Origin of the sequence: Vibrio salinus, from assembly GCF_021272385.1 — a bacterium.
Taxonomy (GTDB): Bacteria; Pseudomonadota; Gammaproteobacteria; order Enterobacterales; family Vibrionaceae; genus Vibrio; species Vibrio salinus.
In genome coordinates, this window is the sequence record NZ_JAJSDZ010000009.1 from 228,274 (window position 1) to 285,944 (window position 57,671).

General features: G+C 43.5%; 47 protein-coding genes, 4 tRNA genes and 3 rRNA genes (2 of these 54 only partly in view). 30 read left to right on the plus strand and 24 right to left on the minus strand.

Annotated elements, in window-relative coordinates; all coding sequences use genetic code 11:
- The 7 genes in view from LRQ06_RS09165 to LRQ06_RS09195 are tightly spaced (at most 49 nt apart) and all read right to left on the minus strand, a layout consistent with a single transcriptional unit that may run on beyond the window.
- Positions 1-732 carry the beginning of an RNA polymerase factor sigma-54 gene (locus LRQ06_RS09165; protein ID WP_232766056.1) on the minus strand. The gene continues 750 nt to the left of window position 1, outside the view, so 732 of the gene's 1,482 nt are visible here — the first part of the coding sequence; the start codon lies at positions 730-732; its stop codon lies off the left edge, out of view.
- Between the two features lie 49 nt (positions 733-781).
- Positions 782-1,507: an LPS export ABC transporter ATP-binding protein gene (gene lptB / locus LRQ06_RS09170; RefSeq protein ID WP_232766057.1), complete on the minus strand. Its 726-nt coding sequence runs from the start codon at positions 1,505-1,507 to the stop codon at positions 782-784.
- A gap of 8 nt (positions 1,508-1,515) precedes the next feature.
- Complete coding sequence (gene lptA / locus LRQ06_RS09175) at positions 1,516-2,013, minus strand: lipopolysaccharide transport periplasmic protein LptA (protein ID WP_232766058.1); 498 nt, start codon at positions 2,011-2,013, stop codon at positions 1,516-1,518.
- A complete protein-coding gene (lptC, locus tag LRQ06_RS09180) occupies positions 1,994-2,557 on the minus strand; it encodes an LPS export ABC transporter periplasmic protein LptC (RefSeq protein ID WP_232766059.1) in 564 nt (187 codons plus the stop codon). The genes lptA and lptC overlap by 20 nt, the downstream gene beginning before the upstream one ends.
- Positions 2,554-3,111, minus strand: a complete 558-nt coding sequence (gene kdsC / locus LRQ06_RS09185; protein WP_232766060.1) for a 3-deoxy-manno-octulosonate-8-phosphatase KdsC — start codon at positions 3,109-3,111, stop codon at positions 2,554-2,556. The genes lptC and kdsC overlap by 4 nt, the downstream gene beginning before the upstream one ends.
- Before the next feature lie 3 nt (positions 3,112-3,114).
- Positions 3,115-4,092: a KpsF/GutQ family sugar-phosphate isomerase gene (locus LRQ06_RS09190; RefSeq protein WP_232766061.1), complete on the minus strand. Its 978-nt coding sequence runs from the start codon at positions 4,090-4,092 to the stop codon at positions 3,115-3,117.
- A 17-nt stretch (positions 4,093-4,109) separates the two neighbouring features.
- Positions 4,110-5,075, minus strand: a complete 966-nt coding sequence (locus LRQ06_RS09195; RefSeq protein ID WP_232766062.1) for a calcium/sodium antiporter — start codon at positions 5,073-5,075, stop codon at positions 4,110-4,112.
- Between the two features lie 338 nt (positions 5,076-5,413).
- Between LRQ06_RS09195 and mlaF the strand changes: the two genes are divergently transcribed.
- From mlaF to LRQ06_RS09235, 8 genes are all read left to right on the plus strand, one after another.
- Positions 5,414-6,217, plus strand: coding sequence for a phospholipid ABC transporter ATP-binding protein MlaF (gene mlaF, locus LRQ06_RS09200; protein ID WP_232766063.1), 804 nt, complete (start codon positions 5,414-5,416; stop codon positions 6,215-6,217).
- Complete coding sequence (mlaE, locus tag LRQ06_RS09205; RefSeq protein WP_232766064.1) at positions 6,207-6,998, plus strand: lipid asymmetry maintenance ABC transporter permease subunit MlaE; 792 nt, start codon at positions 6,207-6,209, stop codon at positions 6,996-6,998. The genes mlaF and mlaE overlap by 11 nt, the downstream gene beginning before the upstream one ends.
- Before the next feature lie 2 nt (positions 6,999-7,000).
- Positions 7,001-7,507: an outer membrane lipid asymmetry maintenance protein MlaD gene (gene mlaD / locus LRQ06_RS09210; RefSeq protein WP_232766065.1), complete on the plus strand. Its 507-nt coding sequence runs from the start codon at positions 7,001-7,003 to the stop codon at positions 7,505-7,507.
- 2 nt (positions 7,508-7,509) lie between these two features.
- The gene (locus LRQ06_RS09215; protein WP_232766066.1) at positions 7,510-8,151 is read left to right on the plus strand and encodes an MlaC/ttg2D family ABC transporter substrate-binding protein; all 642 of its coding nucleotides are present in this window, start codon (positions 7,510-7,512) and stop codon (positions 8,149-8,151) included.
- Positions 8,144-8,452 carry an STAS domain-containing protein gene (locus tag LRQ06_RS09220; RefSeq protein WP_373054820.1) on the plus strand — a complete coding sequence of 103 codons (309 nt, stop codon included), beginning with the start codon at positions 8,144-8,146 and terminating at the stop codon, positions 8,450-8,452. The genes LRQ06_RS09215 and LRQ06_RS09220 overlap by 8 nt, the downstream gene beginning before the upstream one ends.
- A 9-nt stretch (positions 8,453-8,461) precedes the next feature.
- Complete coding sequence (gene ibaG / locus LRQ06_RS09225; RefSeq protein WP_232766068.1) at positions 8,462-8,716, plus strand: BolA family iron metabolism protein IbaG; 255 nt, start codon at positions 8,462-8,464, stop codon at positions 8,714-8,716.
- 9 nt (positions 8,717-8,725) lie between these two features.
- Positions 8,726-9,991: a UDP-N-acetylglucosamine 1-carboxyvinyltransferase gene (murA, locus tag LRQ06_RS09230; RefSeq protein ID WP_232766069.1), complete on the plus strand. Its 1,266-nt coding sequence runs from the start codon at positions 8,726-8,728 to the stop codon at positions 9,989-9,991.
- A 96-nt stretch (positions 9,992-10,087) separates the two neighbouring features.
- Positions 10,088-10,816: a 1-acylglycerol-3-phosphate O-acyltransferase gene (locus tag LRQ06_RS09235; protein WP_232766070.1), complete on the plus strand. Its 729-nt coding sequence runs from the start codon at positions 10,088-10,090 to the stop codon at positions 10,814-10,816.
- 56 nt (positions 10,817-10,872) lie between these two features.
- Here the strand turns inward: LRQ06_RS09235 and LRQ06_RS09240 are convergent, their stop codons facing one another.
- The 5 genes from LRQ06_RS09240 to LRQ06_RS09260 all read right to left on the minus strand — a co-directional run bounded on the left by LRQ06_RS09240 (position 10,873) and on the right by LRQ06_RS09260 (position 15,519).
- Positions 10,873-11,262, minus strand: coding sequence for a RidA family protein (locus LRQ06_RS09240; RefSeq protein ID WP_232766071.1), 390 nt, complete (start codon positions 11,260-11,262; stop codon positions 10,873-10,875).
- Positions 11,263-11,382: 120 nt separating this feature from the next.
- Positions 11,383-11,844, minus strand: a complete 462-nt coding sequence (gene pyrI, locus LRQ06_RS09245) for an aspartate carbamoyltransferase regulatory subunit (protein WP_232766072.1) — start codon at positions 11,842-11,844, stop codon at positions 11,383-11,385.
- Between the two features lie 13 nt (positions 11,845-11,857).
- The gene (gene pyrB / locus LRQ06_RS09250) at positions 11,858-12,787 is read right to left on the minus strand and encodes an aspartate carbamoyltransferase (RefSeq protein WP_232766073.1); all 930 of its coding nucleotides are present in this window, start codon (positions 12,785-12,787) and stop codon (positions 11,858-11,860) included.
- 241 nt (positions 12,788-13,028) lie between these two features.
- Positions 13,029-14,033, minus strand: coding sequence for an ornithine carbamoyltransferase (locus LRQ06_RS09255; protein ID WP_232766074.1), 1,005 nt, complete (start codon positions 14,031-14,033; stop codon positions 13,029-13,031).
- A 109-nt stretch (positions 14,034-14,142) separates the two neighbouring features.
- The gene (locus LRQ06_RS09260) at positions 14,143-15,519 is read right to left on the minus strand and encodes a PhoH family protein (RefSeq protein WP_232766075.1); all 1,377 of its coding nucleotides are present in this window, start codon (positions 15,517-15,519) and stop codon (positions 14,143-14,145) included.
- Between the two features lie 413 nt (positions 15,520-15,932).
- Here LRQ06_RS09260 and rapA point away from each other — a divergent pair, with 413 nt between their 5' ends.
- Positions 15,933-18,842 (plus strand): RNA polymerase-associated protein RapA, encoded by a 2,910-nt coding sequence (gene rapA / locus LRQ06_RS09265; protein ID WP_232766076.1) that lies wholly within the window; start codon positions 15,933-15,935, stop codon positions 18,840-18,842.
- Positions 18,843-18,933: 91 nt separating this feature from the next.
- Here the strand turns inward: rapA and LRQ06_RS09270 are convergent, their stop codons facing one another.
- Entirely contained in the window at positions 18,934-20,205 is a 1,272-nt protein-coding gene (locus tag LRQ06_RS09270; protein ID WP_232766077.1) for an NRAMP family divalent metal transporter, read from the minus strand.
- A gap of 270 nt (positions 20,206-20,475) precedes the next feature.
- On the opposite strand from LRQ06_RS09270, the gene LRQ06_RS09275 reads away from it, so the two are divergent.
- Complete coding sequence (locus LRQ06_RS09275) at positions 20,476-21,213, plus strand: RluA family pseudouridine synthase (protein WP_232766078.1); 738 nt, start codon at positions 20,476-20,478, stop codon at positions 21,211-21,213.
- Positions 21,214-21,255: 42 nt separating this feature from the next.
- Positions 21,256-22,218, plus strand: coding sequence for a D-2-hydroxyacid dehydrogenase (locus LRQ06_RS09280; protein WP_232766079.1), 963 nt, complete (start codon positions 21,256-21,258; stop codon positions 22,216-22,218).
- Positions 22,219-22,286: 68 nt separating this feature from the next.
- Here LRQ06_RS09280 and LRQ06_RS09285 read toward each other — a convergent pair whose 3' ends face one another.
- From LRQ06_RS09285 to pepA, 3 genes are all read right to left on the minus strand, one after another.
- Positions 22,287-25,148 carry a valine--tRNA ligase gene (locus LRQ06_RS09285; protein WP_232766080.1) on the minus strand — a complete coding sequence of 954 codons (2,862 nt, stop codon included), beginning with the start codon at positions 25,146-25,148 and terminating at the stop codon, positions 22,287-22,289.
- An 87-nt stretch (positions 25,149-25,235) separates the two neighbouring features.
- The gene (locus LRQ06_RS09290; RefSeq protein WP_232767128.1) at positions 25,236-25,688 is read right to left on the minus strand and encodes a DNA polymerase III subunit chi; all 453 of its coding nucleotides are present in this window, start codon (positions 25,686-25,688) and stop codon (positions 25,236-25,238) included.
- 58 nt (positions 25,689-25,746) lie between these two features.
- A complete protein-coding gene (gene pepA, locus LRQ06_RS09295; RefSeq protein ID WP_232766081.1) occupies positions 25,747-27,255 on the minus strand; it encodes a leucyl aminopeptidase in 1,509 nt (502 codons plus the stop codon).
- 191 nt (positions 27,256-27,446) lie between these two features.
- On the opposite strand from pepA, the gene lptF reads away from it, so the two are divergent.
- From lptF to LRQ06_RS09345, 11 genes are all read left to right on the plus strand, one after another.
- Entirely contained in the window at positions 27,447-28,547 is a 1,101-nt protein-coding gene (lptF, locus tag LRQ06_RS09300) for an LPS export ABC transporter permease LptF (RefSeq protein ID WP_232766082.1), read from the plus strand.
- A 3-nt stretch (positions 28,548-28,550) separates the two neighbouring features.
- Positions 28,551-29,621 carry an LPS export ABC transporter permease LptG gene (gene lptG / locus LRQ06_RS09305; protein WP_232766083.1) on the plus strand — a complete coding sequence of 357 codons (1,071 nt, stop codon included), beginning with the start codon at positions 28,551-28,553 and terminating at the stop codon, positions 29,619-29,621.
- 138 nt (positions 29,622-29,759) lie between these two features.
- Positions 29,760-29,844 (plus strand) — tRNA-Leu (locus LRQ06_RS09310).
- 163 nt (positions 29,845-30,007) lie between these two features.
- Positions 30,008-30,133, plus strand: coding sequence for a hypothetical protein (locus LRQ06_RS21035; RefSeq protein ID WP_257794108.1), 126 nt, complete (start codon positions 30,008-30,010; stop codon positions 30,131-30,133).
- Between the two features lie 160 nt (positions 30,134-30,293).
- Positions 30,294-31,568 carry a cyclic di-GMP phosphodiesterase gene (locus tag LRQ06_RS09315; protein WP_373054821.1) on the plus strand — a complete coding sequence of 425 codons (1,275 nt, stop codon included), beginning with the start codon at positions 30,294-30,296 and terminating at the stop codon, positions 31,566-31,568.
- A 509-nt stretch (positions 31,569-32,077) separates the two neighbouring features.
- Positions 32,078-33,619: ribosomal RNA gene (locus LRQ06_RS09320) — 16S ribosomal RNA — on the plus strand.
- Positions 33,620-33,684: 65 nt separating this feature from the next.
- A tRNA-Ile gene (locus tag LRQ06_RS09325) sits at positions 33,685-33,761 on the plus strand.
- 35 nt (positions 33,762-33,796) lie between these two features.
- Positions 33,797-33,872 (plus strand) — tRNA-Ala (locus LRQ06_RS09330).
- A 277-nt stretch (positions 33,873-34,149) separates the two neighbouring features.
- Positions 34,150-37,039: ribosomal RNA gene (locus tag LRQ06_RS09335) — 23S ribosomal RNA — on the plus strand.
- Positions 37,040-37,125: 86 nt separating this feature from the next.
- Positions 37,126-37,241: ribosomal RNA gene (rrf, locus tag LRQ06_RS09340) — 5S ribosomal RNA — on the plus strand.
- The 16S, 23S and 5S rRNA genes sit together here with 3 tRNA genes alongside, the layout of an rRNA operon.
- A 60-nt stretch (positions 37,242-37,301) precedes the next feature.
- Positions 37,302-37,378, plus strand: a tRNA-Asp gene (locus tag LRQ06_RS09345).
- 185 nt (positions 37,379-37,563) lie between these two features.
- On the opposite strand, the gene leuD is transcribed toward LRQ06_RS09345, so the two are convergent.
- From leuD to leuA, 4 genes are all read right to left on the minus strand, one after another.
- Entirely contained in the window at positions 37,564-38,166 is a 603-nt protein-coding gene (leuD, locus tag LRQ06_RS09350; RefSeq protein WP_232766084.1) for a 3-isopropylmalate dehydratase small subunit, read from the minus strand.
- 16 nt (positions 38,167-38,182) lie between these two features.
- Positions 38,183-39,589, minus strand: a complete 1,407-nt coding sequence (leuC, locus tag LRQ06_RS09355) for a 3-isopropylmalate dehydratase large subunit (RefSeq protein ID WP_232766085.1) — start codon at positions 39,587-39,589, stop codon at positions 38,183-38,185.
- 63 nt (positions 39,590-39,652) lie between these two features.
- Positions 39,653-40,741, minus strand: a complete 1,089-nt coding sequence (leuB, locus tag LRQ06_RS09360; protein ID WP_232766086.1) for a 3-isopropylmalate dehydrogenase — start codon at positions 40,739-40,741, stop codon at positions 39,653-39,655.
- 77 nt (positions 40,742-40,818) lie between these two features.
- Positions 40,819-42,372 carry a 2-isopropylmalate synthase gene (gene leuA, locus LRQ06_RS09365; RefSeq protein WP_232766087.1) on the minus strand — a complete coding sequence of 518 codons (1,554 nt, stop codon included), beginning with the start codon at positions 42,370-42,372 and terminating at the stop codon, positions 40,819-40,821.
- Between the two features lie 416 nt (positions 42,373-42,788).
- On the opposite strand from leuA, the gene LRQ06_RS09370 reads away from it, so the two are divergent.
- The 5 genes from LRQ06_RS09370 (at position 42,789) to ilvN (ending at position 48,330) form a co-directional block, all read left to right on the plus strand.
- The gene (locus tag LRQ06_RS09370; RefSeq protein ID WP_232766088.1) at positions 42,789-43,325 is read left to right on the plus strand and encodes a phosphatase PAP2 family protein; all 537 of its coding nucleotides are present in this window, start codon (positions 42,789-42,791) and stop codon (positions 43,323-43,325) included.
- Complete coding sequence (locus LRQ06_RS09375; RefSeq protein WP_232766089.1) at positions 43,322-44,368, plus strand: MJ1255/VC2487 family glycosyltransferase; 1,047 nt, start codon at positions 43,322-43,324, stop codon at positions 44,366-44,368. The genes LRQ06_RS09370 and LRQ06_RS09375 overlap by 4 nt, the downstream gene beginning before the upstream one ends.
- A gap of 366 nt (positions 44,369-44,734) precedes the next feature.
- Positions 44,735-45,688, plus strand: a complete 954-nt coding sequence (gene leuO / locus LRQ06_RS09380) for a transcriptional regulator LeuO (RefSeq protein ID WP_232766090.1) — start codon at positions 44,735-44,737, stop codon at positions 45,686-45,688.
- Positions 45,689-46,114: 426 nt separating this feature from the next.
- Entirely contained in the window at positions 46,115-47,836 is a 1,722-nt protein-coding gene (locus tag LRQ06_RS09385) for an acetolactate synthase 3 large subunit (protein ID WP_232766091.1), read from the plus strand.
- Positions 47,836-48,330, plus strand: coding sequence for an acetolactate synthase small subunit (gene ilvN / locus LRQ06_RS09390; protein WP_232766092.1), 495 nt, complete (start codon positions 47,836-47,838; stop codon positions 48,328-48,330). The genes LRQ06_RS09385 and ilvN overlap by 1 nt, the downstream gene beginning before the upstream one ends.
- Before the next feature lie 65 nt (positions 48,331-48,395).
- Here ilvN and pdxR read toward each other — a convergent pair whose 3' ends face one another.
- The 3 genes from pdxR to LRQ06_RS09405 all read right to left on the minus strand — a co-directional run bounded on the left by pdxR (position 48,396) and on the right by LRQ06_RS09405 (position 53,462).
- Positions 48,396-50,174: a MocR-like pyridoxine biosynthesis transcription factor PdxR gene (pdxR, locus tag LRQ06_RS09395; RefSeq protein WP_232766093.1), complete on the minus strand. Its 1,779-nt coding sequence runs from the start codon at positions 50,172-50,174 to the stop codon at positions 48,396-48,398.
- Between the two features lie 429 nt (positions 50,175-50,603).
- On the minus strand, positions 50,604-51,959 hold the full coding sequence (locus tag LRQ06_RS09400) for an aspartate aminotransferase family protein (protein WP_232766094.1): 1,356 nt from the start codon (positions 51,957-51,959) through the stop codon (positions 50,604-50,606).
- A gap of 75 nt (positions 51,960-52,034) precedes the next feature.
- The gene (locus tag LRQ06_RS09405; RefSeq protein ID WP_232766095.1) at positions 52,035-53,462 is read right to left on the minus strand and encodes an NAD-dependent succinate-semialdehyde dehydrogenase; all 1,428 of its coding nucleotides are present in this window, start codon (positions 53,460-53,462) and stop codon (positions 52,035-52,037) included.
- 221 nt (positions 53,463-53,683) lie between these two features.
- Between LRQ06_RS09405 and LRQ06_RS09410 the strand changes: the two genes are divergently transcribed.
- The 3 genes from LRQ06_RS09410 to LRQ06_RS09420 are packed head-to-tail and all read left to right on the plus strand — an operon-like array spanning position 53,684 to position 56,697.
- A complete protein-coding gene (locus LRQ06_RS09410) occupies positions 53,684-54,706 on the plus strand; it encodes a TRAP transporter substrate-binding protein (protein WP_232766096.1) in 1,023 nt (340 codons plus the stop codon).
- A 55-nt stretch (positions 54,707-54,761) separates the two neighbouring features.
- Positions 54,762-55,382: a TRAP transporter small permease subunit gene (locus LRQ06_RS09415; RefSeq protein ID WP_232766097.1), complete on the plus strand. Its 621-nt coding sequence runs from the start codon at positions 54,762-54,764 to the stop codon at positions 55,380-55,382.
- Entirely contained in the window at positions 55,372-56,697 is a 1,326-nt protein-coding gene (locus tag LRQ06_RS09420) for a TRAP transporter large permease (protein ID WP_232766098.1), read from the plus strand. The genes LRQ06_RS09415 and LRQ06_RS09420 overlap by 11 nt, the downstream gene beginning before the upstream one ends.
- A gap of 144 nt (positions 56,698-56,841) precedes the next feature.
- Here the strand turns inward: LRQ06_RS09420 and serA are convergent, their stop codons facing one another.
- Positions 56,842-57,671, minus strand: partial view of a phosphoglycerate dehydrogenase gene (gene serA / locus LRQ06_RS09425; protein WP_232766099.1) — the 3' portion only. The gene runs 400 nt beyond the window's last position; only the last 830 of its 1,230 coding nucleotides appear in the window; its start codon lies beyond the right edge, outside the window; it ends in the stop codon at positions 56,842-56,844.

Genomic DNA, 57,671 nt, shown 5'->3' on the forward strand with positions numbered 1-57,671 from the left:
TTGATCGATATGATCGCTTAATAAGAGTTTTGCCTCTGCAAGATGAGGTGTGTCTTCCGGATATTTTGTTAGTTGCAGTAGTAAACAATCTTGAAGATTTAGAGAAGCAACACCCAAAGGATCAAACTGTTGTATGCGTTTTCTGACGGCCTCAACTTCTTCGATTTCAAGGGGCTCATCGTCATTGCTTTGACTGAGGCTTTCAACAAGATCCTGAGGGGAAATGGTAAGATAACCATACTCATCAATGGCATCGATGATGGCAATGGCAATCAGACGGTCATTATCTGAAAAAGGGGTTAAGTCTAACTGCCACATCAAATAATCTGGCAGGGATTGGGTTGTTTCTCCCTGATACACAGGAGTGTCATCGTCAATCGCAATACCAGTACTGCCAGTATTGGCACTGTATACGTCTTCCCATGTAGTATCAATTTCCAGTTCAGAACTGATTTCCGATTTTTCAATCATATCAGAGCTGTCCGGTGCTTCCGGTTCAGCACTATCACCGGCATCGGCAGTGGGTTCTTTTTCTTCGGTTTTGGTGCTATTGCCTTCGGCATTTACATCTTCATATCCTTCATCAACATCAAGAAGCGGATTGGAATCCAGAGCTTCCTGAATCTCTTGTTGGAGGTCGAGCGTAGACAACTGCAACAAGCGTATTGCCTGCTGCAACTGAGGTGTCATTGCTAATTGTTGGCCTAACTTGAGTTGTAATGAAGGTTTCATTCAGTATGGGTTACCTTATTGTTCTTAATTTTTCTTACTGGTTACTTAATCATAGTCGGAATTGTTCGCCGAGATAAACCTGTTTTACCTGCTCGTTATTGAGTACATCATCGGGCGAGCCTTCAGCAATTAACGACCCTTGACTAACAATATAGGCTTTTTCACAAACATCCAAGGTTTCACGAACGTTATGATCCGTAATCAGTACGCCGAGTCCTCGGTCTCTCAAATGTTCTATTATTTTCTTTATATCAATAACAGAAATGGGATCCACGCCCGCAAAAGGCTCATCCAGTAAAATAAACTTTGGATTGGCAGCCAGTGCACGTGCAATTTCTACACGGCGTCTCTCTCCTCCAGACAGTGACATCCCGGTGTTTTGCCTTATATGATCTATATGGAACTCATCAAGGAGATCTTCAAGTTTATCCTGTCGTTCTTCACGGGAAAGTTCTTCCCGGGTTTGCAGAACTGCCATGATATTGTCTTCCACGGATAATTTGCGAAATATCGATGCTTCCTGAGGCAGGTATCCGATCCCCATCTTTGAGCGGCTGTGCATCGGTAAAATGCTGATATCCTGTCCATCAATGCTGATATTGCCTTCATCCCTGGCCACGAGGCCAACGATCATATAAAAAGAGGTGGTTTTTCCTGCGCCATTCGGACCCAGAAGTCCGACGATCTGACCGGAATTCACCGATAGGCTGACGTCTGAAACCACCTTTCTTTTCTTGTAGCTCTTCGCTAAATGTTGTGCTTTAAGTATTGCCATATTTTGACTTATTTATTCGTTGCCTGAGGCTGAAGTATCGTGGATACCCGGCCACTCGAATTTTTACTGTCAGCGATTAGCTTTTGCTCTGATATTTTATAGCGGATTTGTTTACTTTTTATCACGCTATCATCCTGAGATAACATCGCCTGATCCGTCATTGTAAGCTGATCTTTTGCCATTTGATAATTTAATTTTTTTGCTTCGCCATAAAGTGTCTTGCCTTCATCAGTCAGCTGAGAAAATGTTGCGAGATTTCCAAATCCCTGTATTTCCTGTATTTTCCCATCTTTAGCATCACGAATGACGACCAGTTTTTCGGCATTCATATTAATACTGCCCTGCTTCAGGGTGACGTTTCCAACAAAAGTCACTTTATTACTTTTTAAGTCTAGTTGTTGACTGTCTGAATCGATATAAACAGGCTGTTGGCTGTCTGTCGATAGAGCCCACGCGCATGGAGCAGCAAGCAAGCAAGTTAATAAACTAAGGTGTGAGATTTTCATATCTACCCTGTACGTGGTTGTAAAGTAACGCATTTTGGTCGGCAAAGTTGCCTTTCATTGATTGACCAACCGTCTTAAATTGTTGGCCTTGTAATTTCACTTTTGTTTCTGTCCAAAAGTCTCTGCTAACAAGGTCAATGCTTAACTTTGCGGTACTCATTGAATCAAACGATGAGTCCGTAAGCAAATTATTGGCGATAACATTGTCATAAAGCGTCAGTATTTTATTATCGGTTAATATGCCTCTTTGTGCCGTGATCTTCCATTCAACGACAGTGCCATTTTTATAAATTCTCAAAATGGGTTTTTCGAAAATGGTATTACCACTTTTGGCATAGTAATCAAGATGAGTTGACGTGATGACATAATTACGAATTCCTTTTGTGCTATAGGAAGTGTTTGTTAATGTTTCACCGCTAAATGTTGGCAGTTCTAAATTAGGCGCAACCTGAATATCGGCCTGACGCTGACTTTCCAACAGGTAGTAGCCACTCCATGTGGCTACAAAGAAGAGTAATACATAAATAATACGAGATAAACTCATATACTAAGACCCTTGTGGACCTCGAGTTCACCACGAGCTTCCAGTATAAGATCGCATACTTCTCTGACCGCCCCATATCCCCCCTTGATATGCGTAATATAGTTGGCTTTCTTTTTCAGCAGGGGGTGCCCGTTAGCAACACAAACTTTTAATCCCACTTTTTCCATTACCGGCCAGTCAAACAAATCGTCACCAATGTATGCCATTTCCTCCGGCCGGATGGCTAATTTGCTGCAAATGTCACTAAAAGCGAGCAGTTTATCACTTTGTCCCTGATAAACGAGGGATACTCCCAAGGTGGACATCCGATTCTCGACAATCTTAGACGTTTTCCCGGTAATAATGGCAACTTCAATCCCGGCATTCAAAATAGATTTTATGCCGTATCCATCCAGAGTGTGAAAGGTTTTTAGTTCTTCTCCCTGATTACCCATGTAAATTAACCCATCAGAAAGAACGCCATCGACATCACAAATGAGCAGTTTGACATTTTTAGCAATATCCCAAACTTTTTGTGTTGTCTGTCCATAAATTGTCGTAACTAAATCTGACATGAATTACATTACTCCAGCTTTCAATAAATCGTGCATATTTAATGCGCCGACGACTTTTCTGTTTGAATCAACAAGGATTAATCCATTTATGCGTTTATCCTGCATTAGATTTAAACCTTCAACAGCCAAAGTTTTAGGGGAGGCTGTTGTTGGGCTGTGAGTCATGACTTCATATATTTTAGCATTATGGATATCAATTTTTTTATCCAGAATTCGTCTGAGATCGCCATCCGTGAAAAGACCTAAAAGTGTATCGTCATGATCGACGATGGTTGTCATTCCTAATCCTTTCTGACTGATTTCCAGTAATGCTTCTTTTACCAGAGCCTGAGGAAAGACTTTAGGCAGTTCTTCTCCTGAATGCATAATGTCTTCCAGTAACAGTAACAGTTTACGTCCCAGAGCACCGCCCGGATGAGATAACGCAAAATCTTCTTTGGTAAACCCTCTGGCCTGTAATAAAGCGATAGCCATAGCATCACCTAAAACCAATGTGGCGGTTGTACTGGTTGTTGGAGCCAAGCCTAAAGGACAGGCTTCTTCCGGGATTGTAACCTGCAGATGAATATCTGACAGTTGAGCCATTGAAGATTCAGGGTTACCCGTCATACTGATGACCCGGATTGAACGGCGTTTTAGTATCGGGAATAAAGATAAAATTTCGTTAGATTCACCAGAATAGGAAATGGCAATAACAACATCATTTTCTTCAACCATCCCAAGATCACCATGGGATGCTTCTCCCGGGTGAACAAAAAAGGCGGAACTGCCTGTACTGGCAAAGGTGGCAGCCATTTTTCGTCCAATATGTCCGGATTTACCCATCCCCATAACGATTATTTTCCCTGTGACGCTATTCAGCATCAGCTCACAGGCATGGACGAAATCATCATTAATGTATTTTTCTAATTCTACTAAACCAGCTATTTCAGTTTTTAGTACCTGTTTGGCTGCTGATTGATAATCAAATTTTTCTGACATGACTTACTCCAAATACGTTACGCAGCCATATTCATAAACAAGTAAGTCTGATAGGCGATAAAACATAAAAACAGAATTGCACCTTCAACACGGCTAATACTTCGGGATTTGCCCAATGCCATTACAACGAGCAATAACGACAGCGCCAGCATTACCCAATAATCACGGCTCATAGCGTATGGGCTTAAAACAGAAGGATGTAATATACCGGGAATCCCCATTACTGCCAAAATATTAAATACATTTGAGCCAATAATATTGCCGACAGCCATGTCATCTTCGCCTTTTAATACACCAGCAAGAGAGGCGGCCAGTTCAGGTAAACTGGTCCCTATTGCGATAATGGTCAGGCCGATGACAAGGTCACTCATTCCAAAATATTTTGCGATAACAACGGCATTATCGACAAGTAAATTCGCTGATAGTGGCAATAAAACCAAGCCGACAATGAGCCATAAGACGGCGGACTTATTACTGACGCCCTCTGGAATTTCTGATTCCTGTTCTTCTATAAGTGCGTCATTTCTGTTTTTTTCTGAACGGCTGATTTTTATCATTGCCAGTATGAATACGGCAAACAAAACAAATAATAATACACCTTCGTAAAATCCGAGATTACTGTCCCAGAGTAATACACCGGTTAATAGTGTGACACCAATCATCAGCGGTAGTTCGCGGCGTAATATTCCCGAGCTGATAGACAGCGGTTTTACCATGGCTGAAATGCCAAGGATTAAAGCGATATTGGCAATATTTGATCCCAGAACATTACCAACGGCTGTATCTGTTTTCCCATTCAGTGCCGCGGCAGCAGAAACCATCATCTCAGGAGCTGATGAACCCATTGCTAAAATTGTCATACCGATGATTAGGGGGGAGACCCCAATATTCTTAGCTACGGCTGCAGCACCATAGACTAATTTATCTGCACTCCAAACGAGTAGAATGAGTCCGGCAATAAGCAAGGTTACAGCAATAAGCATGACAATTCCTGATGGCAAAGTAAATTTTTAACAGTTAATTTTGACGTTTCAGCAGAAAAAAGGGAAGACGAACTTCTTAATTTCTCGCAGTAATCTTACGATATAGACCTGTTTTTGAGTTTATATTCGACATTCGGGTGAATCCATTTTACTTTTTATGACAAAATTTCGCTTTTTGTCTGACTAAAAACAGAATGAGTATATTATCATTAGCTATAAGAAAAAATGCAGATTTTCATAACTATTGTAAAATTGTTAATTGAACAGTGCTTTTAATTTTTTTCTGTAGTGCTTAAGATTGCACATTCATTTTCATTATCACAAATGGATAATTTAACATGTCCGATACCAATTTGGTTTCTATGAATCATCTGACGTTTACGCGGGGTGAGCGTAAGATTTTTGATGATGTGTCTTTACACGTACCCAGAGGTAAAATTACTGCCATTATGGGACCATCGGGTATTGGGAAAACGACTCTGTTACGTCTTATTGGTGGGCAGTTGCTGCCGGAGCAGGGTGAAATCTGGTTTGATGGGGTTAATATTCCGGCATTGTCCCGGACTAACCTGTATCAGGCCAGAAAAAAAATGAGTATGCTTTTTCAGTCGGGGGCCTTATTTACTGACCTGAATGTTTTCGATAATGTGGCTTTCCCTATTCGGGAGCATACCGGGTTAAGTGACGATATCATTCGTACTATTGTACTGTTAAAGCTGGAGTCTGTTGGTTTGAGAGGCGCAGCAGGGTTAATGCCTAGCGAGTTGTCCGGTGGGATGGCTCGTAGGGCAGCGCTGGCAAGAGCTATCGCGCTGGATCCGGATTTGATCATGTATGATGAACCTTTCGTCGGCCAGGACCCAATGACGATGGGAGTGTTGGTTGAACTTATATCGAAATTGAATCAGGCGCTTAATCTGACTTCTGTGATTGTCTCTCATGACGTTCCTGAGGTGATGAGTATTGCCGACTGGGCTTATATTCTGGCTGATGGTAAGGTGATTGCCAGCGGGACTCCAGATGAGTTGAAAAACAATCAGGATGCCAGAGTTCAGCAGTTTTTATTAGGTCAGGCCGACGGTCCGGTCCCATTTCGACATCCTGCGCAGTCGTTAGAAAAGGATTTGTTTAATGTTGTCTAATATAATTCAGTTTATAACGTCTACCGGGCATAAAACGATTGCTTTATGTGAGTCGTTCGGAAGAGCGACATTTTTATTATTAGGTGCGATTGTCAGCCGTCCTCAGCCTGCTAAGAATTTTCCTTTACTGATTAGCCAGCTCTATAGTGTCGGTGTTCTGTCTCTTGCGATTATCGTTGTTTCGGGATTATTCATTGGTATGGTTCTCAGCCTGCAGGGGTATGTCATTCTTGTTGACTATGGCGCTGAAGGCAGTTTGGGACAAATGGTCGCGCTTTCTTTACTGAGAGAGCTGGGACCGGTTGTTACTGCTTTATTATTTGCTGGTCGGGCAGGATCAGCGTTGACGGCTGAAATTGGTTTGATGAAGGCAACTGAACAACTTTCAAGCTTAGAAATGATGGCTGTTGATCCTCTGAAACGTGTGATTGCTCCCCGTTTCTGGGCCGGTGTTATTTCGATGCCGCTATTGGCTATGATTTTTATGGCGGTGGGTATCTGGGGTGGTCAACTGGTTGGTGTTGACTGGAAAGGTATCGATCATGGCAGTTTCTGGTCTGCTATGCAATCTTCGGTCGAGCTCGGTTACGATATTGGTAACAGCGCGATTAAGTGTATTGTATTTGCTATCACTGTGACATGGATAGCATTATTTAATGGCTATGATGCGATTCCGACGTCAGAAGGAATCAGTCGAGCAACAACAAAAACCGTAGTTCATTCTTCTCTAGCAGTTTTAGGGTTAGATTTTGTTCTTACAGCATTGATGTTTGGGAATTAATCATGCGACAAACACGTACAGTTGAATTTTGGGTCGGTGGCTTTGTTCTTGCCGGAATTTGCGCAATTCTGGTGATTATTTTTCAGGTTGCTGATGTTAAGAGTATGGGTTCCGGCGATACTTATAAACTCACTGCTGAGTTTGATAATATTGGCAGTTTAAAAGTTCGTTCTCCTGTTAAAGTCGGAGGGGTCGTCATTGGCCGGGTTGAATCCATTGATTTAGATAAAAAAACGCTCAGACCGATAGTGACTCTGCAAATTGATGAACGTTATAACCAGTTCCCGGATACTTCCAGTCTGGAAATTCTGACATCTGGTTTGATTGGAGAGCAATATATCGGTTTGACCCCCGGTTTTATTTGGGGAGGAGAAGGCGAAATGCTGAAGAATGGTGACCGGATTGAAGATACTAAGTCAGCACTTGTACTGGAAAATCTGATAGGACAGTTCTTGTATCGTGTCGGGGACGATGGTAATAAAGCAGATAAAAATACTCAGGAGAAATAACTATGTTTAAACGCTATGCTGTTGCGTTATTTGTTTTGATGTTTTCTTTTGTTGCTGGGGCAAAGACAATCGATATGTCTGATCCTTACACAATGATTCATCAGGTTTCCAGCCACACTTTCGCCCGTTTAAAAGCAGAACAGAAAGAAATTCGTAAAAATCCTGATTACTTAAAGACTATTGTGGCAGAAGAGCTGATGCCTTATGTGAATGATAAGTATGCGGCATTAAAACTCTTGGGTACGAATTTGAGAGGAGCCAAAAGATCGGATGTCGAGACGTTTATCAAAGCATTCAGGGAATACCTTATTACCAGCTATGCTCAGGTGTTAACTCAGTACTCAGACCAGAAAATTGTCTTTGGTCCTGAGCCTGAACTGGGGCCAAAAGATCGCATTACTACCATAACGGTTGAAATTGTTGATGAGCCTAATCCGAATATTCGCCTGGACTTTAAATTACGTCGTTCACGTTCAGGTGAATGGAAGGCTTACGATATGATTGCCGAAGGGGTGAGTTTATTGTCCAGTAAGCAATCAGAATGGAGTGGCAAAATACGTCAGGAAGGTATCTTAGCCGTAGCTAAAGAGCTGAAGTCTCTGTCTGACGTTTCGATTAAGCTTGAGAATGAAAGTAATGCATAGTCAATGGATTAAAAAATCAACCAGAGACTACGCATTGTCGGGGGCTTTAGACCGGGATGAAGTGCCGGCGCTTTGGGCCGTCTTGGAACAATGGCAGCCAGAAGAAAAAGAAGTTGTTATCTCTCTTGCCGATGTAAAACGGGTGGATTCAGCCGGAATGGCGATGCTGATTCACTTAATAGAGAATGCAAAAATAAAAAACTGCCATATAATGATGAGTTTTGTGCCAGAACAGTTACTGACACTTTTTGAATTGAGCAACGTAGTTTCACTCGTCTCAAAACATATATTACAAGAATAGGGGTAGATTTTGGATAGTGCACAGGTTGAACAGATTTTAAATGAAGCACTGAACCTTGAGGAGATTCACGTAAAAGGTGAAGGTAGCCAATTTGAGGTGATCGCTGTGGATGCCCTTTTTGATGGTATGAGCCGAGTTAAAAAGCAGCAGACCATTTATGCGCCGCTGATGGAGTATATAAAGCGTAATGACATTCACGCATTATCGATAAAAACGTACACACCTGGTGATTGGGCACGTGATAAAAAACTGATGTCATTTTAAGGTTGAGTCATGGAAAAGTTTAAACTGATTGGCTCAGATAAGCCTTTAAGTGGTGAAGTCCGTATTTCCGGGGCAAAAAATGCGGCTCTGCCGATTTTGTTCGCCTCTATTCTTGCTGAAGAACCCGTCGAAGTGTCAAATGTTCCTCATCTTCGGGATATTGACACGACAATGCAGCTGTTGAAACGCCTGGGAGCAAAAGTGCACCGTAATGGTTCTGTTTTTGTTGATGCCAGCGGTCTTAATGAATTTTGTGCACCTTATGACTTAGTGAAGACAATGAGGGCGTCCATTTGGGCGTTAGGCCCTCTGGTTGCCCGTTTCGGAAAAGGTCAGGTTTCTTTACCCGGGGGGTGTGCTATTGGGGCGCGTCCTGTTGATCTTCATATCCATGGGTTAGAGCAGCTCGGCGCCAAAATTACATTAGAAGATGGTTATGTAAAAGCTGAAGTTCAGGATCGTTTGCAGGGTGCTCATATCGTTATGGATAAAGTGAGCGTGGGGGCAACGATAACGGTGATGTGCGCAGCTACTTTAGCTGACGGCGAAACAGTTTTAGATAATGCTGCCCGGGAACCTGAAATTGTGGATACGGCTGATTTTCTTAATGCCATTGGTGCGAAAATTACCGGTGCAGGTACAGATACGATCCGTATTGAAGGTGTGAAAAAACTCGGTGGCGGTCAGCATAGTGTTGTTCCGGATCGTATTGAAACGGGAACGTTTCTGGTGGCTGCAGCTGTCTCTAAAGGTAAAATTACATGTTATGACACACGTCCCGGTTTACTGGAAGCCGTACTGTCAAAACTGGAGGAAGCCGGTGCGCTTATTGAAACCGGTAATGACTGGATATCTCTGGATATGACTGGCCGGAAATTAAAGGCAGTGACGGTGCGTACCGCTCCCCATCCGGGATTTCCAACCGATATGCAGGCACAGTTTACTTTGCTTAATATGATTGCTAAAGGTAATGGTATTATTACCGAGACGATTTTTGAAAATCGCTTTATGCATGTGCCTGAGTTAATGCGTATGGGGGCGAAGGCTGAAATCGAAGGGAATACCGTCATTTGCCATAATACGCCCTATTTAAGCGGTGCTCAGGTGATGGCGACGGATTTAAGGGCATCTGCAAGCTTAGTGATTGCCGGGTGCATTGCCCGGGGAGTGACCGTTGTTGATCGCATTTATCATATTGACCGTGGCTATGAACGGATTGAGGATAAATTGCGGGGACTTGGCGTTAATATTGAGAGAATTCACGAACCAAGTTAGTATTGTGACGACGCTTTGTTTTGAGCCGAAACCCGAGTTTCGGCTTTTTTATCAGTGAATGCCTTTATCTGAGTTTTTATTCCTTTGGAGAATAGAATGATCGCACTGTTACGTGTATTAGCTGTTTCTATCATGGCTGTTTTTTTATTTGTTTTTGGATGTGGCTATTGTCTGCTTAGTCCTCGTAATCCAAAGCATGTGTATACGTTTGGCCGTCTTTTTGCGTCAACATCAAAATTGTTTGGTATTAAACTTGAGTTGAGACTTCCGGAAAATGTGTCCCATCAGGGACAGAATATTTATATAGCTAACCACCAAAGTAACTGGGATATGTTTACTCTGGCCGGAGCAGTGACACCGAAAGTAGTAACGGTTGGTAAGAAAAGTTTGGTTTGGTTACCCTTGTTCGGACAAATCTACTGGCTGACAGGAAATATCCTGATTGACCGGGCAAATAAGACAAAGGCAAAAGGGACGATTGATCAGGTTGTAAATAGCATTAAAGAATCTGATGTTTCAATATGGATGTTCCCGGAAGGTACTCGTTCGAGAGGCCGGGGGCTTTTACCATTTAAAACGGGTGCTTTTCATGCTGCTATTGGTGCTGGTGTACCGGTTGTTCCTATTGTTTGCAGTTCAACGGATCATTTAAAGCTGAATCGCTGGAATAATGGAACCATTATTGTTGAGATGCTTTCCCCTGTCAGTACTGAGGGCTATACAAAGGAGAATGTCAGAGAACTTTCTAACCATTGTCGTGAAATGATGAAAGAAAAACTGGCAGAACTGGATGCTGAAGTCGAGCAAAGAAACGCCGCCGGTTAGAATTGATATCATCGAAAATAAAAGCCGCAAATGCGGCTTTTATTTTCTACTACCTATTATTTGCGGACAGCAATTGCTTCGATTTCGATACCGACATCTTTAGGCAAGCGAGCGATTTCGACACATGAACGTGCTGGGTAATGTTCTACGTTGTGCTCGTCAAAAAACTTACCATAGACTTCATTTACCGTACCGAAGTCATTCAAATCTTTTACGAATACGGTCATTTTGACGATGTCAGAAACAGTAAGACCGGATGATTCAACGATGGCTTTAATGTTTTCCAGAGACTGACGTGCTTGAGAGGCAATATCGGACGGAATTTCACCCGTTGCCGGGTTAATAGGGATCTGACCAGAAGTCATTACCATGCTACCAAGATCAACACCTTGTACATAAGGACCAATTGCTGCCGGAGCAGATTCCGTGTGAAGTACTTTTGTCATTATTGTTTGTCCATTTTGTTTTTGACAGTAAGAAGAACCAGTGTGCCCTGATTCTTCTTAGGGGTAAAGAGCTAAAGGCACTGTTTATGCTCTTGTTTTACGATATCACCGATATTGTACTTAGCGTTCTGTCACAACGTCTCTTGAGAATACTTTTTCACAGTATTTACATTTTAAACGGATTTCGCCATTTTTTTGAGAGACGGCAAAACTGGTTTCGACTGGTTCTTTGTGTGTTATGCAGTTGCTATTAGGGCAGGCAAAGACATTATTGATGCGTTTTGGTAGTTCTAAGGCCAGTTTTTTTACTACTTCGTAATTTTCAATCTGGTTAACCGTTGCATTTGGTGCGTAGAGTGCTAGCTTACTTGCCTGATCTTCGTTAATAAATACATTTTCAATTTTAAGAAGGTCTTTAGAACCCAAAGCGGAAGAAGGTAAATTTAAACCAATAGTCACTTTTTGTGATGAATTGTGCATATCAAAAAGACGTAATACTTTGATGCCTATCTGTGAGGGAATATGGTCAATAACTGTTCCGTTTTTAATTGCTTCAACCTGCATTTTCGTTTCTTTAGCCACTGTGATATCTCCCTTAAAGTGTTTCGTTGAGAACTAATGCCAATAGTGCTTCACGTGCGTAAACACCATTACCTGCCTGTTGGAAAAAGTACGCATGTGGGGTGTTATCAACATCGGTTGTTATTTCATCAATACGTGGCAGAGGATGAAGGATTTTCATATTCGGTCTCGCGTTATGCAATTGTGCTGCACTTAGGATGAAAGCAGACTTGATATGGGCGTATTCCGATTCATCGAACCGTTCCCGTTGCACACGGGTCATATATAAAATATCGATTTCCGGCATGACGCTTTCAATATCGGTGTGAAGGCTGTATTCAATGCCAGCTTCATCAAGTTCTTCAAGAATGTATTCGGGCATCGCCAGTGCTTCTGGGGCAATAAAAAAGAAGCGGTTGTTATTGAATTTTGCCAAAGCCTGAGTGAGTGAGTGAACGGTTCGTCCATACTTCAGATCCCCTACAAAGGCGATATTAACCCCATCCAGTTTTTCTTGTGTTTCTGATATTGTAAACAGATCGAGCAGAGTTTGGCTTGGGTGCTGGTTTGACCCGTCTCCAGCATTGATGATTGGAACCCCATTCGAATACTCGGAAGCTAAGCGGGCCGCACCTTCCTGAGGATGGCGCATGACAAACGCATCGACATAATTGGAGATGACCTGAACGGAGTCGGACAAGGTTTCCCCTTTTTTGGCCAAAGACGTATTTCCGTCATTATCAAAGCCGATAACACTCCCACCGATGCGTTGTATTGCGGTTTCGAAAGATAAACGAGTACGGGTTGAAGGTTCGAAAAAACAACTGGCAACCACTTTATTTTTGATTAAATCTGGTTTTTGCTCTTTTTTTAGCTCACCGGCTGTTTTTACGATAAGTTCCAGTTCTTCACGGGTGAGTTCCGGAATAGAAATAATATGCTTATTGTAAAGCGTATTAGCCATGATCATCTTCCCTACTATATGACAGACATAAAAAAACCCCCCGAAATGGGAGGTTTTGAATTCAAATGAAAAAGGAAATGAAAAGACCAGATAAGCAGAACCACTTACCATCAGACCATTGCATTGTTGCGACAATTGGGTCAGTCATTTCATCCCCCTAGATAAATCGCCCCAGATTATACGCTTAAGAAGTGTGAGTGCAAGCGATTACATCCGGAAAATAATTGGCAATTTTGTTTTATTATGAGCCTAAGGTGGCAACCATGATAGCTTTGATGGTATGCATACGGTTCTCTGCTTCATCAAAGACAATGGAATGCTCTGACTCAAACACATCTTCGGTTACTTCCAGACCGTTCATTCCGTATTTTTCGGCAACTTCCTTCCCAACCGTTGTTTCATCATTATGAAAGGCTGGCAGACAGTGCATAAACTTAACATGCGGATTTCCGGTCTTTTTGATAACATCCATATTTACCTGATAAGGGGTCATTAATGCGACCCGTTCATCCCAGGCCTTTTCTGGTTCACCCATTGAAACCCAGACATCCGTGTATAGAAAATCGCAACCTTTTACACCTTCATCAACGCTTTCCGTTAAGGTAATTTTTGCGCCTGTTTTTTCAGCAACCGCCTGACAATCTTTGACCAGAGAGGCTTCAGGCCAGAAAGCTTTGGGGGCGATTAAGCGGATATCCATGCCCATTTTAGCTGCCCCAACCATGAGTGAGTTCCCCATGTTATTCTGGGCATCACCAAGGTAGGCGAACTTTATCTGGTGCAGGTGCTTGCCCCGGCTGTGTTCCTGCATGGTCATGAAATCTGCGAGGATTTGAGTTGGATGGAACTCGTCCGTCAGGCCATTCCATACGGGAACGCCGGCATAAGCGCCCAGTTCTTCCACAATATCCTGACCATAGCCACGATACTGAATACCATCATACATACGGCCTAATACCCGTGCGGTATCTTTCATGGATTCTTTGTGGCCGATCTGAGAACCGGAAGGGCCAAGATAGGTAACCTGGGCACCTTGATCATAGGCTGCGACTTCAAATGAACAACGGGTTCGGGTTGAAGACTTTTCGAAAATAAGCGCGATATTTTTACCGGCAAGACGCTTTTGTTCTGTTCCGGTATATTTTGCTTTTTTTAAATCAGCAGCGAGATCAAGTAAAAACTGGATTTCCGTTGTCGTGAAATCCAGTAGTTTGAGAAAATTACGGTTACGTAGATTGAAAGCCATATCTCAGTCCTAAAAAGTCTTCAATATGGCTAGTTAAACATATTATGAGGGCTTTTGTGAATAATTATTTTATATAAATGATAATATATTCACGCAACACCGATGAATTTTACAGATTTTCTTCTGCAAATTCTGCCAGCCGGCTACGAACGACACCATTGAGGTGGATATTTGCACTTCCTTCAAAGTTTTTAAACCGTTCGACCATATACGTTAATCCAGAGGTGACTGGAGTCAAATAGTGAGAATCTATCTGGGCTAGGTTACCGGAACAGACAATTTTCGTTCCTTCCCCACAGCGGGTAATAATGGTTTTTATCTGAGATGCAGTCAGGTTCTGGCATTCATCGAGCAGAACGAACGCATCCTGTATGGAGCGTCCCCGCATAAAGTTAATGGACTTAAACTGAATATTGGCCTTATCACAGATATAATTTAGAGAGCCTTCTGTACAGTGGTCATTTTTATGCAATGCTTCCAGAGTATCCGTGACGGCCGCCAGCCAGGGCATCATTTTTTCTTCTTCCGTACCCGGTAAAAAGCCAATAGACTCACCGATATCCGGCGTGTTACGGGTGACAATAATTTTATCGAACATTTTCCTTTCGACTGTTTGCTCAAGGGCAGAAGCCATTGCCAGAAGGGTTTTACCACTACCGGCTGCTCCGGTCAGAATGACCAGATCAATATCCGGGTCGAGCAAGGCATCAAGGGCCATGGCCTGATAGACATTTTTAGGCGTTATATCCCAGGCTTTGCGGTGCATCATCCGCTCTTTACTCATGTCTTTCAGCGTGATGGTTTCTTCCGTTATGTCAGCAACCCGGGCCGCGAAATCGCTGTCTTCATCGATGACATACTGGTTGATATAAGTTGGTTCGAAAGGCGCCCTGTTAAGAGTATGATATGTCTTTCCATTCAGAGTGCGGCTTTCAACTTCAGCAACACTATCCCAAAAATCCCCCGGACGTTGTTGAAAACCTTTGGTTAGGTACTGGATGTCATCAATGAGTTGATCGGTTCGGTAATCTTCAACATAAAGCACTCCGGCGCCTTTGGCCCGCAATCTCATGTTGATGTCTTTTGTGACCAGAACAACGGGTCTTGGGGCCTTTTTGTTTTGTAAAAAGATCACCGCATTCAGAATTCGGTTATCACCGGCCTTATCCGCAAATGCTTTGACGGTTTCCTGCAATTCGAAGTCGGCCAGAATAGAAATGGTGCCTTTTGCCTCTTTTTCTTTGGAGAAAGGAATTCCTTCAGAGATTTGTTCCGGGGTGGCGTCATGGAACAGATCTTCCAGCGCCCTTATTGCAACGCGGGCATCCCTGGCGACATCTCGTTTACTGTCTTTGATTCGGTCAAGTTCTTCGAGGACTGTCATGGGTATGACGACGTCATGTTCTTGAAAGGAGTAGATGGCAAGTGGCTCATGCAAGAGGATGTTGGTATCCAGTACAAACAGTTTCCGTTCGGTTTCGCCCATAAGCGTCTCCTTTGCCTTCAATGGCTTAGTAGGAATCATCTATTTGCAATAGAGGTCAGCCAGAGTCTCAGCGAACTCAGTGTGCCGTGAGTGTCCTTCCGACGTACTGCAAACCCGTTGATACTTTCTAAAACATAGCATTCTTTGTATCAATTGACAAAAAATACGATATTTCACGACAAGTAAAGCTATTTACTTTTAATAGCAATGACACGTTTTTTTTACGTTTTTATTTCCGTCGTAAAAATCCGGAATATTGTTTTATTTGAGCGTGACCTCTGTCACGCCATCGAGTAATATTAGCGACCTTTTCCGATAACAGAATAAAATCTAACTGGATTTAATTCGGTTTCAATCGTAGTACTCTATTCAGAGATGGTTATACACAACGAAAATAATGAGGTGATCAATTCATGACATTTGCAGTGGGGCAGCGCTGGATTAGCGACACAGAAAATGATCTTGGCTTAGGAACAGTGGTGCAGACAGAGTCCCGAACGGTCACAATTATGTTTGCAGCATCTGAAGAAAATCGAGTTTATTCACGTAATGATGCCCCTGTTACCCGAGTTATTTTCAATGAGGGTGATGAAGTTGACTGTCAGGAAGGCTGGTCGCTGAAAGTCGAGAAAGTCATGGAAGAGAACGGAGTTATTACGTATATCGGTACCCGTTCAGATACGAATGAAGAGCACGTAGAATTACGTGAAATTTTCTTAAGTCATCAAATTCGTTTTAACAAGCCACAGGATAAATTGTTTGCAGGACAAATAGACCGCATGGACCATTTTGTTTTGCGTTACCGGGCGTTGCTAAACCAACATGAGCAAAATAAAAGTCCGTTTCGTGGTTTGTGTGGGATGCGTGCCGGACTGATCCCTCATCAATTATATATTGCTCATGAGGTGGGGCGTAGGAATGCACCAAGAGTGTTGCTGGCTGATGAAGTTGGACTGGGTAAAACGATTGAAGCCGGGATGATCATCCATCAGCAGATTCTTTTAGGCCGGGCGGAACGGGTTCTGATCCTTGTACCGGAAACGTTGCAGCACCAATGGCTGGTGGAAATGATGCGTCGGTTCAATCTTCATTTTTCAATCTTTGATGAAGAGCGCTGCATTGAAGCTTACGCGGAAGCGGAGAATCCTTTCGAGACCCAACAGTTGGTGCTCTGTTCTCTGGATTTCTTGCGTAAGAGCCGTCGGCGTTTTGAGCAGGCATTGGATGCTGACTGGGATTTATTGGTCGTTGATGAGGCTCATCATCTGGAGTGGAGCGAAGACAAGCCCAGCCGTGGATACCAAATCGTTGAAGCGCTGTCTGAGCAGATTTCGGGAGTACTATTACTGACCGCAACCCCTGAGCAGTTAGGACGTGAGAGTCACTTTGCCCGTTTACGTTTGTTGGATTCCGATCGTTTCTATGATTATGACGCTTTTGTTAAGGAAGAAGAACAATATGAACCGGTAGCGAATGCCGTGTCACTGCTGTTGGAAGGCGAGTCTTTAACCGACGAAGCTAAAAACAGCATCAGTGAATTATTGTCAGAGCAGGATAGTGAGCCGGCATTTAAAGTATTGGACAGTCATGCTGCCGATGAAGAAAAAGCGATGGCAAGGCAGGAATTGATTGAACACTTGATGGACCGGCATGGTACCGGCCGGGTATTGTTCCGGAATACCCGTTCTGCAATCAAAGGTTTCCCTGACCGGATGGTTCATCTTTTGCCGATGGCATTGCCCGGTCAGTATGCTACGTCGATGAAGGTCGCCGGAATTCTGGGTGGAAAAATGTCACTGGAAGCCCGGGCGTTTAAAATGCTGTATCCGGAAGAAATCTTTCAGGAGTTTGAAGGCGATGAAACGTCCTGGTGGCAGTTTGATCCCCGAGTTAACTGGCTGATTGAAAAGACGAAAGAAAAGCGCAGTGAAAAAATTCTGGTTATTGCCTCCCGTGCCAGTACGGCATTACAACTGGAACAGGCGTTACGGGAAAGAGAAGGTATCCGGGCAACCGTCTTCCATGAAAATATGTCCATCATTGAACGGGATAAAGCGGCTGCTTACTTTGCTCAGGAAGAGGGGGGCGCTCAGGTTCTGATTTGTAGTGAAATTGGTTCGGAAGGGCGTAACTTTCAGTTTGCCAACCAATTGGTGATGTTTGATCTGCCATTGAACCCGGACCTTCTGGAGCAGCGTATTGGCCGGCTTGATCGTATCGGACAACTGCGTGATATCGATATTCATATACCGTACCTGATGGGCACTTCTCAGGAGATTCTGGCTCGCTGGTACCATGAAGGGTTAAATGCGTTTGGGGAAACCTGTCCGACCGGAAGAACGGTCTTTGACCGTTACGCGGATGAGTTGATTGATCTTCTGGCGAAAGTCAGCTCAGAAGGTTTGGAAGAGGTCATCGAGTCATCGGCAAAATTCAATGATTCCTTAAAAGTTGAGTTAGAAAAAGGCCGGGATCGCCTGTTGGAAATTCATTCGAACGGTGGTGAAAAGGCCAGAAGTATCGTTAAGCAGATAGCGGAAACCGATGGGGATACCAATCTGGTTTCTTTCGCATTAAGCTTGTTTGATACGATTGGGCTGCATCAGGAAGACAAGGGTGAAAATGCCCTCGTGGTGACACCATCAGAGCATATGATGGTTCCGAGTTATCCTGGGCTGCCTTATGAGGGGGCGACCGTGACGTTTTCCAGAGAAACGGCATTGTCACGGGAAGACATTCACTTTATCAGTTGGGAACACCCTATGATTCAGGGCGGTATGGATCTTCTGATGAGTGAAGGCGTGGGTACCAATGCCGTCTCTATTCTGAAAAACCGGGCATTACCACCCGGTACGTTGTTACTTGAGTTAGTTTATCTGGTGGATGCTCAGGCACCGAAGCGTAGTGGTATCAGCCGTTTTCTGCCGAAAACCCCCATTCGCGTCATGCTGGATGCCCGTGGCAATGATCTTTCCTCTCAGGTTGATTTCGAGGCTTTTAACCGTCAGTTAAGTCCAATTAACCGTCATATGGCGAGTAAGCTGATTACTTCTGTTCAGAAGGAGGTTCATCTTCTCATCGAAAAAAGCGAACAGTATGCCGTTGAGCAGGTGAAAAAGATCAGAGAACAGGCCAAAGAGGAAATGTTCCGGGTACTGAATGGTGAACTAGAGCGTTTACAAGCCCTGAAAGCGGTAAACCCAAATATTCGCGAAGATGAATTATCGGTTCTGGAGCAGCAGATCCAATCATTAGATGTGTATATTGACCAAGCTCAGTATCAGCTTGATTCTCTGCGGTTAATTGTCGTTTCACATAATTAACTTCCTTAGGTAATTATCTCGGGATAACGCCTCTTTTGTATACAAAAAAGCCTCGCGATATGATGTCAGCGAGGCTTTTGTTGTCATTGAATTACAGAAACCATTTCCACCAGATAAACAGGACCAGGAAGCCAAATAAGTAGACCAGTCCAATCACGGATAATGCTTTTAGTTTTGGGCCGACTGACAGTTCTTTAGGTAGCGATGTCCGGGTTACCAGAATGTAATTCAGCAGAGCAAATACCGGCGTCGTCATGAAAGCCATAATCATGGCAAAGTTAAGCATTGGCATCAAAGCCGATTTAAAGAAGACCAATATTGCCAGAGCACATCCTGATGTGATGATCATCCACATATTTAGTGTGGATTTTTTCTCTTCTTTTTCTTCTTTCAATAGGCGCTGCGCTTCAGCAATCACCCTTGAATAACCATCAATGACCGTAATCGTGCTGCCAAAAATACAGAAAAATGCAATAACGGCGATCAGATAACGGGACCATTCTCCAATGGTTGTGGCATACAGGCTGACCAACTGATGGGAGAAACCGACCCCGGATTGCGACAATTTCACCCCGGTTCCATGCAGAACCAGTGCGCCAAGAGATAAAAACACCACGGCCAGAACTGCGGTACCTATGTAACCGACATTAAAATCAAATAATGCGGACTTGGGCGTAACACGTTGTTGTTTACATTGGCTCTTGAGCCAGACGGACGTCAGGCTGGATATTTCAATCGGAGCCGGCATCCACCCCATTGTCACAACAAGGAAGCCTATTGCGGCTAGAGTCCATGGTGATGGGTTAGGCGCATCCGGAATGGTTTCCGCCGGGTGAGCGAAAGCGAATATGACCGCCATGACCGTCGCTATGGTCAGTACCGCCATGATGATTTTGGATAAAGAGTCCAGAGCTTTGTATTGACCGGCAAAAAGAATCAAAAGACACACGCCAAGGATAATGGCGGATAAACTGGTACCGGAAAGCTCAAAAGGACAAAAATAGCTTAGCAGGCTGGCACTGAACAACGTCAGAGCGGCCGTATTAATCACACTGGATATTGTCGTTAAAATAGTGAATACCCACAGGTACCCCCGGCCCAGTTTTCGGTAACCTTCGACCAGAGAATCTCCCGTTCCCATTGTGTATTGGATACCTGCCCGGAAAAAAGGGTATTTAAAAAAGTTTACCAGCAGGATCAGAATAGCAAGTTGCCAACCGTAAATGGCACCGGCTTTGGTTGAGGCGACCAGATGTGATCCCCCAACAGCGGCGGCGGCCATCATGATTCCTGGACCTAATGATTTGATTAAATTGGATATGGCTGACCCTTTCTCGGAAGGATAGGAAGCTGCTTTTTCCATGGTGATTCCTTACAACGTGCACTTGTGTTGCGTTATTATGTTTGTGTTTATATGTTTTTTATTTTGTCAAGAATATGTATGAATATCATATTTAACCTTTCTGTCAAATGATATTTACAGTCATAAGAACGATTGTTGGGCACAGAATCTGGTAGGCGATTGAAAAGACAGCAATATGGATAAATCATTTAATAGCGGACAAGTTGTCAGAGTCTTTATTTTTGGCGCTTTTGTGTATAATTGCCCGGAATTTTTTGTGAGACAGCAATTATGGCAATGACGGTTTACAATCCTCCCGTTGATCCCTGGGTGGATAGTGTTTTTGAAGATGACCATATCCTCGTGGTGAATAAGCCTTCCGGACTGTTATCGGTTCCCGGTAAAGCACCACAACACTATGACAGTATGTGGAGCCGGTTACTTGAGCATTATCCGGATATACAGGTTGTTCATCGTCTGGATATGTCGACCTCCGGATTAATGTTGTTTGCCAAAAATAAGCATGTCGAGAGTGCGTTAAAGAAACAATTTCAGTATCGTTTAACCCATAAAGTTTACTATGCCCGTGTTTGGGGACATCTTGAGCAAGACAAAGGGGAAGTCGACTTACCGCTTATTTGTGACTGGCCCAATCGACCAAGGCAGAAAGTGTGTCATGAAACGGGGAAACCGTCTAAAACGCTTTATGAAGTGGTAGTGCGGGAAGAAAAGACAACCCTGGTACGGTTATTCCCGATTACCGGCCGTTCTCACCAGCTCAGGGTGCATATGTTATCGTTAGGTCATCCTATTGTCGGCGATGATTTTTACTCTGACGGGGAGGCCCGGGTTTTTTCTGAACGGCTGGAATTGCATGCCGCTGAATTAAGTTTTTATCATCCCAGAACTGACTGGCTGAAACGCATATTTGTCCCTTGTGACTTTTATACCGGTTTAGAGCCTGTTATCTTTGAATACTTTGATCCAGAAAGAAAGCTTCCTGATTATAAGCAACTGCCCCGCCCATAATGATTCTGTGAGGTAGTGCATCAGGAAAAGGAGACCTCTTCTATGTCACTACCTCAAGTTGTTTTTGTCGATCGTGCGACCATTCCATCCTACATTCCATTACCACAGCTCAATTTCCAGCACAGCTGGGTGGAGTACGACTTCACCCAACCAGAGCAAACCTATGACCGGGTGAAAGATGCCGAGATTATTATTACCAATAAGGTGGTTTTTGATGCACCTCTTTTACAGAAACTGCCTAATTTAAAATTAATTGCCGTCTCTGCTACCGGTGTCAATAATGTTGATATCGACTTCTGTAAGCAGCAGGGTATTGCGGTTGCAAACGTGCAGGGGTATTCAAACCGCTCCGTACCTGAGCATGTTTTGGGAATGATTTTCGTTCTGAAAAGAAACCTGTTTGGTTACCATCGGGATATTGAGAATGGCGTGTGGCAGATTGATAATCAGTTTTGTTTCTTTACTCACCCGATTGGTGATGTAGCGGGTAGTACGCTGGGTATTGTTGGTGGCGGTTCGTTAGGAAAGGCGATGGCAACATTAGCAGAAGCCATCGGAATGAACGTGCTTTTTGCTGAACGAAAAGGGGCCAAAGACTGCCGGGATGGGTATACCCCCTTTAACGATGTATTAGCTCAGGTGGACATTGTTTCTTTGCATTGTCCATTGAATGAGGAAACCCGGAATTTGATTGCCAGTGATGAGCTGAAGCGTATGAAACCGGAAGCTATACTGATTAATGCCGGACGGGGTGGGCTGGTGGATGAGGCCGATTTGGTCCATGCCCTGAAAGAAGGCATTATTGCGGGCGCCGGGGTCGATGTATTTACGCAGGAGCCGGCAGATGCATCGAATCCGCTTATCGCCAATGCGGATTTACCTAACTTATTATTAACGCCTCATGTTGCCTGGGGAAGCGATTCGGCGATCTCAAAGCTGGTATCAATTTTGTTTAGTAACATTGACCGGTTTCAGGCCGGAGAAAAGCAGAACCGGGTGGTATAACGTTCACTGAAGAATGAAAAGGGCCGCATAAACGTGCGGCCCTTTTATTACTTCTGTTGCTGAGTGGCTTACAGATTCGAAATGGTGACTTTCTGATCTTCCAGTTTAATCAGGGTTTCTTTATAACCGTCCAGTTTGTCGCGTTCTTTGGCTACAACGGCTTCCGGCGCTTTTGCAACGAACCCCACGTTATTTAATTTGCCTTCAATACGTTTGATTTCACCCTGAGTTTTGGTGATTTCTTTCGCCAGTCGTTCCAGTTCAGCATCTTTATCAATCAGCCCTGCCATTGGTATCATTAATTCTGATTTACCAACGAGAGCGGTCGCACAGGCAGGTGTTTCTTCATTCGAACTCAGAACACGAACCTGTTCCAGTTTCGCCAGAGAAGTGAGCACCTGTTCGTTATTGATAAGACGTTGTGCATCTTTGTCCGACGCTGCTTTTAACATCACGTCAAGAGGTTTACCCGGGTTAATATCGTATTCAGCGCGTAAATTCCGGATGCTGGTGATAAAGGCCTTAACCCATTCGATATCATTCAATGCTTCCTGATGGAAGTTCGCCTCATTATATTGTGGAAGGGCCTGAAGCATGATGGTTTCACCTTCGACGCCATCCACCAGTGGCTTAACGCTCTTCCAAATCGTTTCAGTGATATAAGGAATAACCGGATGAGCGAGACGTAGCGTTTTCTCCAGAACGGTGATCAAAGTCCGTCGGGTTGCCCGTTGCTGCGCTTCACTTCCTTTCCAGAGGACGGGCTTCGTCAACTCCAGATACCAGTCACAGAACTGATTCCAGATAAATTCGTACAAAGTGTTGGCGGCCATGTCCAAACGGAAATTATCGATGTGGCTATTGAATGCCTTGGCCGCTAATTCAAACTGCGATTCAATCCATTTGTCAGCCAGCGAGTATTCCAGTTCAGCACCAGCGGCAAATCCACAATCCTGATCTTCTGTGTTCATCAGAACGTAGCGACTGGCATTCCAGAGTTTGTTACAGAAATTACGATATCCCTCGAGGCGTTTCATATCCCAGTTGATATCGCGGCCGGTTGATGCCATCGCGGCAAGCGTGAAACGTAGCGCATCGGTACCGTAAGGTTCGATACCATTTTCGAACGTTTTACGCGTGTTTTTCTCTATTTTGGCCGCCAGTTTTGGTTGCATCATGTTACCGGTACGCTTAGTCACCAGCGACTCTAGATCAATACCATCGATCATATCGATAGGATCCAGGACGTTACCTTTCGATTTTGACATTTTATCGCCATTTTCATCGCGAATAAGGCCGGTAACATACACGGTTTTAAACGGAACCTGCGGTTTGCCATTTTCATCTTTGATGAAATGCATCGTCATCATGATCATGCGGGCAACCCAGAAGAAGATGATATCGAAGCCGGTAACCAGAACGTCCGATGGATGATACATATCCAGCTCAGGTGTTTTTTCCGGCCAGCCTAATGTTCCGAAGGTCCAGAGGCCGGAAGAGAACCAGGTGTCCAGAACATCTTCATCCTGAGTTAATGTGATGTCGTCACCTAAACCATTTTTTTCACGAACTTCTTCTTCGTTATGACCGACATAAACTTTGCCTTCCGCATCATACCAGGCCGGAATGCGGTGTCCCCACCAAAGCTGACGGGAAATACACCAGTCCTGAATGTCACGCATCCAGGAGAAATACATATTTTCGTACTGTTTAGGAACAAACTGAATCTCACCATCTTCTACCGCTTTTGTTGCAACTTCAGCTAACGGTGCTGTGCGAACATACCATTGGTCGGTCAGCATTGGTTCGATAACCACACCACCCCGATCGCCATAAGGAATCGTCAGATCGTGATCTTTGATTTCCTCTAACAGGCCCAGTTCATCAAATTCTGCAACAATGGCTTTACGTGCCGTAAAGCGTTCCATTCCCCGGTATTTTTCCGGGATATCTGACGTGTAAGCCTCGCTTGGTTCGCCTTTTGTTGTAAATACTTCGGCTTCGTCGCGGATATTGGCATCAAAAGTGAAGATGTTGATCATTGGCAGATCATGGCGCTTGCCGACTTCATAGTCATTAAAGTCGTGAGCTGGTGTGATTTTCACACAACCGGTTCCTTTTTCCATATCGGCATGCTCGTCGCCCAGAATAGGGATCCGGCGATTGGCGATCGGAAGCAGTACTTCTTTTCCTATAAGATCTTTATAACGGGGATCTTCAGGGTTAACGGCAACACCGGTATCACCAAGCATGGTTTCAGGCCGGGTGGTTGCGACAATGATGTAATCGTTGCCTTGCGCTGTTTTCGCTCCGTCAGCGAGTGGATAGCGGAAGTGCCACATGTGGCCTTTTTTATCTTTATTTTCAACTTCAAGATCGGAGATCGCGGTGTGAAGCTTTGGATCCCAGTTAACCAAGCGTTTGCCTCGATAGATCAGATCTTCGTTGTACAGACTGATAAAGACTTCCTGAACCGCTTTGTAGAAGCCATCATCCATGGTGAAACGTTCCCGATCCCAATCAACAGAGGCACCTAAACGACGTAGCTGTTGAGTAATATTACCGCCGGATTCTGCTTTCCACTCCCAGACTTTATCAATAAACGCATCACGTCCGTAATCGTGTTTTGTTTTGTCTTCTTCTGCTGCGATCTTGCGTTCAACAACCATTTGCGTCGCAATACCAGCGTGATCGGTTCCGACCTGCCATAAGGTGTTTTTCCCTTTCATTCTCTGGCAGCGAATCAGCGTATCCATAATGGTATCCTGGAATGCATGACCCATATGAAGACTACCTGTGACGTTCGGTGGTGGGATCATGATGCTGTATGATTCTTTTGAGGTGTCACCGTTTGGCTTAAAGTAGCCTTTTTCTTCCCAGGCCTGATATAAAGCCTGTTCGATTGATGTTGGGTTGTATGTCTTTTCCATAGTGCTCTTATTACGGATACTGTTTACTAATGAATTTTTCAAACGTTATAAGTGAGGTCTCTGAAAGAGAAGCCTTAACTATAGCGTTTAATCGGAGTCGTTTACTTTTAATGTCTGTAGCTGGAATCCAGCCTGACGATAAAGTTTATAGCGTTCCCTTGCCAGCTGTTTTGTTTGTTCTTCGCAAGGAACGAAGTCTACCACCTCACTGAAGCGATGCGCAAAGGTTGTATTACAATCCGATAAATTAATGACAATTTGTCGGTTGATGTTCGGTCTGACCTCAGGATAACCAATTTCGATCGGTGTCGAATATCTAGGCCCTTCGCCAACGAGATTATGAGCAATAAATAAGTTTGTCGGAACCTGCCAGAACAGTTCTGCTAATGTTTCTGCTTCTTGTTTATTCTGACTGTTGATGAAAATTTTTGCTCCCTGTTTAGAAAAATGCTGACTTAAAAAAACAACATACTGAAGCAAGCCTTGCCGCTCAGCCTTTGTGCTGCCTTCTGCAATGATATAAAACGTGGCATTTCTCATATAATTAATAATAAGCAAGAGGGCTTGTGCCCTCTTATCTATTAACTTCTTACTTATGTTACTCTTCGCTGGTTAGTCCGCTTTTATTTAATAGAAACTGAACCAATAGTGGGACTGGACGGCCTGTTGAACCTTTGCTGGTTCCTGAACGCCATGCTGTTCCGGCGATATCGAGGTGAGCCCAGTTGTAACGTTTGGTAAACCGGGATAAGAAGCAAGCTGCGGTGATGGTTCCTGCCGGTCTTCCTCCGATATTGGCCATGTCTGCAAACGGACTTTTCAGTTGTTCCTGATATTCGTCGGTAATCGGCAGTCGCCATGCTCGGTCACTCGCTTGTTCTGACGCACCAACCAGCTCATGCGCTAAAGGGTTGTGGTTTGACAGTACGCCACTTGTATGGTGGCCAAGGGCAATAATACAAGCGCCTGTTAGTGTTGCTACATCGATAACATATTCAGGATCAAACCTTTCAACATAAGTTAGGGCATCACATAAAACCAGCCGTCCTTCAGCATCAGTATTCAGAACTTCAACGGTTTGCCCTGACATTGTCGTTAGGATGTCACCAGGGCGGTATGCCTGGCCTCCGGGCATGTTTTCACAACCAGCTAATACACCAATAACATTTAGTGGAACATTGAGTTTCGCAATTGCAGTCATGGTGCCAAATACCGAAGCGGCACCACACATATCGTATTTCATTTCATCCATATTAGCGCCGGGTTTTAATGAAATACCACCGGAATCAAATGTGAGGCCTTTTCCAACCAGTACTATTGGTTTTGCGTTCGGATCCGGATGACCTTTATATTCGATCACAGACATCATTGACTCATTTTTTGAGCCACGGCCAACTGCAAGGTAAGCGGTCATGCCGAGTTTTTCCATTTCTTCTTCGCCGATGACCTTAGATGTTATGGTCTCATAATCGTCGGCAAGACGTCTGGCCTGTGATGCAAGATAGGCCGGATTCGCTATATTGGGGGGCATATTGCCTAAATCTTTACATGATTTAACTCCTGAGGAAACGGCCAGGCCATGAGAAATGGCTTTTTCACCGAGGCTAAGTTCTCTACGGGTAGGAACATTAAAGACCAGTTTTCGTAAAGGCCGACGTGTTTCTGGCTTTACACTTTTGAACTGATCGAATGTGTAAAGGCCATCCTCAGTGGCTTCAACGGCCTGACGAACTTTCCAGTAGGTATCTCTACCTTTCACATGCAACTCAGTTAAAAAGCATACAGCTTCCATTGAGCCTGTTTCATTTAATGTGCTGATCGTTTTCTGAATAATTTCTTTATATTGTCTTTCTCCAAGCTCTCGCTCTTTACCGCAGCCGACCAAAAGAACCCGTTCAGACAACACGCCCGGAACCTGATGCAGAAGCAGCATTTGCCCCGGCTTCCCTTCCAGATCACCGCGTCTCAGCAATGAGCTGATATAACCATCACTGATTTTATCCAGTTGCTCTGCTACCGGAGAAAGTCGACGTGGTTCAAAGACTCCGACAACGATACAAGCGCTTCGTTGCTTTTCTGGACTCCCACTTTTTACACTGAACTCCATGCGTACTCCTACATCGTGAAGACAAATAGAACTAAATCGTAGATAATGCACTCTTAAAGAGTTGAACCTTAGTATATAGATTAGAATTGATAGCGCCTATAATTACTATCAAAATTTCCTAAAATAAACGGTTCAACGAGAAATTATAGCGATTCAACTAAAAATACAAGTTTTGCATAGGTAAATTAAGAGTGATTATCGTAAGATATCTGATCCGTGAAACGTTAAAAAGCCAATTGGCTATTTTCTTCATTTTATTTCTGGTTTTTTTGAGTCAGAGATTTATCCGGGTGTTAGCGGATGCAACGGATGGGGACATCCCTGCAAGAATGATTTTATCGATTGTTGGTCTGAATATGCCGGCAATGGGATTGTTAATGCTTCCACTAAGTTTGTACATAGGGATATTAATTACCTTTGGACGGCTCTATGCGGAAAGTGAAATTACAGTCATGAATGCGACAGGGATTGGGAATAAGTTTCTGATCAGAGCAGCATTATACCTGGCTATCATTACATCTGGGGTTGCTGCTTTCAATGCGTTTTGGTTATCGCCATGGAGTCAGGATAAAGAAGCGCAGTTAATGGAGCAGCTTGCTGCTGAAAATAGTGTCGATTTATTACAGAAAGGACATTTCCAAAGTACTCCTGATGGTTCTTCGGTTGTCTTTATCGATGATATTCAGGGAAAAACGTTAAAAAATGTGTTCATTGCACAAATGACACCAAGGGATTCTGTTTTGCCCAGCGTTATGTTTTCTGATAACGGTGATGTGAAAGAATTAAGTGATGGCCGCCAGATCATTACGTTACATGATGGAACACGATATGAAGGTGTGCCAACTCAGGTTAACTACATGGTGACGAGATTCAGGCAATACGAAGGATTGATAGGTCAGAGAAAAGTTGAGAACCGGGGGAGAGGCTGGGATGCCAGATCGACTTTAGACTTATTACATCAGAGTAATCGGAGTGCTCAGGCTGAATTGCAATGGCGGATTTCTTTAGTGGTTTGTATTCCTCTGTTAACCATGCTTGTGGTTCCGTTGTCTGCGGTGAATCCAAGACAGGGGCGTTTTGCCAAAATGGGTCCGGCGATCCTTATCTATTTAACGTATTTTATGGCCATTAGTGCAACAAAATCAGCGATTGAAGACGGCTCTATCCCCGGTTATATCGGACTATGGCCAATTAATGCCACTTTGCTTATCGGTGCATTCATTATTAATAGTCTTGATAGTATTGCTGTTCGCCGTTTGAAAGATAAGATCAGAAAAAGAAAGGTGGCTTAAGTCGTGTTTAAAATTTTCGATTTATATATTGGCAGAACAATCATCGCCACAAGTTCTATTGTACTTATAACTTTTGTCGGCCTGTCTGGTATCATTAAATATGTTGATCAGTTACGTAAGGTTGGGCAGGGAAGTTACGATTTACTTAAAGCTCTCTTTTTTGTGTTACTAAGTATTCCTCGGGACATTGAAATGTTCTTCCCTATGGCCGCTTTACTGGGGGCTTTGATAGGCTTGGGCGCTTTAGCTGCAAGCTCTGAGCTGGTGGTTATGCAGGCTGCTGGTTTCTCTAAATTGAAAATCGGTGGTTCAGTTCTGAAAACTGCGGTTCCTCTGATGATTCTGGTGACGTTATTAGGGGAGTGGGGAGCTCCTCAGGCTCAGAAAATGGCACGGGATTTACGCGCATTTTCGATGTCCGGTGGTAATTTATTGTCTGTCCGTACCGGAGTATGGGCTCGCGATGCTAATGATTTTATCTTTATAGGCAAAGTTCGTGGTGACCACATTTATGCTCTGAATATGTGGCGCTTTGATACGGATAAAAAATTAAATAAAGTCATTTTTGCAAAAGAAGCCGATTATCAGGGCAATAACATATGGCTTCTTCATAATGTTCATATGACATATATGGATGGTGAGGTTGAGATCAGGAAAGATCAGCTACCCGATTATCGTTGGAAAACGACTTTGGCGCCAGACAAACTTGCTGTTGTAACGGTAAAACCGGAAGAGCAGTCTCTCACAGGGTTATATAATTATGTTCATTATCTGAAAGAATCAGAGCAGGATGCATCAAGATATGAGTTGGCTTTCTGGAGAAAAGTGACACAGCCTTTTTCCATCGCAGTTATGATGTTGATGGCGTTGTCATTCATTTTTGGACCTTTACGTAGTGTAACCATGGGGGCCAGAATTCTGACTGGGGTTGTTGCTGGTTTTACCTTTTATATCTCGAGTGAGTTTTTCGGACCAATGAGCCTAGTTTATGGGTTTCCCCCTGTTATCGGAGCGCTTGCCCCAAGTATTGTATTTTTGACGATCGCCATTCTTCTTCTGAGAAGAAAATTGTAGATATTATCTGATGAAGCGATTTTGTTGCTATCGTTTTATGGCGAAATTATCAGCAAACAGTTGAAAAGTGTCTTTTTGTTATTGCGAAGCGTATTTTCTTCCGTATAATGCAGAGCATCTAAAGCATGCTAGCTTTATGCCGATGTGGTGAAATTGGTAGACACGACGGATTCAAAATCCGTTGCCTCACGGCGTGGCGGTTCAAGTCCGCCCATCGGTACCATTCTTAAGATGAAGACGTCCTTGGGCGTCTTTTTTCGTTTTTTATCCTCTGTGAATTCAATATCTTACGTCCGAGTGTGTCGAGAGCGTATTGTAGCAGCCAGCATTTTATGTAACCCTGTTGGTAACCCCAGCGGTATATTTCCCAAACACGGTACTGAATTATGGTGCGACTAACCACCAACTTAACTGCAACCCAAATCAAACAAGCAAAGCCAAAAGAAAAAGAATATACTCTTGCAGATGGTAACGGATTACTTTTGCGTATTCTTTACGAGCAAAAATTCTGATGTTTTAGGGCTTTTGTTTTTTAGCTCAAAAAAACACTGCTTTTTCTGCTGTAAGTATTCTTATATATTTCTATCATTAACTTATACTGGACTTTTAAATTTTAACTTGCCAGATTTATTATAATGTTCAAATGATTATCATTAATGAGTTTGCATAAAAGTGTCTAATGTCAATATAAAAATTACTGTGGATAGACTTCAGCCAGGACTGCATATCCGGCTGCCAGTTAAGTGGAATGATCATCCTTTTCTGTTTAATAGCTTTAAAATAAAAAGTCAGGAGCAGATTGATGTGATCAAGCACTTAGGAATTCAACATGTTTATTTGAATCCTAATCAGAGTGACACGAAACCGCTACCGGCTAAAAAAGATGTTCCTGAAAAAGGGAAGGAAGAGGTGAGCGATGAAAGTGCAAAATTAGATGCAGAAGCCAAAAAGTTATGGGATGAAAAGCAACAACGCATTGAGAAACTAAGTGCGTATCGTCGCCGTGTTATCAAATGTGAAAAAGAGTTTGAACGTTCTTTAGCTCGCATGAGAGCTGTGATGAATAAAATTCGTAGCCGACCGCAAGATGCAGTTGAAGAAGCAGAACAACTGATATCAGATGTTGTTGATACATTGCTGAGTGAGAACAGTGTTACATTGCATTTAATGAATAACAAGAGTGAATTTGAAGATATTTATTTTCACTCTTTAAATGTTGCTATCATTGCCATGATGATTGCCAAAGCGAAGCAATATGATGCCGAAAGAATTAAAGAGTTGTCTTTTGCTGCATTGTTTCATGATATGGGGAAAATCAAAGTTCCCAAAGCGATACTAAGAAAGCAGATACCGTTAACCACTCCTGAAAGTAATTACCTAAAGCAACATACTAAATACGGGCTTGATTTAGCAAACAATATCGAAGATTTTCCAGAGAGTGCGAAAACGGTGATCAGTCAGCATCATGAATTATTAGATGGATCTGGTTATCCGGAAGGTTTGAAAGGGGATAATATTGATGATTTGGCTAAAATTATCGCCGTGGCTAATGCGTTCGATAATCTTTGCCATCCAGCGATTCCAAGTGAGCAGAAAATACCATATGTTGCGTTATCCTTTCTCTTTAAAAATTGCAAACATCTATATGATGAAGAAAGTCTGGGAATTTTAGTTAAATTCATGGGAGTTTTCCCTCCTGGCACTGTCGTGCAACTGTCTAATGATATGGTTGGACTTGTTATCTCCGTTAATAATGCCAGTTTGCTGTATCCTAATGTGCTGATTTATGATCCTTCTGTTCCCAGAACACAGGCACCGATTATTGACTTGGCTGATAGGGATCTGTCTATCGTCAGTGCCATCTTGCCAAATAAACTTCCGGATAAAATAAGAGACTACTTAAATCCTCGCTCAAGAATTTCCTATTTCATTGATAGTGATGACTAGTTATCCACAGTGTTTTGTGTGTAAGTTGTTAGAAAGTTGGTGAAAATAATTTGATAAGATTTGAGCTGGTTAAACTCTATTCAAACAGACGCTAATTGGTGAAAAAAATGCAGTTTTTACTTGTCAGCTTTGTTCGAGTCTATATAATGCCGCCTCACTGACACGGCAACGGTTCAAAAAGAACAGAAAGCTAGTGACAGCAAGGTCTGACGGTAAGACGAAATAATAAAAAAGTGTTTGACACTTAAGATTATCTCGCTAGAATGACCGCCTCTTCAGTAAGTAATTACGAAGAGAAAGCTCTTTAACAATATAAACCTATCAATCTGTGTGGGCACTCGTCGGATAAACATCCAAAAGATTTTATCAATGATACGAGTGACCAAAACGAACAGGAATTCTTTTTAGAATGAATGTTTGGCACAGTCAATTCAACATGACATTACTTTTAATAAAGTAGTGCATGTTATCAGTATTCATTGAGCCGATGCTAAGGCATCAAAAAACTTTAATTGAAGAGTTTGATCATGGCTCAGATTGAACGCTGGCGGCAGGCCTAACACATGCAAGTCGGGCGGTAACAGGAGAAAGCTTGCTTTCTTGCTGACGAGCGGCGGACGGGTGAGTAATGCTTAGGAAGTTGCCCGGTAGAGGGGGATAACCATTGGAAACGATGGCTAATACCGCATAATACCTATGGGTCAAAGCGGGGGCTCTTCGGACCTTGCGCTACCGGATACGCCTAAGTGAGATTAGCTGGTTGGTGAGGTAAGAGCTCACCAAGGCGACGATCTCTAGCTGGTCTGAGAGGATGATCAGCCACACTGGAACTGAGACACGGTCCAGACTCCTACGGGAGGCAGCAGTGGGGAATATTGCACAATGGGGGAAACCCTGATGCAGCCATGCCGCGTGTATGAAGAAGGCCTTCGGGTTGTAAAGTACTTTCAGCAGTGAGGAAGGGTGACAGATTAATACTCTGTTATTTTGACGTTAGCTGCAGAAGAAGCACCGGCTAACTCCGTGCCAGCAGCCGCGGTAATACGGAGGGTGCGAGCGTTAATCGGAATTACTGGGCGTAAAGCGCATGTAGGTGGTTGATTAAGTCAGATGTGAAAGCCCGGGGCTTAACCTCGGAATCGCATTTGAAACTGGTTGGCTAGAGTACTGTAGAGGGGGGTAGAATTTCAGGTGTAGCGGTGAAATGCGTAGAGATCTGAAGGAATACCGGTGGCGAAGGCGGCCCCCTGGACAGATACTGACACTGAGATGCGAAAGCGTGGGGAGCAAACAGGATTAGATACCCTGGTAGTCCACGCCGTAAACGATGTCTACTTGGAGGTTGCGGCCTTGAGCTGTGGCTTTCGGAGCTAACGCGTTAAGTAGACCGCCTGGGGAGTACGGTCGCAAGATTAAAACTCAAATGAATTGACGGGGGCCCGCACAAGCGGTGGAGCATGTGGTTTAATTCGATGCAACGCGAAGAACCTTACCTACTCTTGACATCCAGAAAATCCTTTAGAGATAGAGGAGTGCCTTCGGGAATTCTGAGACAGGTGCTGCATGGCTGTCGTCAGCTCGTGTTGTGAAATGTTGGGTTAAGTCCCGCAACGAGCGCAACCCTTATCCTTGTTTGCCAGCACTTCAGGTGGGAACTCCAGGGAGACTGCCGGTGATAAACCGGAGGAAGGTGGGGACGACGTCAAGTCATCATGGCCCTTACGAGTAGGGCTACACACGTGCTACAATGGCGTATACAGAGGGCGGCCAACTTGCGAAAGTGAGCGAATCCCAAAAAGTACGTCGTAGTCCGGATTGGAGTCTGCAACTCGACTCCATGAAGTCGGAATCGCTAGTAATCGTGGATCAGAATGCCACGGTGAATACGTTCCCGGGCCTTGTACACACCGCCCGTCACACCATGGGAGTGGGCTGCAAAAGAAGCAGGTAGTTTAACCTTCGGGAGGACGCTTGCCACTTTGTGGTTCATGACTGGGGTGAAGTCGTAACAAGGTAGCGCTAGGGGAACCTGGCGCTGGATCACCTCCTTACACGATGATGATTATTGTCGAGTGTTCACACAGATTGAAGGTTTATGTTATTAAGAGACGATACTGGGTCTGTAGCTCAGGTGGTTAGAGCGTTCGCCTGATAAGCGAGAGGTCGGTGGTTCAAGTCCACTCAGACCCACCAATTCACATTGAATTGAAGCGGTATCGACACCTGATGGGGCTATAGCTCAGCTGGGAGAGCGCCTGCCTTGCACGCAGGAGGTCTGCGGTTCGATCCCGCATAGCTCCACCATCTTTAAGTGTTCTTTTCTTTGTGAATGGGAAGAGAATGGTTAAACATGGTTCTTTATGAATCACGCTCTTTAACAATTTGGAAAGCTGACAAAGCAGTTTTGTTTTTAAACAAAACTGTTTGTAAAAGTTCTCAATACTTTCTTGTATAAGAAAGACCAACACAATCAAGTGTTCTTGGAAATTGAGTCCGGCAATATCATAGTCTGCCGCATGTATAAAAATGGCAGACAAATCTTGGTGACAAGACCACATTCCGAAACTTTTTCGGGTTGTATGGTTAAGTGACTAAGCGTACATGGTGGATGCCTTGGCAGTCAGAGGCGATGAAGGACGTACTAACTTGCGATAAGCTCAGATGAGGCAGTAAGAGCCACCTGAATCTGAGATTTCCGAATGGGGAAACCCACTTACAGCAGTAAGTATCATTAAGTGAATACATAGCTTAATGAGGCGAACCGGGAGAACTGAAACATCTAAGTACCCCGAGGAAAAGAAATCAACCGAGATTCCGAAAGTAGCGGCGAGCGAAATCGGAGTAGCCCTTAAGCTGATACAGTGTCAGGTGAAGTGTCTGGAAAGGCACGCGATACAGGGTGACAGCCCCGTAACTGACGGCATTGTATGAGTGAAATCGAGTAAGGCGGGACACGTGATATCCTGTTTGAAAATGGGGGGACCATCCTCCAAGGCTAAATACTCCTGACTGACCGATAGTGAACCAGTACCGTGAGGGAAAGGCGAAAAGAACCCCTGTGAGGGGAGTGAAACAGAACCTGAAACCGTGTACGTACAAGCAGTAGGAGCCTACTAGTTAGGTGACTGCGTACCTTTTGTATAATGGGTCAGCGACTTATATTCAGTGGCAAGGTTAACCGATTAGGGGAGCCGTAGCGAAAGCGAGTGTTAACTGCGCGTTTAGTCTCTGGATATAGACCCGAAACCGAGTGATCTAGCCATGGGCAGGTTGAAGGTTGAGTAACATCAACTGGAGGACCGAACCGACTAATGTTGAAAAATTAGCGGATGACCTGTGGCTAGGGGTGAAAGGCCAATCAAACTCGGAGATAGCTGGTTCTCCCCGAAAGCTATTTAGGTAGCGCCTCGGACGAATACTACTGGGGGTAGAGCACTGTTAAGGCTAGGGGGTCATCCCGACTTACCAACCCTTTGCAAACTCCGAATACCAGTAAGTACTATCCGGGAGACACACGGCGGGTGCTAACGTCCGTCGTGGAGAGGGAAACAACCCAGACCGCCAGCTAAGGTCCCAAATTACAGCTAAGTGGGAAACGATGTGGGAAGGCTCAGACAGCTAGGATGTTGGCTTAGAAGCAGCCATCATTTAAAGAAAGCGTAATAGCTCACTAGTCGAGTCGGCCTGCGCGGAAGATGTAACGGGGCTAAGTTGTAAACCGAAGCTGCGGCAATGCGATTTATCGTATTGGGTAGGGGAGCGTTCTGTAAGCCGCTGAAGGTGTGTGGTAACGCACGCTGGAGGTATCAGAAGTGCGAATGCTGACATGAGTAACGATAATGGGGGTGAAAAACCTCCACGCCGGAAGACCAAGGGTTCCTGTCCAACGTTAATCGGGGCAGGGTAAGTCGACCCCTAAGGCGAGGCTGAAAAGCGTAGTCGATGGGAAACGGGTTAATATTCCCGTACTTCTTACTGTTGCGATGGGGGGACGGAGAAGGCTAGATGAGCCTGGCGATGGTTGTCCAGGTTCAAGTGCGTAGGCTTAAGAGTCAGGTAAATCCGGCTCTTTTTAAGGCTGAGACACGATGTCGAGCCACTAAGGTGGTGAAGTCATTGATGCCATGCTTCCAGGAAAAGCCTCTAAGCTTCAGACAGTAAGGAATCGTACCCCAAACCGACACAGGTGGTCGGGTAGAGAATACCAAGGCGCTTGAGAGAACTCGGGTGAAGGAACTAGGCAAAATGGTACCGTAACTTCGGGAGAAGGTACGCTCCTGATGGTGAAGTCCCTTGCGGATGGAGCTGACGGGAGTCGCAGATACCAGGTGGCTGCAACTGTTTATTAAAAACACAGCACTGTGCAAAATCGTAAGATGACGTATACGGTGTGACGCCTGCCCGGTGCCGGAAGGTTAATTGATGCTGTTAGACTTTGGTCGAAGCGGTTGATCGAAGCCCCGGTAAACGGCGGCCGTAACTATAACGGTCCTAAGGTAGCGAAATTCCTTGTCGGGTAAGTTCCGACCTGCACGAATGGCGTAATGATGGCCACGCTGTCTCCACCCGAGACTCAGTGAAATTGAAATCGCTGTGAAGATGCAGTGTACCCGCGGCTAGACGGAAAGACCCCGTGAACCTTTACTACAGCTTGGCACTGAACATTGAGCCTACATGTGTAGGATAGGTGGGAGGCTATGAAACACAGTCGCCAGATTGTGTGGAGCCATCCTTGAAATACCACCCTTGTATGTTTGATGTTCTAACTTGGTCCCCTAATCGGGGATGAGGACAGTGCCTGGTGGGTAGTTTGACTGGGGCGGTCTCCTCCCAAAGAGTAACGGAGGAGCACGAAGGTGGGCTAATCACGGTTGGACATCGTGAGGTTAGTGTAATGGCATAAGCCCGCTTGACTGCGAGAGTGACGGCTCGAGCAGGTGCGAAAGCAGGTCATAGTGATCCGGTGGCTCTGAATGGAAGGGCCATCGCTCAACGGATAAAAGGTACTCCGGGGATAACAGGCTGATACCGCCCAAGAGTTCATATCGACGGCGGTGTTTGGCACCTCGATGTCGGCTCATCACATCCTGGGGCTGAAGTCGGTCCCAAGGGTATGGCTGTTCGCCATTTAAAGTGGTACGCGAGCTGGGTTTAGAACGTCGTGAGACAGTTCGGTCCCTATCTGCCGTGGGCGTTGGAAGATTGAAGGGGGCTGCTCCTAGTACGAGAGGACCGGAGTGGACGAACCTCTGGTGTTCGGGTTGTGATGCCAATCGCATTGCCCGGTAGCTAAGTTCGGAATCGATAACCGCTGAAAGCATCTAAGCGGGAAGCGAGCCCTGAGATGAGTCTTCCCTGGCGCTTTAAGTGTCCTGAAGGGTTGTTCGAGACCAGAACGTTGATAGGCAGGGTGTGTAAGCGTTGTGAGGCGTTGAGCTAACCTGTACTAATTGCCCGTGAGGCTTAACCATACAACACCGAAAAGGTTTTGGCGGACTCAAGAGAGAATCTTGGTTGTGGATTGAGAATAAGACAGCTTTCCGAATTAACGAATTTGCCTGGCGGCCATAGCGATTTGGACCCACCTGACTCCATGCCGAACTCAGAAGTGAAACGAATTAGCGCCGATGGTAGTGTGGGGTTTCCCCATGTGAGAGTAGGACATCGCCAGGCTTTTATTTTCTGTTATCAGAGATTTTGATGACACAGATTAGCACTTTAGCTAGCCAATGCGGAGCGGTAGTTCAGTTGGTTAGAATACCGGCCTGTCACGCCGGGGGTCGCGGGTTCGAGTCCCGTCCGCTCCGCCACTTGATTTTAAGCCCTGACCTTCTGGTCGGGGCTTTTTGCATTATGCCTTGCCGAAGCACTTATGGATGTATTGCGCGATTTGCAAAACCAGATGGATTCGGCAAAAGATTATTCAGGATGATAGTGTTAAGTGCAAAAAAACCGGTGTATGCCACCGGTTTTTATCAGAAGTATTTTCTACGTTTTAAGATAAAAATGTTGGAATATTTGCTTCGTATTCAGCAATTTGATCTTCATGCTGAAGTGTTAATCCAATATTATCCAGACCATTTAAAAGACAGTGACGACGAAATGCATCGATTTCAAAATGGTATTCTTTACCATTTGCAGTGACGATCATTGACTCCAGGCTGATAGTGATTTTTGCGCCTTCATTGGTTTCCACAAACTGGAAAATCTCATCAACTTCTTGCTCCGTCAGGCGGACTGGAACCATTTGGTTATTGATTGAATTCCCGTAGAAAATATCCGCAAAACTAGGGGCAATCATGACTTTGATACCATAATCTGCAAGTGCCCATGGAGCATGCTCCCGCGAGGAACCACAACCGAAGTTTTCACGGGATAAAAGGATGCTGGCACCTTTATAGCGTGGTGCATTGAGCACGAATTCCGGATTGGGCTGTTCGCCAGCATCATCCAGAAAACGCCAGTCATGGAACAAGTGTTTTCCGAATCCGACACGAGTCACTTTTTGCAGAAACTGTTTAGGGATAATTGCATCGGTATCAACGTTCGCAGCATCAAGAGGAACGACGATACCTGTATGTTGTTTAAAACCTGCCATGGATATAATTCCTCTTTTAGCTGAATGAACGGATATCAACAAAATGACCAGCAACCGCGGCGGCGGCGGCCATTGCTGGACTGACCAGATGGGTGCGTCCCCCTCGTCCCTGGCGCCCCTCAAAATTGCGGTTAGAGGTCGATGCACAACGTTCTCCCGCTCCCAGACGATCGTTATTCATTGCCAGACACATAGAGCATCCGGGCAGACGCCATTCAAAGCCTGCTTCGATAAATATTTTATCTAACCCCTCAGCTTCTGCCTGTGCTTTCACCTGTTCAGAGCCCGGAACAACCAGAGCTTGTACGTGTGAGGCCACTTTTTTGCCTTTTGCGACTTCCGCTGCAGCTCTCATGTCTTCAATACGTGAATTTGTACAGGAACCAATGAATACTTTATCGATAGGGTAATCCGCCAAAGCCGTACCACCTTTCAGTCCCATATAAGTCAGTGCTTTTTCTGCGGAGGCTTTTTCTACCGGATCGGAAAAAACATCCGGAGATGGGATGATACCATCGACTGACATTACCTGACCTGGGTTCGTTCCCCAGGTGACTTGAGGTGTAATATCCTTGGCTTCCAGAGTGATGACTGAATCAAATTGAGCATCGTCATCCGATTTCAATGTATTCCAGTAGTTAACCGCGGCATCCCAGTCGTCGATGGATGGGGCAAATTTACGGCTTTTAACGTATTCAAATGTGGTTTCATCCGGTGCGATAATTCCGGCTTTTGCACCCAGTTCGATTGCCATATTACACACGGTCATTCGACCTTCCATTGAAAGATCTGTAATGGCTTCACCACAGAATTCCACAACATGACCTGTTCCGCCAGCAGACGTTGTTTTGCCTATAATTGCCAATACAATGTCTTTTGCGGTGATACCCGGCGCAACTTTGCCTTTGACTTCTATTTTCATTGTCTTAGCACGGGCTTGCTTCAGGGTTTGGGTTGCTAGAACGTGCTCTACTTCAGAGGTTCCGATACCAAAAGCCAGAGACCCAAAAGCGCCGTGGGTAGCCGTATGTGAATCACCGCAAACAATCGTCATGCCAGGCAGAGTGATACCCAATTCGGGACCCATAACATGAACGATGCCTTGATATTTATGATTCAGATCGTACAGGGTGACACCGAACTCATGGCAGTTTTTGGATAGTGTTTCCATTTGAATTCGCGCCATATCACCACTGGCATTAATATCTTTGGTTGTCGTTGATACATTGTGATCCATGGTGGCAAAGGTTTTTCCTACCTGACGAACCTTACGACCTTTTTCTCTCAGGCCATCAAAAGCCTGAGGAGAAGTGACTTCGTGTACCAAATGGCGGTCAATGTAAAGAATGGGGTTTTCCCCCTCCGCTTCCACAGCGATGTGGGCATCGTATAATTTTTCGTATAAAGTTTTTGCGTTTGACATTGCTTCTTCCTTGAGCCCTAATGGGCCGTTGGGTGTGCAGAGAAAAAGATCCTGCACAAACGTTTATGCGTTTATATATTCCGCGATTTTATCGCCCATTTCAGAAGTCGATAGTGCAGGCTTACCAGATGAAAGATCGGACGTAAGTTCGCCATTGGCAAGTGCTTTGCTGACTGCTGCTTCAATATCTTGTGCAGCGTCTTCTTCTGCAAGGCTATAACGTAGCATCAGAGCCGCGGAAAGGATTTGTGCCACCGGATTAGCAATGTTCTTACCCGCAATATCCGGAGCAGAACCTCCGGCAGGTTCATACAGACCGAAATTACTTTCATTAAGGCTGGCTGATGGAAGCATGCCCATGGAGCCGGTGATCATGGCACATTCATCTGAGAGTATATCGCCAAAAATATTTGAACAAAGCATCACGTCGAATTGTGATGGATCTTTAATTAACTGCATTGTTGCGTTATCGATATACATATGAGTCAGTTGTACATCAGGGTAATCTTTAGCTACAGATTCAACGACTTCACGCCATAAAATAGAGCTCTGAAGAACATTGGCTTTGTCTATAGAATGCACTTTTTTATTACGTAGACGCGCTGATTCGAAGGCTATTTTAGCAATGCGTTCAATTTCATAGCGATGATAGATTTCAGTATCAAACGCTTTTTCATTTGCCCCTTCGCCTTCACGACCTTTCGGCTGTCCAAAATAGATGCCACCAGTCAGTTCCCGAACAACAACAATGTTGAATCCGGTTGCGCTGATATCTGAGCGAAGCGGAGAGAAAGCTTCCAGTCCTTTATGAATTTGAGCCGGGCGCAAATTACAAAACAACTGAAAATGTTTCCGTAAGGGTAGTAAAGCACCACGTTCAGGCTGTTCATCCGGTGGCAGGTGAACCCATTTAGGTCCACCGACAGAACCAAATAAAACAGCATCCGCTTCTTCACAGCCTTTTAATGTGCTTTCCGGTAGTGGTGAGCCATGATTGTCAATTGCAATACCACCCACATCATACTCTTCACGCTCAAAAGTGATGTTGTGTTTGCTTTCAATTGCATCAAGCACTTTATTTGCCTGTTGCATTACTTCCGGCCCGATACCATCACCAGGTAGGACAGCGATTTTATACATTTTGTCTGTCATGAGAGTCCTTCACTCGTTATATTTGTAGTCCTGATTATGTTCCCGAAACCGGAAACATAATTATTTATATAGGAAAATTATACAGTCTGTATTTTTTCTTTTTTCTGCTTAATTTCTTCAATCTGATCTGCTCTGTGAATGCTGTTAATTACATGCAACAAAGCTTCTCCTGATGCTTCAACTATATCGGTTGAAATGCCGGTGCCGTGGTATTTACGACCTTTATAGTTAGCTATTATATCCGCTTGTCCAAGTCCATCTTCACCTTCGCCCTTGGCGGTCAAATCAAACTTATCCAGCACAATATCGTAGCCGGTAACACGATAAATGCATTGATATAATGCGTCTACCGGTCCATTGCCCACTGCGGCTTCGGCTTTTTCTTTGTCACCACATTGTAGTTTTATACTGGTGGTAGCCATGACACTGCCGGATTGTACGCTCAGGTAATTAAGCTTGTAGTAGTCTTCTTCATCTTTAACGTTTGAGAAGTACATTAATGACTCAAGGTCATAATCGAAGACCTGACCTTTACGATCCGCTAATTTCAGAAAATCCTGATACAAAGAATCCAGATTATAGTCGTTTTCAGTATATCCCATCGACTCCATATGACTTTTTACTGCGGCCCGGCCACTGCGGCTGGTTAAATTCAGAACCTGATTTTTTAGACCAATGGATTCGGGGGTCATTATTTCGTAGGTATTTTTGTTTTTCAGCATGCCATCCTGATGAATACCGGAGGAATGACTAAATGCGTTTGCCCCTACAATGGCTTTATTGCTTTGGATTGGCATATTACAAAGCTGGCTTACCATCTTGCTGGTTCTGTGTATTTCCTCGTGCTTAACTCCTGTCTTAACCCCCAGTAATTCCTGACGAGTTTTGATTATCATGGCAACTTCTTCAAGGGCCGTATTACCGGCTCGTTCGCCAATACCATTAATTGTGCCTTCTATCTGTCTGGCTCCGGCTTGTACAGCTGAAATCGAATTCGCAACTGACATCCCTAAATCATCATGACAATGAACAGAAATGATGGCTTTATCTATATTAGGGACCCGGTTAAACAAAGTTTGGATAATACCACCAAATTCTCCAGGTACTGTATAGCCAACCGTATCTGGTATGTTAACGGTTGTTGCGCCAGCATTAATTGCCGCCTCTACCATACGACATAAGTTATCAATTGGTGTCCGACCAGCGTCTTCGCATGAAAATTCAACATCATCAGTGTACTTTCTGGCATGTTTAACCGCTTTGACGCCCATTTCTACGACCTGATCGTAGCTGCGTCGTAGTTTATCTTCAACGTGGATGGTTGAAGTTGAGATAAAAGTATGGATGCGGAATGCTTCAGCAACTTTCAGGGCTTCTCCAGCAGCATCGATGTCTTTTTCTACTGCCCGGGAAAGTGCACATACCCGGCTATTCTTTAAATGTCTTGCGATAGTTTGTACGGATTCAAAGTCACCTGGAGATGAGACAGGGAAACCTGCTTCAATGACATCGATGCCTAAACGTTCAAGAGCAAGAGCAATTTGAAGCTTTTCTTTCACTGTTAAGCTTGCCTGCAATGCTTGTTCACCGTCTCTTAAGGTGGTGTCAAAGATTATGACCTGATCGTTCATGTTTGCTCCCTAGACCGCTAGTTAATCGTTTACTTCCTGATTTTGGCTATAAAAAAACCCGCATCTGAATGCGGGTTCTTGGTAATTCAAGTTGTGGTTAATTTTCTTCCACAGCCTACCCGCGCGAATTATTCACGATAAGGAGGAGGTTGAGCAGGAAGGAAAAGTTAAAAGTCATTTGGTAACTATTATCCACAAATTTAAAACTAATAGATTAGTACCGTACTTAGCCGTTATCGTCAACCTTAATCTTGTTTTTTTTATTGTATATTTATTCAATTGTCGATTTTATCACTGCATTATTTCTTTTTATGCTTTAGTTAAGGGGGAAAGTTCATCTCTGAGAAAAAAAAAGATCACTTGCCTGTCATCTTCACACTTTAACTTTTCTGTATATAAGTGAGGAGGTATGAACGATGAGAGTTATGGAACCTATAGTAAGATTTGATCTTGCATTCTCTTTATTTTGCTTACAAAACCGTTTTTATCAGCAAATAGCCAAAATGAGTAAATGGATCTCTCATTCCGGAGATGGCCACTTATATGCATTGGCTGGTCTGTATGCTTATCTTTTTGATGGTTCCCGGGGGCAGGCTTTTTTAATCACGGGTATTATTGCTTTTGCGATTGAATTACCTTCTTATATTTTTCTTAAAAGAGCGTTTCAAAGGAGACGACCTCAAGAATTTTCTTCTCAGGTTACGGCCTACATTACGCCTTCAGATCGTTTTAGCTTGCCTTCCGGCCATACCACAGCCGCGTTTCTGATGGCATCAATTATTAGTTTTTATTATCCCGTATTTTCCGTGTTTGCTTTTACATGGGCTTGCTGTGTTGGTATGGCGCGAATACTACTTGGTGTGCATTTTTTTACCGATATTGCGATAGGTATTTTACTGGGATTATGTTGTGCTCAGATGGGGTTGATTGGTTTTGAGGAGTGGTTTGTTTGAAGATTTTATATGGTGTGCAAGGAACAGGAAATGGGCATATAGCCAGAGCTAGGGGCATGTGCCAGGCTTTAAGTAAATATCCGGTAGAAGTGGATTATCTGTTTTCTGGCAGAGCACCTGATAAATATTTTTCAATGGACTGTTTTGGTGAGTATGAGGTTAAAAAAGGACTGACCTTTATTTCTGAAGGTGGGGGGATTAATTATCTGAAGACAGCGTTAAAAAATAACGTGTACACTCTCTTCCAGGATATTCGGCGGCTTGACCTTTCTTCTTATGATTTGATTCTGAATGATTTTGAGCCAGTGACTGCCTGGGCTGCCAAATTACAGAATAGAACATGCATTAGTCTTAGTCACCAAAATGCTTTTCGGTATTCAGTTCCTTCAAAAGGAGCCGGGTGGCTAGACAAGAAAATTCTGACCAGTTTTGCTCCTGCAAGTCATTATCTAGGCCTTCACTGGTACCATTTTGATCAACCGATTTTACCTCCGATCGTAAATCATAGTGGCTATAAAAATGAGAATAAGGGGTTTATTCTTGTTTATCTTCCTTTCGAATGTGTTAGTGAAATTTATGATTTATTGTCTCGCTTCACTAATCATCAATTTATCTGTTTTCATCCAGATATAAATGAGTATGAAAAACAGGGGAATATCACTTTTTTCTCTCCCTCCCATAACCTATTCCAGGAATATCTTCATGCCTGTGCTGGAGTTATTGCTAATGGTGGATTTGAATTACCATCTGAAGCGATGGCTTTAGGGAAAAAGTTACTGCTTAAACCGCTTGGTGGGCAGTTTGAACAGCAAAGTAATGTTGCTACTTTGGATATGCTGGGATTAGCTTCGTCGATGGGTTCTCTTGATCCTGTTGTTGTAAGGCGTTGGTTAGATGAGAAGGTTGGAGAAAAAGTGTTTTACCCAAATGTTGCTGAGGCGATTGCCGAATGGGTTATCGCTGGGAATTGGGACAACTATCTGGATTTATGTCGTTCATTATGGAAACAGGTAGACTTTCCGAGTTACGCATCAATCAACTAGATTAATATTATTTCTTATAATAATTAGTTATTACAATTTATTTTTTATATGAATGAAATGACTTTTTTGGAACAGTTGAATTATTTATTTTCTGAATTGTTGGAAGGGTTAATATAAATACGGTTTTTTTATATTTTTTTATATTTTTTTAACTTGTTGTTTTAGATGGTATTTTTTATAAAAAATATAAAAAATGATGAGATTTTGTCAATCTAGTTGCTTATTACTGACTAATTGAAAGATAGTGTATTTCGCTGACGATATATCAGAAAAATCAATATATCTCAGAAGTATTAATACAATTACTTAGACAATTATTCAGAATGTGAATTGGATTTTCATGTTCTCGTGTGAGGAGTCCCTCCGATGTTAGATAAAAATGAAGTTGTTCAGTCGCTAAATAGCCATAGAATGGAAAGCACTTTAAGAAGTGTCGATCTTAATTTGTTAACGGTATTTGATGCCGTAATGCAGGAACAAAATATCACACGTGCTGCCCATAATCTTGGCATGTCACAACCCGCAGTAAGTAATGCTGTTGCACGCCTTAAAGTTATGTTTAATGATGAACTGTTTATGCGCCAGGGCCGTGGTATTCAACCGACCCAAAGAGCCCGGCAATTATTTGGTCCGGTCAGACAGGCACTGCAATTAATCAGAAATGAATTACCTAATTCTATTTTTGTTCCGGAGTCATCAACACGTTCATTCAATCTCGCTATTTGTAGTCCGAACGATTTGCGTTTTGCACCAAAGGTTTTTTCTACCTTACATGAGCAGGCTCCAAACGTAAAAATGCACCTGGAAGCTGAGTTTGACAGCCATTTGATGGATCGGTTGCGTTATCAGGAAGTAGATTTTTCTATTGATTATGCCAAGTTTGATCAGGAAGGCTTTGCAAGTACTGAATTGTTTAAAGATGAATTAGTGATTGTTGCTTCTAAAGTTCATCCTAGAATTCAGGGAAGTGTTACTCAGGAACAGGTCTTGTCAGAAAGTCATGCAATGCTTTCTCAAACTTATGGTATCAGGAGTTTCAGTGAACAGGCTTATCGTGATCTGGATTGCCATTCTCATTATGAAGGTACCAGTCTGAGCAACGTTCTTTATGTTGTCAGCCAGTCTGAACTTATTACCATTGTGCCTCGTTGGCTTGTTGAAAGCTCTCCAAACAGAGATTCATTACAGATTATTCGTTCTCCATTTGAACATTCAACAATTTCTGGATTTTTGAGCTGGCATTGTTCCAGTGAAAAAGACAAAGGTCATTGCTGGTTACGTGAGCAATTACTTAAAATATGTGGTGAACTAGTTAAATAAAAAGCTGAATATCTCTGATTATTTAGTGGATAGTCATTCGAAGTTAAAAAGGGCAGAGTCTTCCGGGAAGAAGGTTCTGTTTTTTTTATTTGCCAATTTTAGAGAATGAGGTTAAATGCTGTGAAATTTTAAACTTTATTTTTCTTTTTGTTTAAGGTTAACAACTGCTCATTATTTATTGGTTAGTAATTTATCTTGTATTTCTGTCTATTCCCGATATTACCGACAAAGTGTGATAAATGTCGTGTTAGATCTGAAGAGAGTATCGAGGTAAAGTCTTACTACATTTTGAGGCGTTACAGCCTTGATATGCATAGCTGATGAAATACGATTATTTCAGTAAGTAGGCTACGAATAAGCCCTAGACTATGAATCACCAATCTTATTAGCTGACCGTGCTGATAAGAGTATTGGTAAGGAGACAATATGGTAATGCTATCCGGCGCAGAGATGGTCGTTCAATCTCTGATCGAAGAGGGTGTGGAACAAATCTTTGGTTATCCAGGAGGTTCCGTACTCGATATCTATGATGCACTTCACGCGAAAACCGAAAATATAAAACATGTTCTTGTCCGTCATGAGCAGGCTGCTACTCATATGGCCGATGGTTATGCCCGTTCAACCGGCAAACCTGGGGTTGTATTAGTATGTTCAGGTCCTGGTGCCACTAATACGGTCACCGGCATTGCAACCGCTTATATGGACTCTATTCCAATGGTTGTTATCTCAGGAAATGTTGCAACCAATCTAATTGGTAATGATGCCTTTCAGGAATGTGATATAGTCGGGGTTTCCCGTCCGATTGTAAAACACAGTTTTTTGGTTAAGAAAGCGGAAGACATTCCAGAGATTGTTAAGAAAGCATTTTATATTGCATCAACGGGTCGTCCGGGACCGGTTGTTATTGATTTGCCAAAAGATGTGATGAATCCGCAAATCAAGCTTCCTTACGAATATCCAGAAAACATCAAAATGCGTTCATATAACCCAACTACAGCCGGGCATAAAGGCCAGATTAAAAAAGCATTAAATGCGCTACTCGCTGCTAAAAAGCCTGTTTTATACGTTGGTGGTGGTGCCATTATTTCAGAAGCGGATAAACAGATTTTAGAATTATCTGAATCTCTTAATTTACCGGTTGTCAGTACTCTGATGGGACTTGGTGCTTTTCCTGGTACGCATAAGAACTCTCTAGGTATGCTGGGAATGCATGGTGTTTATGAGGCCAATATGGCGATGCACAATGCTGATTTAATTTTTGGTATCGGTGTCCGCTTTGATGACAGAACGACGAATAATCTGGAAAAATATTGCCCGAATGCCAAAGTCATGCATATTGATATTGATCCATCATCAATTTCTAAAAATGTTCATGCCGATTTACCGATTGTCGGATCTGCCGATAAAGTCCTTGATACTATGTTGCGTCTTTTATCCGAGCATGGTGGTTCAAACAATGAAAAAGAGATTGAGAGCTGGTGGACTGAAATTCAGCAGTGGCGAAATCGTCAGTGTTTATCCTATGAAAAAAATTCAGACAGAATCAAACCACAACAGGTTATTGAAACGCTTTATAAACTGACCAATGGTGATGCATACGTTGCATCTGATGTCGGTCAGCATCAGATGTTTGCTGCGTTATATTATCCGTTTAATAAGCCTCGTCACTGGATTAATTCGGGGGGATTGGGCACGATGGGCTATGGCCTTCCGGCTGGGATGGGGGTTAAGTTTGCAAATCCTGATGAAGAAGTCATTGTTGTTACCGGCGATGGTAGTATTCAAATGAATATTCAGGAGTTGTCGACAGCATTGCAATACAATATTCCAGTAAAAATTATCAATCTGAATAACCGATTCCTGGGAATGGTGAAACAGTGGCAGGATATTATTTATCAGGGCCGCCATTCAAATTCTTATATGACTTCGGTTCCTGATTTTGCGGCAATTGCAGAAGCTTATGGACATGTCGGTATCCGAATTGAAAAGCCTGAAGAATTAGAAGAAGGCTTACAACAGGCACTGGATCTCAAAGATCGTTTAGTGTTTGTGGATATTAGTGTCGATGAAACTGAGCATGTGTACCCAATGCAAATTAAAGGCGAGGGTATGGATAAAATGTGGTTGAGCAAAACGGAGAGAACCTAATGAGACATATTATTTCACTATTATTAGAAAACCAGCCAGGTGCATTGTCTCGGGTTGTCGGTCTGTTTTCTCAGCGTGCTTTTAACATTGAAACGCTGAATGTATCTCCAACGGATGATCCAACTTTGTCCCGGTTGAATATTACGACTAAGACCAATGATGTCCAGCTTGAACAAATCCAAAAGCAACTGCATAAGCTGATTGATGTGTTAAAAGTTCAGGAAGTCTCTGAGTTCGATTATATTGAAAGAGAATTAATGCTGGTTAAAGTGAGAGCCTCCGGGGCCATTCGTGCTGAAATTCAGCGAACAGCAGATATTTTCCGTGGACAGATCGTTGATATTACTGCATCGCAATATACCGTACAGATGACGGGGGATACTGATAAGTTAGATGCATTTGTCCAGGTCATGTCTGAAATGACGGATGTAATAGAAGTTGCCCGCAGTGGTATTGTTGGTATTTCAAGAGGTGAAAGGGGACTGAAAGCCTGATAACCGAAAAGCCAGATTATATTAAGGCCAGCGTTTAAAAGTGCTGGCCTTTTGTATAAATATAGTCAGACAATCAGGGTCGCATCGCCAATATAAAATCCTTCTTCATCAAACCGCTTTAATTTGTCATCGTCTATGACCACCGTAATGCGCCGGATATCGGCAAACTGCCAGTTTCGCCATTGGTACATTAGCTTGTTATTTTCAATCCACCAATACCCTTCATCGGTATCGTTAGGTCTGTCTGATAATCCGGTCATTTTCCCATCGGGTTGATAGGTAATACGGTAGGGAATGTTGAAGCAGTCTTTGGTTAACATGGTCTTACCCGTTAGTAGTTCCCGGATGGCTTTACCATCAAGGGGAGCTGTCTGGCATTCATCCAGTCTTTCTATCGGCATGATGGTTTTAGCCAGACGGGACAGTAACGCAATTCCTTCCCTTATATTGTCATTCTTTATGGATTGAAAGCTGAGCCGGAAGCTGTTGCTGTGCTTTCGGTCATAATAATACTGAGAGCCGCTATTGATTAAGATACCGTGCTGTTCTGCTAATCGTTCCAGCTTTTCTGAATCAAATCCTTCTTTGTAATTTATCCAAAAAGCTGTTCCTGCCAGCGAAGGAGTGACTCCGGACTGTGGGAAATAATGGTTCATGGCCTTTTCGATTGTTAGCCACTTCTCACGGTAACGTTTTAGCATTTTTTGCATTAATGCATCGTAATATCCTAGGTTCAAAAACAGAGCTAATGTCTGGCAATTATTTTTTGGTGGCAGACTGTGTGACCTTAACTGCATTCGTTTTATCTGAGCAATTAAAGGTGGTGCGGACACGATGTAACCAATACGCAGGCCCGGAGCAATGGTTGATGTGAAGCTGGAAATATAGATAATCCGGTCGCTGGGGTATTCGCCTTTGAGTGGAGGGGAGGTGTTCTCCATGAAATTGACATCGTGTTCGAAGTCGTCTTCAATAATCAGAAAATCATGTTTTTCTGCAGATCGGATCAGTTCCTTGCGTCGTTCCGGAGACAAGCGAACGGTTGTCGGAAACTGATTACTTGGCGTTGAGTAGATAATTTGGGCATTCTGCAGTCGCTCATCGATTGTCATGCCTTGCTCATCGACTTCAATGGGTAAAATTTTAGCTTTTTGTGCCTGAAACTGGTGCAAAGCTTCCGGATAACACGGATCTTCAATGGCAACCGTTGTCTTTTTATTGATCAATAATTTCGACAAGTAATAAAGACTGTTTTGACAGCCATGAGTAATGGCAATTTGATCTGCATTGACAAATATTCCCCGCTTGGGCAGGACTCTGGTACGAATTTGTTCAATTAAATCATGGTAGTCAGAGTTATTTGAAGTCCATGACTGATGGTTCGTCCGGTTGAGCGATTGTATGCTGCATTTCCGCCATTCAATCACTGGGAAAAGATCCTCATCTACGGCGCCACCGACAAATAAATATTTATAATGTTTCAGATCTTTAGCGGTATAAGCGGATGTAATATGTTCGGTATTCAGGTAGCGAGACCAGTCGAGTGCGGTATGAACATAGGGTTTGGTACCACTGGCAGTCGGAGCCGCTATTTCCAGGTTGGGATTCACAAAGTAGCCTTTGCGTTCAACTGAGACCAGAATGCCGTCCTCGGTTAACTGCTCATAGACACGCAAAATGGTGTTTCGGGATACACTCAGATCCTGAGCCAGCTTTCTTGAAGAAATCAGGCTGTTTTCCTTGGGAATGAAGCCGTCAAAAATCGCCTTTGCAATGCTGCCCTTGATTTGGTCCTGTAGGGTCCGATCATTGTTGTGATTAATGTGAATGTAATGGCTTAACATATACTACGATTACCTATTCCAACTTAATGCAGCTTGATCTTTTTAGAACGGTTTCCGGTTTGGTTGATAAAGTAAGCCGGAATTGGATAACTATGTTACCTTGTACATCACATGTCAGAAGAAATAGTTAACTTTGTTTGCACTAAAGTGGTGCTTATCACCAATATGGGGCGTGTTTTTGCATTCTAATAAGTTCTTATCAGAACAACACTCTCCGGTCTTCGGGCATTGTGATTCAGTCTGGTTCGTGATCATTGTGAGTACAAGCAAACATCTTGCCAGTATGGTGACCTTGTTGACTGTATTGCAAATTCGGTATGAGGTTGATGCTATATCAATCATTCAAAGCGATAGGTAAATTGAGGGAGCTGGGGATACAAAATTTCCGGCTCCATTTGCAATGGGAGCCGGAGGCGTATCATTCAGTGTTTATTGAGCGCTGAATTTGTTTATGGCGGATTCCATAATAGAAAGGCCAGCTTCTAATTGTTCATCTGTGATGACCAGAGGAGCAAGGAAGCGAACTACGTTTCCATAAGTTCCGGCATTTTCGATAATAAGGCCATGAGATGTACATTCTTCAATCAGGTAGTTGACCATCTCAGGATAAGGTTCTTTTGTTGCTTTATTTTTTACAAACTCAATGCCTATCATCGCACCTAAGCCACGGATATCACCAATGTATGGGCTTTCTTTCATCCATTTAGAGTACCGTTCAGTGACAATTGAACCGATTTCCTGAGCGCGCTCTGCCAGATTATCACGTTCCATTATCTCGATAACTTTCAGAGATGCGGCACAAGCCAGAGCGTTACCACCATAAGTACCACCAATGGTTCCTGCCGGAGCGGATTCCATAATTTCAGCACTGGCTGTAATAGCACTCAAAGGAACACCACCCGCGATTGATTTTGCTGTTGCGACAATATCAGGATAAACACCGGCTTCAGCCCAGTAGTTTGTTGCAAACATCCGACCTGTTCGGCAGAAGCCCGTCTGAACTTCATCTGCGATAAGCAGGATGCCTTCTTTGTCACAAATATCTCTGAGCATTTTAACCCATGCGACTGGTGCAGGAACAAATCCGCCTTCACCCTGAAGTGGTTCTAAAACAATGGCAGCAACTTCGTTTGCCGGAGATGCTTCTTCAAACACTTTTTCAATTTTTTGTTTGTAGAAAGCCAGCATTTCTTCCTGATTCATTTCTTTTTCTGCACGATACAGATAAGGATATTCAGCACGATAGATACCGTCAGGGAAAGGTCCCATGCCTTTTGCATAAGCTTTTTTAGATGTCATTGACATGGTCAGTAGTGTTCTACCATGGAATGCACCGGAGAAAACAATGACATTAGGTCGTTTTGTATAAGCTCTGGCCAGTTTTACGGCATTTTCATCCGCTTCCGCGCCACTGTTGGCAAAGAAAGTTTTCTTTTCGCTTCCTTTGACAGGAACAATTTCATTTAATTTTTCCGCCAGTGCAACATAGCCTTCATGAGTGACAATGTTGAACATGCCATGGAAATATTTTTCAGATTGTTCTTTTACTGCTTCAACTACTTCCGGATGACAGTGACCAATGTTCAATACGCCGACGCCACCAATCCAGTCAAGAATATAGTTTCCATCCAGATCTTCAATCATTGCGCCTTCAGCTCTTTTCATCGCGACAGGATAAATGCAGCGAATGGCACTGGGATTTGCCTTACTTCTTCTTTCCTGAAGAGCTTGGGTTTTAGGGCCTGGAAGGGCAACTTTTACTTGAGGTAATTGATCTTTTAACATTCCGTTTTCTCCTATGATTTTCATCATATTTTCCCTTTACAATCTTTGATAGCTACGGCTTTGATTTGAAATGGGTTAAAAACCACCAAAGCATAGATATTTAATATTGAGGTACTCATCGATACCTTGCTTTGCCCCTTCACGGCCAAAGCCAGATTGTTTTACACCACCGAATGGCGCAACTTCATTTGAAATAATGCCTTCATTAATGCCGACCATGCCGTATTCCAGTTTTTCAGCAATAGTGAAAGCACGGTTTAATTTATTGGTATAAAAGTAGCTTGCCAGCCCATAGATGGTATCGTTCGCTTTAATGACAAGTTCGTCGTCATCTTTAAACCGGATAATGGGGGCAATCGGACCAAATAACTCTGTCTGAACAATGTCCATATCCTGAGTCACTTCGGTCAGAATGGTTGGTGAAACGAAAAGTCCACCTAAGTCTTCACCACCTAAAATCACTTTGGCGCCCTGGGATTTTGCTGTTTCAATGTAAGAAAGCACACTATCTTTCGCTTTGGCATCAATAAGCGGTCCGATTTCGACGCCGGGTTCAGTACCATTTCCTACTTTCATTTCTGAAACAGCGGCTGCAAATTTTTTTACAAACTCATCGTAAACCGTTTCCTGAACATAGAACCGGTTTGCGCATACGCATGTTTGCCCGGCATTACGAAATTTAGATGCAACGGCACCTTTTACAGCAGCATCAATGTCGGCATCATCGAATACGATAAATGGTGCATTGCCGCCAAGTTCCATTGATGTTTTTTTGATGGTTTCAGCCGTTTGTTTGAGTAAGTGACTACCTACCTGTGTTGAGCCAGTGAAAGATAGTTTTTTAATATCGTTGTGCGTACATAAAATATCACCCACTGAAACTGAAGAGTGATTATTGACGACAATTAACAGATCTCTTGGAACCCCAGCCTGATAAGCCAGTTCTGCTACAGCGTAGGCTGAAAGTGGCGTCTGATTTGCTGGTTTAATGATGAAACTGCATCCAGCGGCAAGCGCCGGCGCTGCTTTACGGGTTATCATTGCAATTGGAAAATTCCATGGAGTAATAGCGGCAGCGACACCGACAGGCTGCTTTATGGTCATCAGGCGTTTGTTGGAAGTGGGAGAAGGAATGGTATCTCCGTAAGTCCTTTTAGCCTCTTCGGCAAACCATTGTATGAAGGATGCGCCATACATAACTTCACCTTTGGCTTCCTGCAATGGTTTTCCCTGTTCCAGAGTCATGATTCGGGCTAGGTCGTCTGAATTCTCAACAACCAGATCATACCAGCGCTTTAAAATGATGCTACGTTCAGATGCGGAACGTTCCTGCCAGGCTTTTTGTGCCTTCTTTGATTTTTCTATCTGTCCAACAATTCCTTCTGTTGGTACAGATGGGATATAGGCAAGGACTTCATTTGTTGCTGGATTTAACACCGCAATGGCATCTTCACTCGAGTCACAAGTCGATTGAAGAAGAGTCTTGTTAACAATTTGGTCCATTTTTGTATCTCTTCTGTTAGCTGATTCACAGATGTTAGATCCAGAGACCGTAAGAAAATAAGTACCAGTTAACTTAAAGGTGTGGTACCAGCAACATTTTTGTAACTGGTACCATTAGAATGTTAATATTGGTTCTATCGGTTTAACATTTGTTTCTTCATATTGTTGGTGAAACAAATTAATAACAAATGAGTAACGATACAGGAAAAGAGGATACCTCTATGTTCAGTTTAAAGGGAAAGAAACTCGCTAAAGCGGTATTAGCAGTGACTTTGGGCGTAAGTGCACTGGCTTCATCAGCGTCAAGTTTCGCTGCAGATTTTAACTGGCGCTTTGCTAATCTATACGGGCGTGGTACGGCATTTGGTCAGGTTTATGAAGACCTTGCGAAGAATATTGAAACGATGTCGAATGGTCGTATTGCGGTTCAGGTTTTATATTCAGGTGAGGGTGTTGGTAGTTCTGGTATCCTGAATGCTGTTAAATCTGGTCTTATCACTATGGGTGCACCTTTCCAGCCTATGAATGCGGGTGAATTCCCTGCAGGTGTTGTGGAAGTTGGCCTTCCGGGCGGCACATCTGATGTCGGCGAACTGATGACACTGTTCCACGAACGCGGATGGGGTAAAGTTCTTAAAAAAGCCTATGCATCGCAGGGTCTGGTATGGTTAGAACCGTACATTCAGCCACCGGTTTACATTATCACTAAAAAACCGATTAATTCGGTTGCTGATTTTAAAGGTCTGAAAATCCGTGCTCCGGGTGCTTATGGTAAATTCCTGCGTAACTTAGGTGCTTCTCCGGTTTCTCTGGCATGGAGTGAAATCTATACTTCCCTTGCAACCGGTGTAATTGATGGTTCTATTGGTTCTAACATGATCGACCACCGCGATGGTAACCACGTGGAAGTTGCTAAATACATGTACCCAATGCCTATTGCCGGTGCTCAGGTATTGCCTATCATTGTAAACCAAAGAGCATGGAATCAATTACCGGATGATTTGAAAGCCATTGTTAAAGGTGCAACTGCTGAGCACGCCATTGAGCAGATTACTAAATCTAAACTTTGGGAATCTCAGGCAGTTAAAGAGATGGAAGCGAAAGGTCTGAAATGGAGCCCTGCACCATCTGAAGCCGATAAGAAAGCATGGAAAGACGCTGGTAAATCACTGGCACAACAGTATGCGAAAGAAGATCCTTACTCTAAACAACTTGTTGATATTTTAGAGAAAGAAGAGAAGTAACAGGGAAATGATATGGTGAGCAATGCTCACCTTATCTCGTTGGAGTGTTAGTAGTATGATTCAATCCATATTAAGAGGTTACTGCAACCTTGTTCAGTATATTGTTCGAATAATCGGGAAATCGGTATCTTATCTTTTGCCTGTTCTGGCTGCGATAGTTTCTTTTGAAGTGTTTGCCCGATATATTCTGGATCAACCGACAATCTGGGGATATGACAGCTCACTATTTTTGTTCGGATATATTGCCGCTCTTGGTGGTGCCTATGCGCAGCAACGAGAAGCGCATATTAATGTCGATATTGTTTATGGGAAAGTTTCGGAAACTACCAAAAGAATTTTTGATGTAATCACGGCTCTTTTAGCAATATTTTTCCTGGCCGTCATGGTTAAGACCTGTTTTGGAATGTTCCTTGATGCCTTGAAATTTGGTTATAAAACCAAAAGTGAGTGGGCTCCGCCAATGCATCATTTCTGGTTAATGATCACCGTTTCCGGTGTTATTTTCATTGCCCAGTATACCACTGAATTAATTAGCAATATCTATTATTTAATAACGAAAAAAGATCTGATGATAGAGGATCATGAAGTGAATGATATCTCTGATCAGCCATTCAAAGTAGATAGCCATCAGTTAGAAAAGCCTGTTTTTGACAAGGAGAGTCCAGATGGGAATTGAGACGTTAACCCTGCTTCTTTTAGCCTGTATCCTGACAGCATTTGTGTTAGGGGCTCAGGTAGGCTTGGCATTAGGTGGTATTGCCATGGCAGTCGGCTACCTAGTTTGGGGGGATGCAGTATTTAACATTGTTCCGACCACAGTAGAGAGTACTTATTTTGACTTTATTCTGTTAGCGATCCCTTTGTATATTTATATGGGCCAGATCCTGACCCGATCGGGGATTGGCGATGCGATGTTTAACGCCAGCCAGTTGGCTATTGGCCGTTTACGTGGCTCTCTGGCGATCAGTGTTATCGGCGTGTGTTCAATGATTGGTGCAATGGTTGGTATCATTGGTGCCGGTATTATGACATCAAGTAGTATTGCTCTGAAACCGATGCTCGACCGCGGTTATGACAAGAAATTAGCATTAGGCGTTATTATGGCTGGTGGATCTCTTGGAATCCTGATTCCACCTAGTATACCGATGATCATGTTTGCTTCTTCAACCCATAACTCTGTAGGTAAGATGTTCCTGGGAGCGATGGTTCCTGCTTTAATTACGGTTATTATGCTGATCTCTTATGTCATTATTTCCTGTAAGATCAAACCTGAGCGAGCGCCTCTTGATTCGGATTCTGCTGATTTTGAACTACCAAAAGGATACGAATTGTTTAAAACTGTTCGTGATGGTGCTTCTTCTTTTGCTCTGATTGTTGTGGTTCTTGGAAGTATCATTGCTGGTATCGCTACGCCGACAGAATCTGGTGCGCTTGGGGTTGTTGGTGCCGTGTTACTGGCTATTTTATTTAAACGTTTCAAACCTGCTATGATTCAGAAAGCTGGCGCTCAGACTGCGATTCTGGTAAGTGTTGCGATGTGGATCATCATGGGCGCATCGGTATTTAGTAATTTCCATCTGCTGATGGGCATTCAGGGAATGGTTTCCGGGTTTGCGAAAGGACTGGATCTTCCACCGATCGTTATCATTATGATGTTCCAGGTTATTATGCTATTCCTTGGCTTTATTATTGATGAATTCATTATCGTGCTTATGTGTGCACCTATTTTTACCCCTGTGGCAGTTTCTCTGGGATACGATCCGATCTGGTTTGGTGTGCTGATGATTCTGAATATTGTGATTGCGGTACAAACACCTCCTTATGGATTCGCACTTTTCTACCTTAAAGGTATTGCGCCTAAAGGTGTCACCATGATGGATTTGTATAAAGCGGTGTTGCCATTTATTACGGTGCAGTTTGTTGTTCTTATCATCTGTATGTGTTTCCCGGATCTGGTTACCTGGTTGCCTAATCTGGTAATGAATGGTTAGATAAATTTTGAGTTTGGTCCTTTGAATATTTGCCTCAGTTCTACCCTGAGGCCTTTTTGTCTGTGTTATTAATCTCCAAAACGTAGGCATTAAAAAAGCCACCTTCAACTTAGGTGGCTTTTCTTCTTTGATCAGAAAGCTGGATTAATGAAGGATTCGGGCACGAATGGTACCTTCAATGCCTTTCAGTTTTTTCAACGCTTCTTCTGAACGGGCTGTTTCCACATCAATAACAACATAACCGATGGTTGGGCTGGTTTGCAGGTACTGGGCTGCAATGTTGATGTGCTCTTCCGCGAAATAGGTGTTAATTTTATTCAGAATACCAGGGCGATTTTCATGAATGTGTAGCAGACGAGAACATTCACGAAGTGCTGGAAGCGATACCTCTGGGAAATTTACACTGGATAATGTTGAACCATTATCCGAATATTTCGCTAATTTGCACGCGACTTCTGTTCCGATGTTTTCCTGTGCTTCCTGAGTTGAACCACCTACGTGAGGTGTCAGAAGAACATTATCAAACTGAACCAGAGGGGACTCAAATTTGTCCGCATTAGTTTTTGGTTCTGTTGGGAATACATCAACAGCTGCACCAGCGATATGACCGGTTTCTATGGCTGAGCCGAGTGCTTCTATATCAACAACAGTGCCTCTTGCGGCGTTGATGAAGATAGAACCTTGTTTCATTTCTCTGAATTGTTCTGTACTCATCATGTTTTTGGTTTCAGGTGTTTCCGGAACATGAAGAGAGATAACATCGCATTTGTTCAGCAGTTCTTTCATTGTTGGTATCTGAATTGCGTTACCCAGAGACAGTTTATTTTCAATGTCATAGTAATAAACACTCATGCCTAGGTTCTCTGCAAGAATACTAAGCTGAGTACCGATATGACCATAACCGATGATACCCAGATTTTTACCTCTGGCTTCGTAGCTGTGATCGGCACTTTTTTTCCAGATACCGCGGTGAG

Coding starts and splice junctions, on each gene's coding strand:
- rapA (WP_232766076.1), top strand. CDS start 15,933: ATGACATTTGCAGTGGGGCAGCGCTGGATTAGCGACACAGAAAATGAT.
- mlaE (WP_232766064.1), top strand. CDS start 6,207: ATGTTGTCTAATATAATTCAGTTTATAACGTCTACCGGGCATAAAACG.
- LRQ06_RS09420 (WP_232766098.1), top strand. CDS start 55,372: ATGGGAATTGAGACGTTAACCCTGCTTCTTTTAGCCTGTATCCTGACA.
- LRQ06_RS09275 (WP_232766078.1), top strand. CDS start 20,476: ATGGCAATGACGGTTTACAATCCTCCCGTTGATCCCTGGGTGGATAGT.
- lptB (WP_232766057.1), bottom strand. CDS start 1,507: ATGGCAATACTTAAAGCACAACATTTAGCGAAGAGCTACAAGAAAAGA.
- LRQ06_RS09270 (WP_232766077.1), bottom strand. CDS start 20,205: ATGGAAAAAGCAGCTTCCTATCCTTCCGAGAAAGGGTCAGCCATATCC.
- LRQ06_RS09195 (WP_232766062.1), bottom strand. CDS start 5,075: ATGCTTATTGCTGTAACCTTGCTTATTGCCGGACTCATTCTACTCGTT.
- leuC (WP_232766085.1), bottom strand. CDS start 39,589: ATGTCAAACGCAAAAACTTTATACGAAAAATTATACGATGCCCACATC.
- LRQ06_RS09260 (WP_232766075.1), bottom strand. CDS start 15,519: ATGGGCGAAACCGAACGGAAACTGTTTGTACTGGATACCAACATCCTC.
- LRQ06_RS21035 (WP_257794108.1), top strand. CDS start 30,008: ATGGTGCGACTAACCACCAACTTAACTGCAACCCAAATCAAACAAGCA.
- LRQ06_RS09290 (WP_232767128.1), bottom strand. CDS start 25,688: ATGAGAAATGCCACGTTTTATATCATTGCAGAAGGCAGCACAAAGGCT.
- LRQ06_RS09240 (WP_232766071.1), bottom strand. CDS start 11,262: ATGACAAAAGTACTTCACACGGAATCTGCTCCGGCAGCAATTGGTCCT.
- LRQ06_RS09285 (WP_232766080.1), bottom strand. CDS start 25,148: ATGGAAAAGACATACAACCCAACATCAATCGAACAGGCTTTATATCAG.
- LRQ06_RS09415 (WP_232766097.1), top strand. CDS start 54,762: ATGATTCAATCCATATTAAGAGGTTACTGCAACCTTGTTCAGTATATT.
- murA (WP_232766069.1), top strand. CDS start 8,726: ATGGAAAAGTTTAAACTGATTGGCTCAGATAAGCCTTTAAGTGGTGAA.
- LRQ06_RS09235 (WP_232766070.1), top strand. CDS start 10,088: ATGATCGCACTGTTACGTGTATTAGCTGTTTCTATCATGGCTGTTTTT.
- ilvN (WP_232766092.1), top strand. CDS start 47,836: ATGAGACATATTATTTCACTATTATTAGAAAACCAGCCAGGTGCATTG.
- LRQ06_RS09385 (WP_232766091.1), top strand. CDS start 46,115: ATGGTAATGCTATCCGGCGCAGAGATGGTCGTTCAATCTCTGATCGAA.
- mlaF (WP_232766063.1), top strand. CDS start 5,414: ATGTCCGATACCAATTTGGTTTCTATGAATCATCTGACGTTTACGCGG.
- mlaD (WP_232766065.1), top strand. CDS start 7,001: ATGCGACAAACACGTACAGTTGAATTTTGGGTCGGTGGCTTTGTTCTT.
- lptC (WP_232766059.1), bottom strand. CDS start 2,557: ATGAGTTTATCTCGTATTATTTATGTATTACTCTTCTTTGTAGCCACA.
- LRQ06_RS09405 (WP_232766095.1), bottom strand. CDS start 53,462: ATGGACCAAATTGTTAACAAGACTCTTCTTCAATCGACTTGTGACTCG.
- LRQ06_RS09400 (WP_232766094.1), bottom strand. CDS start 51,959: ATGTTAAAAGATCAATTACCTCAAGTAAAAGTTGCCCTTCCAGGCCCT.
- LRQ06_RS09220 (WP_373054820.1), top strand. CDS start 8,144: ATGCATAGTCAATGGATTAAAAAATCAACCAGAGACTACGCATTGTCG.
- leuO (WP_232766090.1), top strand. CDS start 44,735: ATGTTAGATAAAAATGAAGTTGTTCAGTCGCTAAATAGCCATAGAATG.
- pdxR (WP_232766093.1), bottom strand. CDS start 50,174: ATGTTAAGCCATTACATTCACATTAATCACAACAATGATCGGACCCTA.
- LRQ06_RS09215 (WP_232766066.1), top strand. CDS start 7,510: ATGTTTAAACGCTATGCTGTTGCGTTATTTGTTTTGATGTTTTCTTTT.
- LRQ06_RS09280 (WP_232766079.1), top strand. CDS start 21,256: ATGTCACTACCTCAAGTTGTTTTTGTCGATCGTGCGACCATTCCATCC.
- leuA (WP_232766087.1), bottom strand. CDS start 42,372: ATGAACGATCAGGTCATAATCTTTGACACCACCTTAAGAGACGGTGAA.
- pepA (WP_232766081.1), bottom strand. CDS start 27,255: ATGGAGTTCAGTGTAAAAAGTGGGAGTCCAGAAAAGCAACGAAGCGCT.
- pyrB (WP_232766073.1), bottom strand. CDS start 12,787: ATGGCTAATACGCTTTACAATAAGCATATTATTTCTATTCCGGAACTC.
- lptA (WP_232766058.1), bottom strand. CDS start 2,013: ATGAAAATCTCACACCTTAGTTTATTAACTTGCTTGCTTGCTGCTCCA.
- kdsC (WP_232766060.1), bottom strand. CDS start 3,111: ATGTCAGATTTAGTTACGACAATTTATGGACAGACAACACAAAAAGTT.
- leuB (WP_232766086.1), bottom strand. CDS start 40,741: ATGACAGACAAAATGTATAAAATCGCTGTCCTACCTGGTGATGGTATC.
- leuD (WP_232766084.1), bottom strand. CDS start 38,166: ATGGCAGGTTTTAAACAACATACAGGTATCGTCGTTCCTCTTGATGCT.
- LRQ06_RS09255 (WP_232766074.1), bottom strand. CDS start 14,033: ATGGCTTTCAATCTACGTAACCGTAATTTTCTCAAACTACTGGATTTC.
- LRQ06_RS09190 (WP_232766061.1), bottom strand. CDS start 4,092: ATGTCAGAAAAATTTGATTATCAATCAGCAGCCAAACAGGTACTAAAA.
- LRQ06_RS09410 (WP_232766096.1), top strand. CDS start 53,684: ATGTTCAGTTTAAAGGGAAAGAAACTCGCTAAAGCGGTATTAGCAGTG.
- LRQ06_RS09370 (WP_232766088.1), top strand. CDS start 42,789: ATGAGAGTTATGGAACCTATAGTAAGATTTGATCTTGCATTCTCTTTA.